At 43.3% G+C, this 56,927-nt stretch carries 61 protein-coding genes, 1 riboswitch and 1 other annotated feature (2 of these 63 cut by a window edge); of the genes, 9 read left to right on the top strand and 52 right to left on the bottom strand.

Annotation, left to right across the window (positions count from 1 at the left end):
• The 11 genes from FIU87_RS02380 to FIU87_RS02335 form a co-directional block, all read right to left on the bottom strand.
• On the bottom strand, positions 1–832 hold the 5' portion of the coding sequence (locus FIU87_RS02380; RefSeq protein WP_172970920.1) for a spore germination protein. Its footprint begins 653 nt before the window's first position; the window shows 832 of its 1,485 coding nt (coding positions 1–832); its start codon is at positions 830–832; the stop codon falls past the left edge of the window.
• Positions 833–999: 167 nt separating this feature from the next.
• Positions 1,000–1,932 (bottom strand): helix-turn-helix domain-containing protein, encoded by a 933-nt coding sequence (locus FIU87_RS02375; protein ID WP_152443100.1) that lies wholly within the window; start codon positions 1,930–1,932, stop codon positions 1,000–1,002.
• A complete protein-coding gene (locus FIU87_RS02370) occupies positions 1,913–2,467 on the bottom strand; it encodes a sigma-70 family RNA polymerase sigma factor (protein WP_152443099.1) in 555 nt (184 codons plus the stop codon). Before FIU87_RS02370 ends, FIU87_RS02375 begins: the two co-directional genes overlap by 20 nt.
• A 105-nt stretch (positions 2,468–2,572) precedes the next feature.
• Positions 2,573–2,923, bottom strand: a complete 351-nt coding sequence (locus tag FIU87_RS02365) for a hypothetical protein (RefSeq protein WP_152443098.1) — start codon at positions 2,921–2,923, stop codon at positions 2,573–2,575.
• Positions 2,924–2,980: 57 nt separating this feature from the next.
• Positions 2,981–3,610, bottom strand: coding sequence for a zinc dependent phospholipase C family protein (locus FIU87_RS02360; RefSeq protein WP_152443097.1), 630 nt, complete (start codon positions 3,608–3,610; stop codon positions 2,981–2,983).
• 70 nt (positions 3,611–3,680) lie between these two features.
• Positions 3,681–3,839 carry a hypothetical protein gene (locus FIU87_RS20870; RefSeq protein WP_172970919.1) on the bottom strand — a complete coding sequence of 53 codons (159 nt, stop codon included), beginning with the start codon at positions 3,837–3,839 and terminating at the stop codon, positions 3,681–3,683.
• A 79-nt stretch (positions 3,840–3,918) separates the two neighbouring features.
• Positions 3,919–4,749: a sugar nucleotide-binding protein gene (locus FIU87_RS02355; protein WP_152443096.1), complete on the bottom strand. Its 831-nt coding sequence runs from the start codon at positions 4,747–4,749 to the stop codon at positions 3,919–3,921.
• A gap of 57 nt (positions 4,750–4,806) precedes the next feature.
• Complete coding sequence (locus FIU87_RS02350; protein WP_152443095.1) at positions 4,807–5,214, bottom strand: GNAT family N-acetyltransferase; 408 nt, start codon at positions 5,212–5,214, stop codon at positions 4,807–4,809.
• Between the two features lie 648 nt (positions 5,215–5,862).
• Positions 5,863–6,102: a GNAT family N-acetyltransferase gene (locus FIU87_RS02345; protein ID WP_172970918.1), complete on the bottom strand. Its 240-nt coding sequence runs from the start codon at positions 6,100–6,102 to the stop codon at positions 5,863–5,865.
• Entirely contained in the window at positions 6,095–6,769 is a 675-nt protein-coding gene (locus FIU87_RS02340) for a GNAT family N-acetyltransferase (RefSeq protein ID WP_172970917.1), read from the bottom strand. The genes FIU87_RS02345 and FIU87_RS02340 overlap by 8 nt, the downstream gene beginning before the upstream one ends.
• Before the next feature lie 311 nt (positions 6,770–7,080).
• On the bottom strand, positions 7,081–8,412 hold the full coding sequence (locus FIU87_RS02335; RefSeq protein WP_152443092.1) for an MFS transporter: 1,332 nt from the start codon (positions 8,410–8,412) through the stop codon (positions 7,081–7,083).
• A 119-nt stretch (positions 8,413–8,531) separates the two neighbouring features.
• On the opposite strand from FIU87_RS02335, the gene FIU87_RS02330 reads away from it, so the two are divergent.
• Positions 8,532–9,746 (top strand): helix-turn-helix domain-containing protein, encoded by a 1,215-nt coding sequence (locus tag FIU87_RS02330; RefSeq protein WP_152443091.1) that lies wholly within the window; start codon positions 8,532–8,534, stop codon positions 9,744–9,746.
• 67 nt (positions 9,747–9,813) lie between these two features.
• Here FIU87_RS02330 and FIU87_RS02325 read toward each other — a convergent pair whose 3' ends face one another.
• From FIU87_RS02325 to FIU87_RS02245, 18 genes are all read right to left on the bottom strand, one after another.
• Entirely contained in the window at positions 9,814–10,251 is a 438-nt protein-coding gene (locus tag FIU87_RS02325; RefSeq protein ID WP_152443090.1) for a cell wall hydrolase, read from the bottom strand.
• Between the two features lie 69 nt (positions 10,252–10,320).
• A complete protein-coding gene (locus FIU87_RS20865; protein WP_216647534.1) occupies positions 10,321–10,494 on the bottom strand; it encodes a hypothetical protein in 174 nt (57 codons plus the stop codon).
• Between the two features lie 43 nt (positions 10,495–10,537).
• Positions 10,538–11,557 (bottom strand): serine hydrolase domain-containing protein, encoded by a 1,020-nt coding sequence (locus FIU87_RS02320; RefSeq protein WP_152443089.1) that lies wholly within the window; start codon positions 11,555–11,557, stop codon positions 10,538–10,540.
• 159 nt (positions 11,558–11,716) lie between these two features.
• Positions 11,717–12,880: a MalY/PatB family protein gene (locus tag FIU87_RS02315; protein WP_152443088.1), complete on the bottom strand. Its 1,164-nt coding sequence runs from the start codon at positions 12,878–12,880 to the stop codon at positions 11,717–11,719.
• Positions 12,881–12,897: 17 nt separating this feature from the next.
• Positions 12,898–14,331, bottom strand: coding sequence for a proline--tRNA ligase (gene proS, locus FIU87_RS02310; protein ID WP_152443087.1), 1,434 nt, complete (start codon positions 14,329–14,331; stop codon positions 12,898–12,900).
• Between the two features lie 353 nt (positions 14,332–14,684).
• Positions 14,685–14,892, bottom strand: a binding site (T-box leader).
• A 110-nt stretch (positions 14,893–15,002) separates the two neighbouring features.
• Complete coding sequence (locus FIU87_RS02305) at positions 15,003–15,695, bottom strand: hypothetical protein (protein ID WP_152443086.1); 693 nt, start codon at positions 15,693–15,695, stop codon at positions 15,003–15,005.
• Positions 15,696–15,814: 119 nt separating this feature from the next.
• Positions 15,815–16,432, bottom strand: coding sequence for a precorrin-2 dehydrogenase/sirohydrochlorin ferrochelatase family protein (locus tag FIU87_RS02300; RefSeq protein ID WP_152446381.1), 618 nt, complete (start codon positions 16,430–16,432; stop codon positions 15,815–15,817).
• Positions 16,413–17,171: a sirohydrochlorin chelatase gene (locus FIU87_RS02295; protein WP_152443085.1), complete on the bottom strand. Its 759-nt coding sequence runs from the start codon at positions 17,169–17,171 to the stop codon at positions 16,413–16,415. The genes FIU87_RS02300 and FIU87_RS02295 overlap by 20 nt, the downstream gene beginning before the upstream one ends.
• 5 nt (positions 17,172–17,176) lie before the next feature.
• Positions 17,177–17,953, bottom strand: a complete 777-nt coding sequence (gene cobA, locus FIU87_RS02290) for a uroporphyrinogen-III C-methyltransferase (protein ID WP_152443084.1) — start codon at positions 17,951–17,953, stop codon at positions 17,177–17,179.
• A gap of 3 nt (positions 17,954–17,956) precedes the next feature.
• Positions 17,957–18,175 carry a DUF3906 family protein gene (locus FIU87_RS02285; protein ID WP_152443083.1) on the bottom strand — a complete coding sequence of 73 codons (219 nt, stop codon included), beginning with the start codon at positions 18,173–18,175 and terminating at the stop codon, positions 17,957–17,959.
• The gene (locus FIU87_RS02280) at positions 18,159–19,790 is read right to left on the bottom strand and encodes a nitrite/sulfite reductase (protein WP_152443082.1); all 1,632 of its coding nucleotides are present in this window, start codon (positions 19,788–19,790) and stop codon (positions 18,159–18,161) included. The genes FIU87_RS02285 and FIU87_RS02280 overlap by 17 nt, the downstream gene beginning before the upstream one ends.
• Positions 19,791–19,804: 14 nt before the next feature.
• On the bottom strand, positions 19,805–20,404 hold the full coding sequence (gene cysC, locus FIU87_RS02275) for an adenylyl-sulfate kinase (RefSeq protein WP_152443081.1): 600 nt from the start codon (positions 20,402–20,404) through the stop codon (positions 19,805–19,807).
• 15 nt (positions 20,405–20,419) lie between these two features.
• Positions 20,420–21,571, bottom strand: coding sequence for a sulfate adenylyltransferase (sat, locus tag FIU87_RS02270; RefSeq protein ID WP_152443080.1), 1,152 nt, complete (start codon positions 21,569–21,571; stop codon positions 20,420–20,422).
• Positions 21,572–21,615: 44 nt separating this feature from the next.
• On the bottom strand, positions 21,616–22,680 hold the full coding sequence (locus FIU87_RS02265) for a sulfate permease (RefSeq protein ID WP_152443079.1): 1,065 nt from the start codon (positions 22,678–22,680) through the stop codon (positions 21,616–21,618).
• 30 nt (positions 22,681–22,710) lie between these two features.
• On the bottom strand, positions 22,711–23,430 hold the full coding sequence (locus FIU87_RS02260) for a phosphoadenylyl-sulfate reductase (protein WP_152443078.1): 720 nt from the start codon (positions 23,428–23,430) through the stop codon (positions 22,711–22,713).
• 99 nt (positions 23,431–23,529) lie between these two features.
• Positions 23,530–23,679: a YezD family protein gene (locus tag FIU87_RS02255; RefSeq protein WP_152443077.1), complete on the bottom strand. Its 150-nt coding sequence runs from the start codon at positions 23,677–23,679 to the stop codon at positions 23,530–23,532.
• Positions 23,680–23,770: 91 nt separating this feature from the next.
• Positions 23,771–23,875: riboswitch (SAM riboswitch) on the bottom strand.
• A 234-nt stretch (positions 23,876–24,109) separates the two neighbouring features.
• Positions 24,110–24,718, bottom strand: a complete 609-nt coding sequence (locus FIU87_RS02250; RefSeq protein ID WP_152443076.1) for a hypothetical protein — start codon at positions 24,716–24,718, stop codon at positions 24,110–24,112.
• Between the two features lie 264 nt (positions 24,719–24,982).
• Entirely contained in the window at positions 24,983–25,441 is a 459-nt protein-coding gene (locus FIU87_RS02245) for a hypothetical protein (protein ID WP_152443075.1), read from the bottom strand.
• 158 nt (positions 25,442–25,599) lie between these two features.
• On the opposite strand from FIU87_RS02245, the gene FIU87_RS02240 reads away from it, so the two are divergent.
• Positions 25,600–26,091: a site-2 protease family protein gene (locus tag FIU87_RS02240; protein WP_152443074.1), complete on the top strand. Its 492-nt coding sequence runs from the start codon at positions 25,600–25,602 to the stop codon at positions 26,089–26,091.
• A 103-nt stretch (positions 26,092–26,194) separates the two neighbouring features.
• Here FIU87_RS02240 and FIU87_RS02235 read toward each other — a convergent pair whose 3' ends face one another.
• The 3 genes from FIU87_RS02235 to FIU87_RS02225 form a co-directional block, all read right to left on the bottom strand.
• Positions 26,195–27,115 (bottom strand): diacylglycerol kinase, encoded by a 921-nt coding sequence (locus FIU87_RS02235; RefSeq protein ID WP_152443073.1) that lies wholly within the window; start codon positions 27,113–27,115, stop codon positions 26,195–26,197.
• A 256-nt stretch (positions 27,116–27,371) separates the two neighbouring features.
• A complete protein-coding gene (locus tag FIU87_RS02230) occupies positions 27,372–28,910 on the bottom strand; it encodes a flotillin lipid rafts scaffold protein FloT (RefSeq protein WP_152446380.1) in 1,539 nt (512 codons plus the stop codon).
• Positions 28,911–28,928: 18 nt separating this feature from the next.
• Positions 28,929–29,489: an NfeD family membrane protein gene (locus tag FIU87_RS02225; protein WP_253905488.1), complete on the bottom strand. Its 561-nt coding sequence runs from the start codon at positions 29,487–29,489 to the stop codon at positions 28,929–28,931.
• 339 nt (positions 29,490–29,828) lie between these two features.
• Between FIU87_RS02225 and FIU87_RS02220 the strand changes: the two genes are divergently transcribed.
• On the top strand, positions 29,829–30,716 hold the full coding sequence (locus FIU87_RS02220) for a M15 family metallopeptidase (RefSeq protein WP_152443071.1): 888 nt from the start codon (positions 29,829–29,831) through the stop codon (positions 30,714–30,716).
• 116 nt (positions 30,717–30,832) lie between these two features.
• Here FIU87_RS02220 and FIU87_RS02215 read toward each other — a convergent pair whose 3' ends face one another.
• The 4 genes from FIU87_RS02215 to gatC form a co-directional block, all read right to left on the bottom strand.
• On the bottom strand, positions 30,833–31,033 hold the full coding sequence (locus tag FIU87_RS02215; RefSeq protein WP_216647532.1) for a hypothetical protein: 201 nt from the start codon (positions 31,031–31,033) through the stop codon (positions 30,833–30,835).
• 71 nt (positions 31,034–31,104) lie between these two features.
• Positions 31,105–32,535, bottom strand: a complete 1,431-nt coding sequence (gene gatB / locus FIU87_RS02210) for an Asp-tRNA(Asn)/Glu-tRNA(Gln) amidotransferase subunit GatB (protein ID WP_152443069.1) — start codon at positions 32,533–32,535, stop codon at positions 31,105–31,107.
• An 11-nt stretch (positions 32,536–32,546) separates the two neighbouring features.
• Complete coding sequence (gatA, locus tag FIU87_RS02205; RefSeq protein ID WP_152443068.1) at positions 32,547–34,004, bottom strand: Asp-tRNA(Asn)/Glu-tRNA(Gln) amidotransferase subunit GatA; 1,458 nt, start codon at positions 34,002–34,004, stop codon at positions 32,547–32,549.
• 15 nt (positions 34,005–34,019) lie between these two features.
• Positions 34,020–34,310 (bottom strand): Asp-tRNA(Asn)/Glu-tRNA(Gln) amidotransferase subunit GatC, encoded by a 291-nt coding sequence (gene gatC, locus FIU87_RS02200; protein WP_152443067.1) that lies wholly within the window; start codon positions 34,308–34,310, stop codon positions 34,020–34,022.
• Positions 34,311–34,754: 444 nt separating this feature from the next.
• Between gatC and putP the strand changes: the two genes are divergently transcribed.
• Entirely contained in the window at positions 34,755–36,281 is a 1,527-nt protein-coding gene (putP, locus tag FIU87_RS02195; protein ID WP_301538648.1) for a sodium/proline symporter PutP, read from the top strand.
• A 48-nt stretch (positions 36,282–36,329) separates the two neighbouring features.
• Here putP and FIU87_RS02190 read toward each other — a convergent pair whose 3' ends face one another.
• Positions 36,330–36,992: a DUF4397 domain-containing protein gene (locus FIU87_RS02190; RefSeq protein WP_152443065.1), complete on the bottom strand. Its 663-nt coding sequence runs from the start codon at positions 36,990–36,992 to the stop codon at positions 36,330–36,332.
• A 143-nt stretch (positions 36,993–37,135) separates the two neighbouring features.
• The gene (pruA, locus tag FIU87_RS02185; protein ID WP_152443064.1) at positions 37,136–38,680 is read right to left on the bottom strand and encodes an L-glutamate gamma-semialdehyde dehydrogenase; all 1,545 of its coding nucleotides are present in this window, start codon (positions 38,678–38,680) and stop codon (positions 37,136–37,138) included.
• 164 nt (positions 38,681–38,844) lie between these two features.
• Between pruA and FIU87_RS21195 the strand changes: the two genes are divergently transcribed.
• Positions 38,845–39,024, top strand: coding sequence for a hypothetical protein (locus tag FIU87_RS21195; protein ID WP_216647531.1), 180 nt, complete (start codon positions 38,845–38,847; stop codon positions 39,022–39,024).
• Positions 39,025–39,112: 88 nt separating this feature from the next.
• Here FIU87_RS21195 and FIU87_RS02175 read toward each other — a convergent pair whose 3' ends face one another.
• The 5 genes from FIU87_RS02175 to FIU87_RS02155 all read right to left on the bottom strand — a co-directional run bounded on the left by FIU87_RS02175 (position 39,113) and on the right by FIU87_RS02155 (position 45,654).
• Positions 39,113–39,385, bottom strand: a complete 273-nt coding sequence (locus FIU87_RS02175; protein WP_152443062.1) for a hypothetical protein — start codon at positions 39,383–39,385, stop codon at positions 39,113–39,115.
• Between the two features lie 62 nt (positions 39,386–39,447).
• Positions 39,448–40,599 (bottom strand): CamS family sex pheromone protein, encoded by a 1,152-nt coding sequence (locus FIU87_RS02170; protein WP_152443061.1) that lies wholly within the window; start codon positions 40,597–40,599, stop codon positions 39,448–39,450.
• Between the two features lie 12 nt (positions 40,600–40,611).
• Positions 40,612–42,618 (bottom strand): NAD-dependent DNA ligase LigA, encoded by a 2,007-nt coding sequence (ligA, locus tag FIU87_RS02165; protein WP_152443060.1) that lies wholly within the window; start codon positions 42,616–42,618, stop codon positions 40,612–40,614.
• A 21-nt stretch (positions 42,619–42,639) separates the two neighbouring features.
• Positions 42,640–44,901 carry a DNA helicase PcrA gene (gene pcrA / locus FIU87_RS02160; protein ID WP_152443059.1) on the bottom strand — a complete coding sequence of 754 codons (2,262 nt, stop codon included), beginning with the start codon at positions 44,899–44,901 and terminating at the stop codon, positions 42,640–42,642.
• A gap of 57 nt (positions 44,902–44,958) precedes the next feature.
• Positions 44,959–45,654 carry a heptaprenylglyceryl phosphate synthase gene (locus tag FIU87_RS02155; RefSeq protein ID WP_152446379.1) on the bottom strand — a complete coding sequence of 232 codons (696 nt, stop codon included), beginning with the start codon at positions 45,652–45,654 and terminating at the stop codon, positions 44,959–44,961.
• Positions 45,655–45,765: 111 nt separating this feature from the next.
• Between FIU87_RS02155 and FIU87_RS21190 the strand changes: the two genes are divergently transcribed.
• The gene (locus FIU87_RS21190; protein ID WP_216647529.1) at positions 45,766–45,984 is read left to right on the top strand and encodes a hypothetical protein; all 219 of its coding nucleotides are present in this window, start codon (positions 45,766–45,768) and stop codon (positions 45,982–45,984) included.
• 215 nt (positions 45,985–46,199) lie between these two features.
• The gene (locus FIU87_RS20860) at positions 46,200–46,358 is read left to right on the top strand and encodes a hypothetical protein (protein ID WP_172970915.1); all 159 of its coding nucleotides are present in this window, start codon (positions 46,200–46,202) and stop codon (positions 46,356–46,358) included.
• Positions 46,359–46,474: 116 nt separating this feature from the next.
• On the opposite strand, the gene FIU87_RS02150 is transcribed toward FIU87_RS20860, so the two are convergent.
• The 3 genes from FIU87_RS02150 to FIU87_RS02140 form a co-directional block, all read right to left on the bottom strand.
• The gene (locus FIU87_RS02150) at positions 46,475–46,786 is read right to left on the bottom strand and encodes a YerC/YecD family TrpR-related protein (RefSeq protein WP_152443058.1); all 312 of its coding nucleotides are present in this window, start codon (positions 46,784–46,786) and stop codon (positions 46,475–46,477) included.
• 24 nt (positions 46,787–46,810) lie between these two features.
• Positions 46,811–47,872, bottom strand: a complete 1,062-nt coding sequence (locus FIU87_RS02145; protein ID WP_152443057.1) for a DUF3048 domain-containing protein — start codon at positions 47,870–47,872, stop codon at positions 46,811–46,813.
• Positions 47,873–48,079: 207 nt separating this feature from the next.
• Positions 48,080–49,825, bottom strand: a complete 1,746-nt coding sequence (locus FIU87_RS02140; RefSeq protein WP_152443056.1) for an adenine deaminase C-terminal domain-containing protein — start codon at positions 49,823–49,825, stop codon at positions 48,080–48,082.
• 161 nt (positions 49,826–49,986) lie between these two features.
• Here FIU87_RS02140 and FIU87_RS02135 point away from each other — a divergent pair, with 161 nt between their 5' ends.
• A complete protein-coding gene (locus FIU87_RS02135) occupies positions 49,987–50,307 on the top strand; it encodes a YgaP family membrane protein (protein WP_152443055.1) in 321 nt (106 codons plus the stop codon).
• Between the two features lie 60 nt (positions 50,308–50,367).
• The gene (locus FIU87_RS21645; RefSeq protein ID WP_367643901.1) at positions 50,368–50,472 is read left to right on the top strand and encodes an EYxxD motif small membrane protein; all 105 of its coding nucleotides are present in this window, start codon (positions 50,368–50,370) and stop codon (positions 50,470–50,472) included.
• Here FIU87_RS21645 and purD read toward each other — a convergent pair.
• From purD to purL, 6 genes are all read right to left on the bottom strand, one after another.
• The gene (gene purD, locus FIU87_RS02130) at positions 50,447–51,715 is read right to left on the bottom strand and encodes a phosphoribosylamine--glycine ligase (RefSeq protein ID WP_152443054.1); all 1,269 of its coding nucleotides are present in this window, start codon (positions 51,713–51,715) and stop codon (positions 50,447–50,449) included. The two genes, FIU87_RS21645 and purD, sit on opposite strands and share 26 nt — an antisense overlap.
• Positions 51,716–51,746: 31 nt before the next feature.
• Positions 51,747–53,276, bottom strand: a complete 1,530-nt coding sequence (gene purH / locus FIU87_RS02125; protein ID WP_152443053.1) for a bifunctional phosphoribosylaminoimidazolecarboxamide formyltransferase/IMP cyclohydrolase — start codon at positions 53,274–53,276, stop codon at positions 51,747–51,749.
• Positions 53,273–53,863, bottom strand: coding sequence for a phosphoribosylglycinamide formyltransferase (gene purN / locus FIU87_RS02120; protein ID WP_152443052.1), 591 nt, complete (start codon positions 53,861–53,863; stop codon positions 53,273–53,275). Before purN ends, purH begins: the two co-directional genes overlap by 4 nt.
• Positions 53,860–54,891 (bottom strand): phosphoribosylformylglycinamidine cyclo-ligase, encoded by a 1,032-nt coding sequence (gene purM, locus FIU87_RS02115; RefSeq protein ID WP_152443051.1) that lies wholly within the window; start codon positions 54,889–54,891, stop codon positions 53,860–53,862. Before purM ends, purN begins: the two co-directional genes overlap by 4 nt.
• A 588-nt stretch (positions 54,892–55,479) precedes the next feature.
• Complete coding sequence (purF, locus tag FIU87_RS02110; RefSeq protein WP_152443050.1) at positions 55,480–56,895, bottom strand: amidophosphoribosyltransferase; 1,416 nt, start codon at positions 56,893–56,895, stop codon at positions 55,480–55,482.
• A protein-coding gene (purL, locus tag FIU87_RS02105; RefSeq protein WP_152443049.1) for a phosphoribosylformylglycinamidine synthase subunit PurL crosses the window boundary here: on the bottom strand, positions 56,880–56,927 show its final stretch. The gene runs 2,175 nt beyond the window's last position; 48 of the gene's 2,223 nt are visible here — the last part of the coding sequence; its start codon lies off the right edge, out of view; it ends in the stop codon at positions 56,880–56,882. The genes purF and purL overlap by 16 nt, the downstream gene beginning before the upstream one ends.

Raw genomic sequence — 56,927 nt, 5'->3', positions numbered from 1 at the left:
ACGTAGAGTTATCAATTACCACCACTATTTTCCCCTGACTCAAGGCAACCGAAGCAAAATCTGGCCTCTCTGTTTCGTATACTTGAGGAAAGATGGATAATGGAAAATCCACGATCTCCTTTGCAAGTTCTCCACTATCATTTAACTGCTCCATTTTAAAATGCTCGAGACGTTTCGTCACCAGCGTTAAAAGCTCTGGATCGACATATTCATCTAAATACAAAAGACCAACATGGGTATGACTCAACGTGCCAATGGTAAACTCTTTTAACTTTAATCTAGGGTCCTTTATCATATTTCTTATTAAAGCAATATTGGTTCGACTATCCTCAATGAAGCCAATCTTAGGTCCATAAACTTGGTATTGTGTCGTCGGTTCTGTTAAATTCCTTTTTTCTGTTTTCCTGTATTTCACGATAATCGGGTTACTTTCTGGCAAGTGAAGGATAATATTCCCATCCAAACAATCTTGAATACAATGCTTCCAGTTATCCGCTTCTATGTAATCGGAATTCTGGATATTTCTCTCCACTCTCCTTTCCATGTCCGATAATTGGAAAGGATTTTTTAGTAACAAAACCTGCTCTAGCTTTTCAATATCTGCTATTCCCTTAAAAAAATAAATATAGATTCCTTCTGTTCCGCTGCTAGGTATGTAATGAAATTGAAAATCATCACAATCCTTAAAGGCCCTCCTCATAATATTGCAGAATGGCTCTTGTTCTTTAGGGATCTTGTTCACATCTTCAATATGTAAGGTGTTTTTCAAATAATCTTCATAATTTGGTTGAACAGGTGACATTGGTTTTTTTGGACGATTTTTTTTAAACATAGCATTCTCCATTTTTTAGTGGTCAACCTTGCAGCATCCTATTAATAAGTCTTTAATAATCTTCCTACAATCCACATTTTTATACTGTAGATGAAGGTATTTGGTCATATTTACGTACGTGAAAAAGCACTAACCTTTTTAAGGCTAGTGCTAGACATTTATCAACATTATTCATTCACCAGTAGCTGTTTTAACCGCTTGCCATCTTCAGGTTCTAGCTTGCCGATATTTTCGTTCGGGTTGAAGCTTAAAATCTCTATACTTTGATTCCCGTTGATCCAAATTCTGTACTCGTAGCTTTTTACAGCTTGATCTTCTTTTAATTTATAAAAAAGTGTTGCTCGGACATCCTCGTGTTTTGCCCATGAAACTTCAATCGTTGTGTCCCAACTTACTTTGTCCATAATAGAATTTATTTCTGATAATATTTGTTCATCTGTTACTGTTAACTTATCCTCTGGAACGCCACTTTCTCTGACTAGTTCCACTTCCATCTTGGTTAATTGCTTTTGGAATGGATTCGGGTCATCAGCTACTTGAACGACCGTTTCTCCGTAGCCTTGGCCGTTTAAGTACACCTCCAATTTCCACTCACCGCCATAAGGTAATTCAAAGGTTGTCGTAAAGCGTTCCAGACTTGTGTATCCTGAGGAAGGCTCTGTTATTAGTTCCGATTCCACTGCCTGCACACGATGCTCGGTCTCCTCGTGAACAGCTGTAACGGAAAGCTCTTTTCCCTCATACGTGTCAAAGGGCTCATGGAAGCTAAAAATGTAGCCATACGGCTTTCCTGCATGCAAGAGCGGATCAGGCATGACGCTAAACAGCTCTCCCGTTTGTGTAACGTCGTCGCCGGAAACATTTTGAGGTTCGTTTTTTTGCTGACCTAGAAACTCTGTTGTGATGAAAAAGGCGAAGAGGAAGATGGCAAAGGTGGAAAGGCTTATGATAACTAGCTTGTTCGGCCGTTTCGGTTGCTGCGTGATTGATGTGTGGACTGCATTTCTAATTTTATTTTTATGAAATTCGGTAAAATGAACACCCTTGTGTGTGGTGCTATCCATTGCTTTTCGAAGCTTTTTAAGTTTCCTCTCCATCATATCCACCCCTTTCCATCATTTTTTTCAGCTTTTCCCTACCTCGATTTAATCTTGTTTTGATGGTGTTTTGGTTTGTACCTAGGAGGGCGCTAATTTCTTCAATGGAACACTCTTCATAATAATACAGCGTGATAACCTCTCGATATTTTATGGGGAGAAGAAGAACACTTCTAGATAGGAACTCTTCCTCGCTTCGTTTCAGGAGATCTTTTTCCGGCGATAATTCCCAAGAGGTAAAAAATGCGAAAAGATTAGAATCCCTGATGACCCTTTTAAAGCCGGCACTTTTCAGCAAATCCTTGGACTTATTGATGGCTATTCGGTAGAGCCATGCCTTGATTGAGGCAACCGCTACGCTTTTCTCATAATTTTGATAGCACTGAACAAACACATCCTGTACAATATCCTCCGCTTGCTTCCAATCCTTCACATAGTTATAAGAAAGCCCCGTAAGACGCTCCCCATACTCTTCCATCAGACTCTCCAGCCAAGCAGCTCGTTCCTCCAATAACTCCTCATTCTTAATCTTCCTCACACGCCTCTCACCCCACTTCTATCTAACCTTAAGACGATTAAGTTTGATGCTGGTTTCATTTTTTTCATAAAAAAGAACCAGTGGGACGGTTCTCCTGGCTCATTTTCATCTGCTAAAAACCCCTTTTATTCGATAGGACAGTGATGGCTTCAATCCATCAAACATTCCTATTGTCGTGTCATGTTGTTCATAGATAGTGAATTCTGTGAGGCCGCCTGACCGCTCTTTTTGCACTAGAAAGTTTTCCTGATCGGTTTTTAGCAAAAATATGTTATCTCCCATAGGTTGAATGTCTTTAATGTCAACATTGTGTAAATCAAGTATCTCTAGAATGGAAGAAGACATGGCTTTCAACTCTTTTTCCCCTTTATAGCCTGCATAAAAATCTAGCGGGTTGAAAAATAGAGTGATCGTTAAAAGTGTAAGAACGATGACACCGATTGTTTTTCTTTTCATGTTTTCCTCCCTCTTGTTTGTACTTAATGGTTAGACGGAGGTACAAAGAGGATGGTTTCAGAAAACAAGCGGAGTTTGTAACTTCTTAAGCTTATGTATCCCAATCTCAATAGATGTCTCTACATATCCGATAATTTGTTCTAACGTAAATACTTGCAAAGGCTCTGTTAAGGCTTGTTCGTTATATTCTAAATCGCCGATAACATATGGCACGAATTTCTTCACCTGTTGGACACTGACCTCTTCCAAATCGGTATTGGCTGGTGTTTGGGTATATGCGTTTCTTATCTCTTTTGAGCAAGAGTAGTAGTCTAATAATTTGCCGTTTAGTAAGTGGAAGTCCCGGTGATAAAGCTTGTGCAGATTTTCATCCGCTTCCATTCTGTTTTTCAGCCAGGATTGGTAAAAGCCCTTCAGCCAGATGTCATCAGCGACAAGGTGAGTGTAATAGCCGAGCAAGTAATCATGATTATTCTGAGCCATGTACTTTTGGAAAAAGTGGTCATAGTCTACTCTTCTAGAAAAGTCCTGAGAATCTCCAATAAAAAAGTGAGAGGCGTTTTTCTCATCCACCGAGAAAACAGCGTCCGCTGCAACACTACCATACATAAAGGATGCTTTATCCTTGATGGCTAGCCTTTCTGCTATTTTATGGCCGATGATGGCGTGCATGATTCTCGAGCCCATTGCTACTCCTCCTTTCCGACAGGGAAATGACTCAGGTGGATTTTTTGGACCACAAGAAGTGTCCCATGTCTCATTCACATTGCTTTTGATAGATTTTTACTAATACGTTATAGATATTGTTTAAGCATAGTAGAATCAGTCCAAGCATAATCAGAGTGACGATTTCTCCGGTGAAGAAAGCTACTATCGCTAGGATGAAAAAGTATATACTGTATAGCCACGTGTTCATTTTTTTTCCTCGTTTCTTGTTTTTGTAATTGAGAGTTAAATTAACCGTTGATGGAAGTATGGTTTACAAATGAATTTACCTACACACATCTAAATTCAGTTGAAAGTATCTTGGTGGCCTTTTGCGTATTCAGTGATGTATCTAAAGGATAAAAAGCGTCTTTCTCTTGTTGGATTTGTACTGGTTTTAAGAAAGTACTTTTCCACCCAAGTTGATGAAGCCTTTTCTGAAAAAATGAAAAGTAACTTTCTTTTTTGGTAGGACCTACATGTAAGAAACCATTAACTTTATTTACTGCTACCTCTAAAATAGCATTTGCTAAATCTTCTACATGTACAAAGGTTCTATAACTGTTAGAATACGCTTCTGCTGGATCATTCTTTTTAATGTTGGAGATTATTTTTGATGTCCTATCTTCTATTTTTTGGTTCGCAGATTTCCCATATATAGGACCTGTTCTAATGATGACATGATTACTGTGCTCGGTTACTATCATCTGTTCAGCTTTTATTTTTGAGTTTACATAAACAGCTAGAGGGGATTTTACGGATAATAATGCTACTGTGTCCGTTTCACTATATCCTCCTTTTCCTTCTGAGAACACGGCATCTGTTGATATAAATACGATCTTAGTTTCCTTTCTAACAACGTTCAAAAGATTTTTAAGACCCTTATTAATTAATTCGTGTTCTTTTTGCCTATTCATCAATGTCCAAACAATAACATCTGGGATTATCTGTTTTATTTTTGTATCCACTAATTTCTGATTTATTATATCTAGTTGGATGCAACTTTCACTCTCTTGAGCTGTTCGTGAAGTACCTATCACTTTTGCATTTTTCATCTGTGAAGCCCGGTTAAAGACACAAGATCCTAGGTAGCCAGAAGCTCCTAATATAAGAATCTTCATTTCTTTTATTCCTATTCTTTTTTATTTTTGGTAGAGAATGGACTGGGGTTAATGCTTCTAAATTTTTTTCGTAAGAAGAATTTCCAGTGGTTCACCCTCAAGTAAAAGACAGCCAGAATCCTTGTATCCTAGCTTTCTATAAAAGTGCTGTGCTTCCTCGTTTGCCTGGGTAGATGTCATGACCATATTCAAGCCTTTGTTTTTCATTTCATCCTCCCATCGAGCTACCGTTTGTTTTCCCACACCTGTGTTGCGGTATTGCTCGTCTATCCAGATCATGTTCATAAACGGCGTGTTGTCCCAAAAGTAGCCGTATCTCATCCAACCGATTCGTTCATTTTGGTCGTTTCGGAGTATGTATATTTCTTTTGCATGGATTTTGGGTGAAATTAGACTATTTAATAGATGCTTGTCTTGTGTCGCAAGATATTCGTAATCCTCTTCGGTGGCAAAATTGATGTTCATCTTTATCTCCTTTCTGCAAGGGTGGACCGGGGGAACGTTTCTTGTGGTTTTTTTATATGTTGAAAGGTGAAGGAGAACCCTCCCCACGGTTCACTTAACTCCGCTGTTTTTTGATTGAGAAGTATGTAACCGCTATGGTTGTTAGTAAAAGTAGGAACATGCCTAAAGCGACGAATGGTGACATGCTATATCCTTGTATGAGCTGAAATATGTTTAAGATTGCAATTAAAATGAGCGCTATGTAACCTTTTCTTTGATTCTTCGCAAAAATAGATTGGAAAATGACACTAACCAACCCCAAACTAATCAAGTAAGTAACTAAAACAACAACAAAAACCCAATTTTCAAACCCCATTCTCTCTTCCTCTCATTATTTAGAATACTCTTACATTAAATATACCATATTTTAGGTAAGCGAAGTGGTGGTTTTCCACTTCCATGGGGTTTCTTCACTCAAAAAGAAGCAATCCCATTAACTGAAATGAAATTGCTTCTAAGGATTGTGACACTTTTGAGAGTTATTGTGACACTTTTTGAGGTTATTGCAACACTTTTCAGATTTATTGTGACACTTCTAATAGTCTCCCAGATTCCTAGCCACCTTCGTCCCTTAGTGAACCGCAAAAACCGTCTCCCGCCCCGCTCCTCTCAAAGCTCCTTCACATAAACCGCGGTTTGGGAATGAGCCTTCATTCCCACGTGCTCATAGAGGCGGTTGGCGTTTGTGAGACTGTCGGAGTCTACGTATAGCAGGATGGTTTTTTGATTGCGTTGGTAGGCTGTTGCGAATGCGTGAAGGAGTAGTGCTTTTCCGATTCCGTGCTTTCTGTAAGCACGTTTTACGCCTAGCAAATCGATAAATAGTCCGTCCTCTTGCATTCTACTCATCAGAAATCCCACTGGTTCCGCAGAGACTTGGGTCGTAGTGGTCACCCTTTTTTTGAGAGATCCAGGTTTTGAAGTCTTTTTGTGTATAGCCCCAAGCATCGCGAAAGGTTTCGTCGTAAAGGAAAAAGAGTGCTTCTTCCTCTTTATCCGGTACGAAGGTTTGTAACTCGATTCCTTCAGGTAGCTCGGACTCGACCGGTAAGCCCCCTAACTTAATTTTCATCCGTTCATATAATCTACTAAATTGGTAGCCATGGTTCTCCACAAGCGCTCTGGCAGCAAGATTGGTAAAGGGGATTTGATTCATGAGCCATTGCTCACCCTCTCTATTTTCCGAAAGGAGCTTTGCCCGTGCCTCAATTTTATGAAGAAGCGCGGTGCCAATGCCTTGATTTTTAAAAGATGGATGAACAAATACACAGGAATCCATTCTGTTAGCTCCAGTCATCTCGACAAAGCCATAACCGATGATTTCGTTCGCATCTGAAACAGCAATCCATGCATCTGTTTCAATCCTAATAGAGTTCCACATGTCCAGAACGTCTGAGAGTGTAATATCTGGCTCCCCTATTTCCTCGATATCACACTGTGCAACTAAATCTGTAACTGCTTGTGCTGCTTCTAATGTTGGATGTTGAATCCTAAACTCTTCTTTATGATTTACCATTGTTATTTGCCCCCTAGGGTAGATGCTAGTGAATGAACTCTTATTCATTTAATTGTATTCTGCCCTCTAAAGCTACAACACTCTCCAGGGATGGATTTATGCTCCATCCCTAGACTCATAGTTTGGGATCGCAGGATTTTAGGAAGCACAAGAACCGTTCCTTTCTTCCACTCACTTAGAAGGGGTATTTAGATCACACTTTCAAAGGTTATTAAGACGTATCTCCATTTTTAAAAATCTTGATTTTATCCTAACTCCTGCCTCCTTGTTACCCCAATAAACCGCAAGAACCGTCCCACTGGCCCACTTCCTCAAGATGCTGCAGATCCTTGCCCTTGCTTTTTTCTAAATCCGAGTGAACCGCGAGAACCTTCCCCCTGTCTCCATTCTGGGTGTGCTTTTTTCACGACAGATGGGCGGGCCATGATGAGCATGGTAATGATGAGCAAGCCAGCTGAGATGAGTAGGATCCATTGGCCTGGGAAGATGTCGTAAAGGATGCCGAAGATGACCATTCCTAGTGGCATGAGAGCCATGGCCATGGTTTCAATGGTGGAGAAGACTCTTCCTTTGTATTCGTCGTCAATCGTTTTTTGCAGCATCACTTGGATTGGTGTGTTGACGATGATGATGAAGGATCCAAAACTGAACATGATTACCATATAGAAGGTGAATGTCATCCAGTAGTTCATAGGCAGCACAAGTGGAATGGAGATGGCTCCCAGGATAACTCCCATTGCGATGACGCCCCTCTTTGAAACTAGCAGTGGGTATTTTACTTCTTTTCGCATGGAAAAATAAATCGACATGAGGAGCATGCCTACTGAAAATGCGCCTTGCGTGAAGCCGAAATGCTGTGATTCTATTTTCAGTTTTTCTATTAAAATATAGGAATAGCCGACTTCATAGGCTCCGAATAGGAAATTGATGAGCAAGCTGATCCAAAGCATAATCATGACGAGTGGTTGGAGTCGCAGGTATCCTAATCCTGCTTTCATACTTTGAAGCAGGGATTCTTTTGCTTCTCCCTCCTCCTTTTTCTTAGCAGGTGCAGCAAAAAGGCGGAAGTTCATCGTCGATTCCAAAACAACGGCGACAGCCGACAAGATGATATAGGTTCCAAGGAAATACGGAATGGACACCACTCCATATAGAAGACCGCCAACTGCTGGACTTCCAATTGTTGCAAAGGAAAACGCCATTTGGTTCAAAGACATTGCCTTTTGAATTCTTCCTGGATCAATGAGTCCTGTGATGGATGATGTAAATGCAATAGCTGAAAAGGTGGATGTTAAAGACAAAATGACGGTCGTGGTGTAGATGGCTATGAGGGAGAGTCCGAATGTTAGTGTATAGGTGAGTAGTCCCACAATCGCAAGTGTTGTAGCAATTTGTGCCATGATGACGATTTTTTTCCGAGAATACCTATCTGTGATGGCTCCGGCAAATGGACCGGCAAGTGTTCGTGGTAGTAGGTTACAAATAAGATTGGTGGCAAAACTTGTGGCAGATCCTGTTGTTTGTAAAATGTAGAAGCTAATCGCAAAGGCATACACCTGAGCGCCAAATGAGGAAATAAGTTTACTTATCATGAAGGTATATAGATGATACGTTGCCCTTTTTATTTTTAAGCTTTCTTCCATGGTATAGCACCTCTTTTTTAAAAGTTTAATTTAATTAAACAAATCATATCATGGGACATGCTTCCATTTCAAGCAAAAGTTTAATATAATTAAACAAAATAGGCGGGAGGTTTTTTCAGATGCTTGGAGACCGTATTCGAAAAATAAGAAAACAAAAGAAGCTGACCTTAGAAGCGGTGGCTGGAAGGGAGCTTTCGAAAGGGATGCTGAGTTTGATTGAAAATAATAAGGCAAAACCTTCGATGGAAAGCCTAGCATTCATTGCTGGACAGCTAAAAGTGGAGGTTTCAGACCTGCTCGGGGAAGTCAGTACAGATGAACTCCGTGAGATTTTAGAGCCAGCAGAAAAACTCTATAACACACCTGTTACAGAGTTAGCGAATAAATACCGACAGCTAGTGGAACTGCTTTCTCCGCATATTGGAAAACTATCGCACGGCTATGAGAGTGCACGGCTTTTGGAGATTTACAGCTATGCGTTGCAACAAGATAATAAACCTGGCTGGGAAGACTTAATAAATAAAGCAGCGGATATGTTTGATCAGATGAATATCTCCTCTAACCGCGCATCGATTGGAATATTCAGATCGAGCATTGCATTTGTGGAGCACGACTACAAAAAAGCGCTCGAGATTTTTCAGGCGGAACGAAAAGAAATTGAGGCAAAACACAACTACATAGAACCTTTGGCAAGACTTGATTTAGATTATCATGAGGCGATTTTCTTGTATGCCGTGGGAGCTGTGAAGGCCGCAATGGAAACCACAGAAAAAGCGCTCGCCTTTTCAAAAGACAAACGTATTTTCTACCGTATGGATGATATGTACCGTCTTGCAGCAGCACACGCGTTGATGGAGGGGAATGTGACCGAAAAAGACTATTATCTGCAAAAATTAAAACAATACGGTGAATTTGCAGAAGATAATATGGCGCGGTATTCCTACCAGCTGTTCCACATTTTTTCTCTAATTCAGGAAAAGCATGATTATGCAGAGGCGCTCGAGAAAATTGAGGAAAACTTAGCCGATCCAGAAATGGTGGAGTTTTTTCACCCATGGTTTCTATTAGAAAAAGCAAAATCACTTTATTATCTTGGGCGCTATCATGAAGCAATGGAAACAATAGAGAAAGTGCAGATGCCAGACATCATTCACCATCCCATTGACTTATCCGACTTTTATCTAAAAGAATCCTACAAAGCACTAATTTTGACTGAGCTCGGTAGAAAAGAAGAAGCAATCGCCGCAGCCCAAACAGCCGTTGACAACTTCCACCCACTTCCGGACTCCAAACTAAAAAAATTCAGCTCGGAAGTTCTAGAAAAATTAAAATGAAACAAGGGGACGGTTCTAACAGTTCAATCGCTTTGCGAAAGAACAAGGAGAACCGTCCCCCAGTTTTTTAACCGGAATACACACTTGCGCAGGTGCCAGCTATTGGTTCGTAGTAACAGTGATTTTTATATTGACCCGCAAAGGGTTGGTCGTACCACGTTGGTGGGCATGGTGCGTATGGATTGAAATACCAGAGGGCGTATTTGGCTGGGTGTTCCCTCCAAGATGTTAAGTTTCTTTTTGCTAACTTTTTTTCTACCGATCTTGCTCTGTTGTAAAAAAGGTTCCCCTTTTGTACCGCTTCGAAAGAATAGTTTCCGCCCTGCACTTGATAGATAACCTGTGGAATCGTTCGTACTTTTTTAAAATCTAAACAATCTGCAACCGCTCTATTAACAATGACATTGCCCACATAGAGCATGCCTTGCTTGCCTTCTCCCTCGGCTTCGGCTCGCATCATTCTTGCCATTAACGCAACATCTGAATCTGTATGCTTTACTCTCATTTTTCTCACCCCAACATAGTGTATGCAAACGCCTAGGTTGGGGTTACGCCAGTAAACCAAAGGGCGGGGTCAAGAAACTCTCCTCTCCCCCATCTCTACATCCATAAACTTATAATAGGGAAGCAACAACCCCACCATCGCGACTCCAAAAATCATGAATCCTATCAGAAAGTACAACGGCCTTACTCCCCACATTTCACTAAGCATTCCACCAACCAATACGCCAATTTGATAATTAAACAAAGAAAGACATAACTGCACCAAACAGATATGCCTCACTCCTTATTTAAATAAATGCTTCTATCAAGTACATCAGCTTATGGGGACCACTTTCCTTATTAGAAGGGATCACGACAATGGTTTCTGAAGCTGGATAGTAACCTGATGCGAAGCTTACTCCGGGGTCATAGCCCATGACATGGTATTTCACTATTTTGTCACTCTCTTTTTCAATCCAAATCCCGTAGCCATACCAATCTTTCTCGTTTTCGGATTGGATTTTCGGCGTCAGCATATTAGCCACCATTTCTTTACTCATGAGCTTTCCGTTAAATAATGCTCGCCAAAGTTTCTCCATGTCCCCTGCAGTAACATAGGCTCCACCATCAGCTCCACCCTTTATCGGGATAGAGTAGCTGTTGGTCTTCCAGGAGCCATCTTGATAGTCGATATAACCTAATGCTGTTCTACCAGGTAACCGATCAAAAGAGAAGTAACCGGATTCAGTCATTTTTGAAGGACCAAAAATATGCTCCTCCACATAATCGGTAAAAGTAACTTCCGCTACCTTTTCAATAATCAAACCCAATAAAATAAAGCCGGCATTATTGTAGTGAAATTTTTCACCTGGCTTGCATTTCATATTATCATTCTGGAACATTGGGAGAAAATTCGCTAGCTCTCTCATGCGATACATTGGATTCTGCACCCAAAGCTCTTCAAAATCATCCATTACATCTTCGTCAAAATAATCAGGTATACCCGATGTATGAGTCAGCAGATGGTGGATCGTCACTTCTTTATCGAAATGAGGAAAAGAATAATCCAATAAACTGCACAACTTTGATTGAAACGAGAGCTTTCCACTCTCCACCAATTGGCATATACCAATCGCTGTAAACAGCTTGCAGCCTGATGCAATTCCAAATCGCGTGTTCATCTTATTTGGAATGGACTCTGCCCGATTGGAGAAACCATGTGCACTGGAATGGATTATCCCAGTAGTATTCACCACATGTACAACACCTGAAAAGTCTATTTCATTTACCTTGTTAGCTAATTTCGTTGCTAGTTTTACGGTTTCCACTTTGGTTAAACCCCTTTATATCCTTTTGACTCGTGGGACGGGTGACAATATGTATGCGGTTAAGGACTCAAAATATATATTATCACACTATTTAGGTAATTAGAGTTGGTAATGAAGATTCTCACCTCCACTACGAAAAAACCCGCTAACAAACTTACGTTAGCAGGTCTCCCTCTCCTTAATAGCAGCTTTCATCCTAAGAAGTGCTTCGGTCAGCACCTCGCGTGGGCAGGCAATGTTTATGCGTTCAAAGCCCTGGCCGCCTCCACCAAATTTCATTCCTTCATCCAGACGGACTCCCGCTTTTTCTAAAAAGAAGGCATGCAGTTCGTTTGGTGGGATTTCTAGTTCACGACAGTCCAACCAAATTAGATGAGTAGCCTCTGGTTTTACTACTTTTATGCTAGGAATATGCTCTTCCAAATAGGAGCAAACATACTCTAAGTTAGCATTTAAGTACTTCTTCACTTCCACTAGCCACGGCAAGCCTTTATAGTAGGCGGCGATCGTTCCTTCTACCGCGAATGCATTGGGTCGCATTAGCCCAAATCCAATGAGCAGTGTTTCATATTTCTCTTTGATTTCTTTATTTGGAATGATAAAAATAGAGCTTTGCATGCCGGCAATATTGAACGTTTTGCTTGGTGCCGCGCAGGTGATAGCAAAGTCGAGATGGTCAGGGTGAACCTTCGCAAACGGTATATGCTTGTGCCCTGGAAAGGTGAGATCGCCATGCATTTCGTCTGAGATGACAATCACTCCATGCTTTTCACAAATCTCGCCAATTTTCCTAAGCTCCTCACTCGTCCACACTCTTCCGACCGGATTGTGGGGACTACAGAGGATAAACACCTTCGTATTTGGCTGCGCTGCTTTCTCCTCAAAATCCTCAAAGTCCATTTTATAGCCGTCCTCCGAATAGAGGAGGAAATTGTGTAAAATCGTGCAACCTTGTGTTTGAATAGTAGAAAAAAACGGATAGTACACAGGGTCCTGAACGATAACAGCATCTCCTGGTTTGGTGAGAGCTTTCAGCAAAAGATTCATCCCTGGAATAATTCCGGGACTAAACGAAATCCACTCCTGCTTCAGCTCCCAATCGTACTGCGTTTTCCACCAGTATTCTACTGCATCGTAATACCTCGCGCAAAAAGTACTATATCCATAAATCCCATGAGTAGCTTTTTGGCTAATAGCATTAACAATCTCATCTGAAACCTGGAAATCCATATCAGCAATACAAAGTGGGATGATATCCTGATCCTCGATATACCATTTGACGGAATGTGTTTTTCGGCGGTCGATAAATTGTTCTAGCTGCACAGTTGTCTCTCCTTTAATTAGTACGCTTTTGCCCAATATACCATATGCTTGGCATTTTTTCCGCAGCATACACAAGTTTTTCCTACCTCTTCCTGTTCAAAAGGCATGCATCTCGAGGTGGCGCTCGTTTCTTCTTTTATTTTTTCTTCACATGCTTGCTCGCCACACCACATCGCTTTGATGAAGCCGGCTTTGTTGTCAAGTTGATGCTTGAACTCTTCAAAGGAAGTTGCCGTACTTGTTTTTGTTTCGCGGTGTGCGCGTGCTTTTTCCAGCAGACTTGTTTGGATGTCTTCTAGTAACTCGTGAATGGTTGCTTCCAATCCTTCTAGTGGGGTGATAACCTTCTCCCCTGTGTCACGACGGACCAACACCACCTGTTGTTGTTCGATGTCGCGCGGCCCAGCTTCGAGGCGTAGTGGAATTCCCTTCATTTCGTATTCGTTAAATTTCCAGCCAGGCTTTTTGTCGCTCGCATCAATGCCAACACGGAAGGCAGCGGAAAGCTTTTCTTTTAGTTCATAGGTAAAATCAAGCACGCCAGCCTTATGCTGCGCAATTGGTACAATCATGACCTGCGTTGGAGCAATTCTTGGCGGTACAACTAGTCCTCTGTCATCGCCATGTACCATAATCATGGCGCCAATAATACGGGTCGTAAATCCCCATGAGGTTTGCTGAACGTATTCTTGTTTTCCTTCTCGGTTTAAAAATTGGATGCCAAATGCTTTGGCGAATCCGTCTCCAAGATGATGAGAGGTCGCTGATTGCAGCGCTTTTCCGTCATGCATCAGGCTCTCAATCGTATAGGTATATTTTGCTCCAGCGAACTTTTCTTTTTCGGTTTTTTGCCCTTTTATGACTGGAATGGCTAGATAGTTTTCGCAGATGTCCGCGTACACATTTAGCATTTTCACAGTTTCTTCGTGTGCTTGTTCGTCCGTTTCGTGACAAGTGTGCCCTTCCTGCCAAAGAAACTCTAGGGTGCGGAGGAAAGGCCGGGTTGTTTTTTCCCACCGCACGACATTCGCCCACTGGTTGTAAAGCTTTGGTAGGTCTCGGTAAGAATGGATGATGTTTTTGTAGTGCTCGCCAAAAAGAACTTCCGAGGTCGGGCGGACAACAAGACGTTCCTGCAGCTTTTCGTCACCACCATGTGTGACCCAGGCGACTTCTGGAGCAAAACCTTCGATATGGTCCTTCTCTTTTTGAAGCAAGCTTTCTGGAATAAAAAGTGGCATATAAACATTTTCGTGGCCAGTTTCTTTGATTTTTTTATCCAGTTCTGATTTGATGTTTTCCCACAGTGCGTAGCCGTATGGGCGAATAATCATGCTCCCTCTGACGCTCGAATAGTCGACGAGCTCTGCTTTTGTGACCACATCTGTGTACCACTGGGCAAAGTCTTCGTCCATGCTAGTAATTTTTTCTACAAATTTTTTATTGGACATGGTGGTGTGCTCCTTTTTTATAAAAATGTGTAATTTATTGAGGATGTTTGCTAGTAAAAGTAGGCAAAATTTGTGTTAACTGATCAAAATTTGCTGCTGTTTCCCTTTGGAACAACAAAAATGAATGTATCCAAGGTGGCTGAAAGGTTAATTTGGAAAGTTCGTGCCGAAACGCCCCGAGTTCGTGCCAAAACGAGGCAAGTTCATGCGAAAAGACCCCAAGTTCGTGCCAAAACAAGGCAAGTTCATGCGAAAAGACCCCAAGTTCGTGCCAAAACGAGGCAAATTCATGCCAAAAGACCCCGAGTTCGTGCCAAACCCATTTTCAACCATATAAAAAAGCCCCGCTTCACATAAGGGACCATTCCTGGCGGTACCACCCTTATTCAAAGCAAGGCTTTACTCTCAATGTTTGGTAACGGGGCTCTCCACCCGCTGCACCATTTCCGATGCAGAACTCAAGAGGCAGGTTCAAATGCTCAAACTATAGGCACCTCTCACCACACAGCGCCCTCTCTTTCTAGTCGAACTCACTCTACTAATCCTCATCAACGTCTTATCATATTTGAAAAGATTATAAAGGAGAGTTGTAATTATTGTCAATAGGTGGACGATTCTCCTAGTTCATTGATTACCAACAAGCACGGTGGTGCTTCTGTCTACTTTATAGGTTAAAGAAGATGTTCTTTCCGTTTTTCCTGTTTTGGTGGTTTGTTTGAATGTAACAAGAAAGGTATCCTTTTCGCCTCATAAGGTGTGGCCGAGGTTTCCCTCGTAATCAAGGTGTTATCATGGACTTCTTCATTAATTCCGATTTCTTTTGGGAATTTTTCGATGTCAGTTCCAGTTCCCTCGGTTGCACGAGCCACCGCTTGCTCGGCTGTAAATGGCGGGAGTGGTTCGTTTTGAAGAAAGGCAAACCCAAAGAGTGCAACAAAAATTGCTGGCGCTAAGAGGTGAACGGGCCAGGCCGATTTGTTTTTCGCTACTCTAATAAGCATCCACCGATCAACAAGCGCATAGATGGTAGCAGTAACTGCTCCTCCGATAGTAAGAAGATGAATAAATGGCTCTTCTATGAACAAACCAGGCAAGGCACCAAAAATAGTATGTAAAAGAACATAAAAAATGTGAAATGGTTTGTTCAGCTTTGAGTACAAGTATTCTATGCCAACAGAGATAAGATTTCCATAAACAATCACAAACAAAGCGACATACATTCCAAAAAAAATGGTCCAACCCAAAAAGTATTGTGAATAAGCATGTGGCTGGACATCACGAATAGACCCAAATCCAAGTATCATTGATATTACCAATATACTAATATAAGTGGCAGATAGTTTACGATAAATGTAGATTCCCAACTGACTTCGCCTCCAATCCAATGAAGATACACCTGTATTATACCTCATTATGGTAAGCATTGGATAAAATCCACACAAAAACCCACCCGCACAATCCGACAAGTACGGCTGGGTTTTGTTTATATTGGAACCTTTGTTTTACTGATCTCTTTCCATTTTTCTGCCCTGGCACTCTCATCCACTCTGTATTTTTCATCTAGTACTTCCCATAGGATCTCCCCTTTTTCTTCCTCACTAAGAGGGAGCTTTTTGACCACCTCCCTGTACGCTGCAAGGAAGGCCGTGTAGGAAATCCAAGTAGAATCAAATTGTGCTTCTAGTTCTTTTTTGAGCTTGCGGGTTAATTTGGGGCTGGAGCCGTTGGAGGTGACGGCGATTTGTAGGTGGCCGCGGCGGACGGTTGCTGGGAAGGTGACGTTGCCCTCTCCTGATTCGTCGACCACACACACGAGCTGTGTTGGCGAAAGTGAGCGGACAAGGGCTGCATTTACCTCGCGACTATTTGTTGCAAGGATGGCAAGGAACGCATGTTCAAAATCAGACACCTCTGCTCCGCGCTTCACTAAACCATATCCCCTTAACGCCGCGAGCTCCCACACCTCCTCTGAAAACTCTGGCGCAACAAAGGTAATCACAGCACCTTCAGCATCCAGCACCTTTGCTTTTCGTGCAGCAATGCGACCACCACCTGCAATAACGACCTTTTTTCCACTCAAATCAATAATCAATGGCTGCACTGCCAACCAGCTCCCTTCCTGATGCATGTTCCACCACGATGTCCTGAATAACCCTGTGACGACTTAAGGGCTCCACAAGTAAAATATCCTGGCCGTCTCGCCTGCGCTTTCGCACCTCTGCACTGACTTCATTAAGTAACAAACCAGCGAACAACAGATACGGCACGACAATTACTCTACCCTCTGCATCTTTACTAATCTCCTGAATTCCTTCTGAGAATAACGGTGTGGTAGCTGCTAGATAGCACACCTCCACTCGAGAGATATGAAACTCTCGCACCAACCCTGCTCTAATCTCATCAAACGCCTGGTGGATGGAAATGTCACTGCTTCCTCTGCCAACCAGCAGCAAAGAGTCTGTGCTCTGTATTCCACCAGTACTATCTTTTACAAGCTCCGCAAGCGCCGACACAATCCGCTCCTGCACCCCAAAGGCTTCTGTCATACTCACTTCCACCTGGGGGTATTTTTCACGAAGTGGGGCAAGTGCCGCAGGAATATCCTCCTTCATATGTCCTGCTGTTAAAAGAAAGATCGGGACGATGGTGATTTCCGTTGCACCTTGCATCACGCAGCGTTCAAAGGCTTCCGGGATAAACGGCTCGGATAATTCCAAAAAGCTCGTTTCCTGAATAGGCACATCCACCCGCTGCTTCACTTGCTCTAAAAACGACTTCGCTTCCTCTGCTCCTTTTTTTGAACGGGTGCCATGTCCGATGTATAAAACTGCTTTGCTCATAACCGTTACCCGTGCACCACTGGCAGATGAGGGACAATTTCCTCTTCAAACCAATGGAGCTTTTCGTGGAGCTTGACGACCTCACCGATGACAATCATGCTTGGATTGGAAATGTTAGCTTCTGTTACCTTTCGCTCAATGTTGGCAAGGGTGCCGACAACCGTGCGCTGTTCGTTCAAGGTACCCCAGTGGACAAGGGCAATCGGGGTTTTTGGTGATTTGCCATGCTCGAGCAGGTGACGAAGGATATTGGGTAGCTGCGACACGCCCATATACACACAAATGGTATCCACCGCTTGCGCCAGGTTTGCCCATTGGTGCTCCGCTTCCTTGTCGCCTGCCTGGTGGCCAGTGACAAAGGCAAAGCTCTTACTTAAGGTGCGATGGGTAACCGGGATTCCGGCGTAAGCGGCTGCCCCGATTCCAGCTGTAATCCCAGGCACGACCTCAAACGGAACATCATGCTTGGCGCATTCTTCTGCCTCTTCCCCGCCGCGACCGAACACAAAAGGATCGCCACCCTTTAAGCGCACCACCTGCAGTCCTTTTTTTGCATATTTTACGAGAAAGCGATTAATCGTTTCCTGCTTCATCGTGTGATAGTGGGGCAGCTTGCCACAATACACAAGCTGGGCATCCTTTTTGGCATAGTTTAATAGCTCAGGATTTACTAGTCTGTCGTATAAAATCACATCGGCACTTTCCAACCTGCGAAGGCCCTTCACCGTGATTAAATCCGGGTCACCAGGTCCTGCTCCTACGAGATATACTTTTCCAACCATGTGCTACCACCCTTTCTCCTCAGGATCTAAAATATAGCCACTCTTTTTACCAAGCCGTTTTTTCTCTCGTAAAATAACTTCCTTGATCTCTGGTTCTTTTAGATAAAACTTCTCGAGCTCCACGTCCAGTTGGGAAAATGCCGCGTCATCATTCTCAGCAAAAATAACGGATACGATTTCCTTCTCCTCTAAGGTAACGTCAAATCTATACAGATACGCCATCGGATTCTTTTCCTAAAATAGTATCAAGTACGTGTTGGAGCTTCGTGACGCCCACTCTGCCGACGAAATCAAAGAAGGATTCGCCTTTCGTTTTCTGGTCGCGGAAGTAGATGAGTAGCTCCTCTAGTACATCAGTTAATTCCTCTGCAGCAATTTTCCCTTTGAGCTTTTCGTTGAATTTGCCACCTTTATTTAACGTGCCACCGACATAAATTTCATAAGCTTCTACCATTTCTTTTTTCTCATTACGCATTTTCATTCCTTGCAAGCCGATATCGCCAATCTGCCTTTGTCCGCACGAATTCGGGCAGCCGACCATGTGCGTGCGAATCGGAACATCCAGGCTGATACGTTGATCAAGCTCTTCTGCAATCAGTCGCATCCGCTCCTTTGTTTCCACAAGGGCTAGATTGCAATATTCAATTCCCGTGCAGGAAACGGCGTGGCCAATGAAGCTGTTTGGGTCAATGGAAATTCGCTCAAATATCTTTTCTTGTAAAAGTGCTTCGACATTTTCTTCTGGGATGTTTGGAATAATGAGATTCTGAGAATTACAAGTACGTACCTCGCCGTTTCCGTACGTTTCTGAGATTCTCGCAAGCTCAAACACTTCTTCTGCATCAAGTCGTCCAACGGGTACATTAAAGCCTAGGAACTTCAAGCCCTCCTGTTTTTGGTCATGAATGCCGTAAAAATAACCCGCGTTCCATTCATCCTTTGGCTCTTCTCCTTTGGAGGGGAGTGGCCCTGTGTACTCTAGCAGCTTCTCCTTGAACTTTTCGGCCCCCCAATCAGCAATCAAAAATTTCAAACGGGCAAGATGGCGCTTTTCACGATATCCAAAATCACGGAAAATCGTCGTAACTGCAATCGCGACCTCCAGTGTTCTTTCTGGCTCCACAAACACATCGATGGTTTCTGCAAGGAACGGTCTAGCTGATAAACCGCCTCCCACCTTCAAGTGAAAGCCGTGTGTTTCCTTGCCGTCTATCACCTTAGTTGCTGGTGTAAACGACACACAGTTAATTTCTGCGTTTGAGGCATTTTTCTTATTGGCGCTGATCGACATTTTGTATTTTCTTGGCAAATTTGAAAAGTCTTCATTCTTTTGGAAAAAATCATACACTTCTTGGACGATGGTGCTGGTGTCAAACAGCTCATCGGGATCAAGTCCGGCAATCGGATTACCTACAATCGTACGTGTAATGTCCCCGCATGCACCGGCACTGGAAAGCCCCACCGCTTCAAGACGGTCAAAAATATCTGGAATCTGTTCAATTTCTAGCCAGTGAAATTGAATGGCCTGCCGTGTGGTAATATCAAACACGCCACGACCGTAATCACGAGCAATGCCGGCAAGTGCTTCAATCTGTGGTTTTGTGAGAATTCCTGATGGCACATTCACCCTCATCATGAAATAGCCGTCCTCTTTTGGTCGTTGAAGATATAGCCCTGCCCATTTAAAGAGGTCCCATTGCTCCTTTGGGATAGAAGCAAAGCCGTTTTTCGCGTAGTGCGGGATATCCTCTAAAATCCTAAGACCATCCTTTTCAAGCTTTGCCTTTTCCGTTTTATTCAGCTTTTCGTTATCTGCCCAGTGTTTGACATATGCCATGTGGGAGTCCTCCTTTAGATTACTTTTTGATTTCGCAAGTACTGTAGGATTTGGTTTACTGCTTCTTCAACCGACAGCTGCTCCGATAAAATGGTGATTTCCGGGTGTTCTGGATGTTCATAAGGCGAGCTGATTCCGGTAAACTCCTTGATTTCCCCACGTCTTGCTTTTTCATAAAGCTTCTTTGGGTCTCGTTTTTCGCATTCATCTAGAGGACAGTCGATGTAAACCTCAATAAATTCCCCTGCTGCAAAAAGCTTTCGCACCTGCTCTCTTTCCGCTCTAAAGGGGGAAATAAAGGCAGTGGTGACAATTTTACCGCTGTCAACAAACAGCTTCGCAACCTCGCCAATACGGCGGATGTTTTCGTTGCGGTCCTTATCTGAAAATCCTAAATCCTTGTTAAGTCCGTGACGGATATTGTCGCCATCCAAGACATACTCATTAATGCTATGGCGAAATAGTTGTGCAGACACTGCATTGGCAATCGTGGATTTTCCAGAACCAGACAGTCCCGTAAACCAGAGCACACAGCTCCCATGCCCGTTTTGTGCACGCCGCTCTTCCTTCGTGATGGTTTGCTCATGCCAGGTGATATTTGTTGCTTTTGTCATGTCTGATTGTCCTCCTTATATCACGGCTTGATTTTGTTCTTTTAGCCCTTGTATTAGCACTTCTACCACTTCTTTTCTGCTAAAGGTGGAAGGTGGCAGCTCTCCTGCCCGCAATAGTTCCCTAACCTTTGTACCAGATAAAATAACTCTGTCTTCCTTCTCATGTGGGCACGTTTTATCTGAAGCCATCCCCTCACATTTTTTGCAATAGAAGCTATGCTCGAAAAATAATGGCTTGATGCCAAGTTCCTCCTCTGTAAAATGACGGAAGATATGCTGTGCATCATAGGTACCGTAGTAGTCCCCCACTCCTGCGTGATCACGCCCAACAATGAAGTGCGTGCAGCCGAAATTTTTTCTAGCAATCGCATGAAAAATAGCTTCTCTTGGCCCTGCATAGCGCATCGCTGCCGGATACACCGCAAGCTGCACTCTTTCTGTTGGATAGTAATTTTCTAGAAGTACTCGGTAGCTTTTCAACCGAACATCTGCTGGAATATCATCTGATTTGGTTTCCCCGACCAGTGGATTTAGAAAAAGTCCGTCCACCGTTTCAAGGGCTGCTTTTTGAATGTATTCATGTGCGCGGTGCACGGGATTTCGGGTTTGAAAGCCAACCACGGTTTTCCAGCCCTTTTGGGTAAATAGCTCACGAGTTTGTTTTGGCTCTAGCCACACATCCTCCGCTGGTCCCTTGTGGGGCTTTTTTATTAGAGTAATGTCTCCTGCCACATAAACATCGCCGCGTTGGAAAAGTCGTTTGACCCCTGGATGCTGTTGATCTTCTGTTTTATAGACTTCCCTCGCTTCTTTTCTGAGGTCAGGTTCAAACCATTCCGACACCGTGATGACGCCATAGATTTCTTTTTCATAGATTAGCTTGTAGGTTTCTCCTTTTACGAGAGTTGCCGCAACCTCTGTTGTGACGGGTAACGTGACGGGAATGGACCATACAGTTCCGTCTTCAAGTCTCAGATTTTCGACAACGTGATTGTAGTCTCTTTCGTTTAGGAATCCTGTAAGTGGGCTGAATAGACCCACGCCGATCAGTTCAAGATCACTTAGGGCAATGGCGTCCAGCTCGATTTCATTTTTGAGTTTCGTAGTGTCATAGTTTGGTTGATACGCCTGCACAAGGGTGCCGCCGTGTGGGTTTGGTAGTGTCATGTTTTCATTACCTCGCTTTTTATAAAATTTTGATGTTGCCTTGGTCAAGAATGGGTGTCCATCTTTATTTTTGGCTGGGTGGAAGGACGGAGCATCAAATACCTCACACCGAAAACCGAGATCAGTACGCCAACCATGGCGATTACTGGGTAGACATTACGCTCTATTAAAAGCTGAATCAGCGTATAGGAAAGCACCATCGATAGCACCGGGGAGACGACCCACACCACGAGCAGCTGGACCACAATGTCTTTTTTCAAAACGCTTCGCCCCTCCTTGACAAAGCCAATACCAATAATGGACGAGGTGGTGATTTGTGTGAGTGGCACCGGAATGCCAAACACGGAGGCTGCGGTAACGATTCCAGCTCCTGTTCCAGAAATAACGCAGCCTTCTTCTAGGCGCAGCTTTGTAATTTTTTTGCCATTCGTTTCGAGGACGCGCTGGCCGAGCAGTAGCGCACCAACTGCTACAAATAAACCTCCCCAGAGAATGCCCTGGTCTGTACTCATAATGCCTGCGCCAACAAGCGGGCCGACTGCATTTGCAACATTGTTCATGCCAGCGGAAAAAGCCTCAAATCCCCCCATCAATACGACCAGCACGCTTAAAATCGGAACGGCACGGGAAGATTTTACCCAGTGATCGATTGTTCTTATTTTTAGAAAGGCTGTTGCCGCAATTGCGATGAAAAATGCCAGCACCGGGGTCAACAGCCAAAAGGATACAATCCACGCAAGCTTTCCGGCGAAAACCGATTGATAAACAATTCCCGCTCCTACAACTGCCCCAACGGTTACCTCACTTGTGGAAAGCGGAATGCCGAAGATGTTTGCTAAAAATAACGAAAGGGCGGCGGATGCAATCACAATTAGGGCAATGGCGACAGAGAAGGTACTTTGCGGTACAATTCCGCTTCCCATCGTTTTCACCACTTCCCCTCCACCAAGCCATGCACCCAAAAAGACAGCAATTCCGCATAGCAATAATGCCCGGTTTCTTGTTACAACTCCAGATCCATAGGCGATTCCCATGGACGCCGCCGCACCGCTCGCTCCAATATTCATGGCGAAAAATAATCCAACGATGACGGCTATGGTGATTAACATGCTGGTTCCTCCTTTACTGTTTGGGCCGTATTAATTCGTGTGGAGGCCGCATTCGGTTTTTCCGCTTCCTGCCCAGCGACCTGCGCGAGAATCAGAGTTGCCGCTGACGGCCTGGGTACAGGGAAAACAGCCAATGCTTGGGTAGCCCTGATCGTGAAGGGAGTTGTAAGGAAGATCATGCGATCGGATATACTCCCAAGTTTCGTCCCATGTCCAATGAATGAGCGGACAAATTTTGATGTTTTGAAATTTATCGTCCTTGTTTAAGTAGTTTGTATGTGCCCTCGTCGGCGATTGCTCCCGGCGCAGACCAGAAATCCATGCCTTTTTGGGAGTTAATGCTTGATGCAGTGGCTCGACTTTTCTGATTTGGCAGCATAAGGATGGCTCCCGTTTCCAAAGAGCCGTTCCATGTTTTGCCGCTTGTTCCTCTAAGGTCAGTGCCGGCTTTCGCTTTTCAATTTGCAACTCAGGGTAACGAGCTTCAACCTTTTGGATTACTTCATATGTCTCTGGAAAATGAAGGTCCGTATCCAGGAAAACAATATTGGCGTCCTTCCTCACCTGAGATAGAAGATCGATGAGAACGATTGCCTCTGCCCCGAAGCTGGAAGCGTAGATTAACTCGTTCTCTTTGTAGGTGGTAAATGCCCACTCCAGCACCTCCTTTGCTCCTTTTGTACTGCTGTTATCGGGAAAGTCTGGCAATGTGGTTTCTTTCCAAGTTTCATAGGTAATAGCGTTGCTCATGCCGTTTTATGCTCCTTTCTAACAATGAAAAAAAGGCAGTCCTTTTACATGCAAGCTTGTGCCATGTAAAAAGACCGCCTCTAGTTTGTCTAGTCAGCGCTATTTGTTTTTAGGAAGGCGAACCTTCTCGTTTTTTTCAATTTGAATGACCTTTCCATCCTGTACAACAAGGGTGATGGATCCAAATTTCACGGATTGAAGCATTCGTTCTAAATGGGACACGACATCCTCCCACTCGGTTTGTTTCATAAGGCCCGCCTCCTTTTTTGTGTTGCATTCCTTTTCGCTTCAATTGAAAAAACGCCTCTTCCAACTGGAAAAGGCGCGGTTCATCATCCTCACCTTATCTTCCAAAATGGATATCCATTCTGCTGGAATTGGCACCTTGCTTTTCGCAGGTTGCCGGGCTTCAACGGGCCAGTCCCTCAGCCGCTCTAGATAAGCGTTTGTAGTTTTCGAAGTTTTCAAAATCAATTAATATTAAAAATAATCCTACCATACTCATATGAATTGTCAACTATTTTTTTGACAAAAATGTGGGGACGGTTCTCGTGGTTTATTCGCAAGGGAGAATGATCCTTGTGAGTCGTCTGGCTAAATGGAGATATTTTCATACAAAAAAAAACATCCCCTAAAGGAGAATAAAAATTGAAGCTTATTGTAGGGTTTTCATTTATTACTATTTTAAATTGTTAATTTCTTCTCTGTATTTTTCTTTAGCTTGATTATGGATCCTTTTAACCTTCTCGTTAATATAGTTTTCCTTTTTATCCAAAAGTGTAGCTTTCTTCTCAGTATCTAAAGGTATTTTTCCATAATTGACTGCTCCGATAATGTATACTCCTGGATCGGACCTACTCTCATCTAAATAAAGAATATAATTTCTGTTATCCTCTATGGCTTGATAATCCTCATATTGAAACGTGGTTGTAACTCCAAACGCATCTTTATAAGAGCCACTTAGTTCAAGCACCTTTATTACATCGCTATCTTTTAAATCATTATTCGTTTTATTATTAATCACTCTACTAATCTTAAAATCTGCAATACTATAAGCATCTATAATCCTGCCTAATTCTGGATCCTTACTGATAATTGTCTCATTTGTTTTTATTTTTTTTCCAATTACCACAAGTTGTGTCTCATTCTCCATTTCATCAAAATTTTCATAAGGAATTGTCTTCCCATCAATAAATATTTCTTTATCTGCAGAGAGACTATTAAATATATAAATGCCACCATAAGTAATAGGTAATAATAGCAATATTAAGATAAGCTTTTTTCTCATAACCTACCTATCCTCCCTATATATATAATTTGCTGCGTTACTCCTATATCATATAAATATGGAAAATCACTTCCATTTAAACCTTCATTTAAAATGGTTAGAAGAAAACGCTATTTTAAATTTAGCATATATTTCTATTTATTCTAATATAATCCTAGATAGTTATCACATTTTTATTAACATTGTTTTTAATAAGATGGATAATGGAGTAACAAAAGCACGCCTCCCATAAAGAAAGGCGTGCTTTATTGATATAACCATGAATCAGTCTCCAATTCTTTGGAGTTTGGTTTCTTCGTTGATGTAGACTCCTTGGTAGTTTTCCCCTGTTGTTGTTTCAAAGATAACGCCTTGAATGGTGTCTTCTATTTGTTCAAAGGTGATGATATCTCGTTTTGTAAGGCCTGTGGGGTCAAAGGTTACTTTTCCTTCTAGTTTAATTTGATCTTTGCTCAGTTTTTCTGCTGTTTCCACCTCATGATCTATCATTCTTTCTTCAATCCACCCAGCAACTAAGGGCTCTAGGGTATCCTCTTTAATTTTTAAGCTTTCATTGTATGTAAGAACCATGGAGTAACGGACATATTGTACGGTTTCATCCTCATTTCCACCTAATCCGACGGACATCGATGAAATCTGAAGCGTTGGCTCAGAAGCCTTCGTTTCCATGTTGCATCCAGCTAATAGTGCAATTGAAATGATAAGAAAAGCAATCCTACCCATCTTGCCAGCCCCCACTCTTTATCGTTATCTTTATTTTACCATATTTAAGGAAAGGAAGGGATGGTTCATCCGCTCCTTTTGAATAATGCGAAATATGTCCATTTATTGGGAACCAATCCTGATTTTAGTCGTATGTACCTACAGGGGGTGGGAGAAGGATGGAATTTTACTTTATGTTTTATCTCTTGTTGTTTTTAGTTATTATTCCGGTATCCGTGTTGATTCATGAGATTGGACATGGTTTGGCGGTTGTCTTATTCTCGAAAATGCATACGCGAGTGTATCTTGGACCAACGGAAAACAACCATGAAAATTTCCAAATCGGAAGAATGCATTTTCATATTATGTGGGCATTTTATGGGTATTGTGCGTTAGGAGATAGAGAGTCTGATCCGACTAAGACACAAAGGGTTATCAATTCCCTCGCAGGTCCACTTGCAACTCTCCTTGTTTTGCTACTCACCATCATGTTTAAGCAATATGTTACTTCCGAGCAGCTTGACCGTATCCTAACTGGAGTATTCATCTACAATTCTTATTTATTTTTATGTACCATCATTCCCTTTCGCTACCCAAAATGGTGGCGACCGTATGGCGGAATGCCTTCAGATGGATATCGCGTATATTTAGCATTAAAAAAATCAGCATAAAAAAACAGCGGAAAGCTCCGCTGCTATATGAATTGAAAAGGGGACGGTTCTCCTGGTTCATTCGAAATCCTGAATGAACCGTCAGAACCGTCCCCCCTGTCTCTTATTCACATTTGGCCATTTCTTTTTGTTTGCGTGGTTCGGTGACCATGACTTGTAGGTGACGGTAGAGGTTGACGAATTCGCCTGGTAGAAGGCCGCCGTATTCCCCGTCAAGGTTGAGTTGCATTTTTTCTTGGGTGTGCACTTTGACTCGGTTTGCTTTTGTGTAGATGACGTGTGGATCTTTGACGTGGTCGCCGCGCAAGGCAAGAGTGGCGATTCTGACAAAGTCCGCAATGTTTGCCTTTTTCAAGATGATCATGTCAAACATTCCATCGTTCATGCAGGAGTCTGGTGCTAGCTTTTCAAAGCCACCAACAGAGTTTGATAGTGACACTAAAAACAGCATGATTTCCCCTTCAAATATCTTTCCATCATACTCTATCGTTACATTGGTCGGTCGGATGGACGGCAGCATTTCCATGCCCTTTAAATAGTAGGCAAGCTGGCCAAGTACGGTTTTTAACTTGCTTGGCACTTCATAGGATAGCTCCGTCATTTTACCGCCACCGGCTATATTCATGAAATATTGCTCGTTTGCTTTCCCGATATCAACAGGCATTGGAACACCTGTTGTAATAACATCGACACATCCTAATAAATCATCTCTTGGAAGGTCTAATGCTCGTGCAAAATCATTGGTGGTCCCAACTGGAATGACACCAAGCAATGGTCTGTACTCCTGTTCTGCAATCCCATTCACTACTTCATTTATGGTACCGTCTCCCCCAGCTGCAATGACAAGATCATACCTGCGTTCCACAGCAAGTCGTGCTGCTTCTGTTGCATCTCCATGTCCAGTTGTAGCATGGCAGGAGGTTTCATATCCTGCTTTTTCTAAGCGAACCAACACTTCCGGCAAGTTCTTTTTAAACAACTCACGCCCGGACGTCGGATTATATATCACCCTAGCTCGTTTCATACCCATCATCCTAAACTTCTTATAGTTAACTTAACCCTCTTTTATCTATATAAAAAAGCTCTTTCATTCTTGTCCATTTTTTTCCAAAGGTAGTTTTTCGCACTACTGATAACATATTAGCCTATTCCCTACAGATTATGCAATTAAAACGAAAATTTAGACATTTATTGGGATTTATCTATAGTTAGAAAAAAGTGAAAAGCCCCCAACAAGGTCAAGCTTCGCTGTTAGGGGCAGGTGTTTTTAGGGCACGTAATTATTCTTCTTCGTTTTTCTTCTCTTCTCTTTTTTTCGTTGCGATTTCGTTTGTCAGGCTGTCGATACTATTTCGCACGTTCGCTTTGCCAGAGAAGTTTTCAATCAATTCTTTTACATCAATGCCAGAAGATGCCTTCAGGGACTCCTGAAGTGTAGACATTAGGTTCGTTGCGTAGCCTGAAACCTTGTTCGCTCCGCCGTTTTCCCCGCTGCTGCCAGTGTCCACAACGGTAATCTTATCAATGTTTCCAAGTGGAGCTGCCACCTGCTTCGCATACTCAGGAAGCATTTTGATAATCATGTCGAGAATAGCCGCTTGACCGAACTGCTCGAATGCTTCGGCGATCTTTTCCTTCGCTTCTGCTTCTGCAAGACCCTTCAGACGGATTACTTCTGCTTCTGATTCCCCTTGTGCTCTTTGGGCGTCAGCAATCGCAAGACCATCGATACGAACCTTTTCGGCTTCCGCTTTTGCCATTGCTTCAATACGATATTTATGAGCATCTGCTTCTGCCATTTGCTTTGCCTTATCAGCAGCAGCTGCCTGCTCGACAGAATAACGGTCCGCATCGGCTTTTTTCTTCACTTCAGAGTCGTATTGACGCTCACGACGAAGGATCTCTTTTTCCTCAAGCTCAATTTGCTTTTGACGCTCGATGATTTGAATTTGCATTTGCTGCTCGGTAACTTCCTGCTTCGCTCGTGCTTCCTCGAGGTGATAAGCCTGGTCCGCACGTGCTTTTGCAATATCTTGCTCGCGACGGTATTCCGCCACCTTCATCTGATTTGTTTTTTCCGCTTCCGCGATTTCTGTTGCACGCTCAAGCTCTGCGCGTTGGGCATCTTTTGCCGCTTCGGCACGCTTAATACGTGTTTCTTTATCCGCTTCTGCAGTGGCAATGTCTGCATCACGCTTTACTTGCGCAATACGAGGCTTACCAAGGGATTCTAAGTAACCGTTGCTGTCACGAATATCACGAATCGTGAAGGACACAATGACAAGTCCCATTTTTGCCAAGTCTTGAGAAGCCACACGCTGCACTTCTTGTGAGAACTTTTCACGATTTTTATAGATTTCTTCTACTGTCATCGATCCAAGGATAGAACGAAGATGACCCTCTAGTACTTCACGAGCCTCGTTCTCAAGGTCCTCTTTTCTTTTTCCTAAGAACTGCTCAGCAGCTGTAGCGATATCGCCAATGGAGTTGCCAATTTTAATGATGGCTGTTCCATCTGCCATCACAGGAACACCCTGCTCTGTGTATACTTCCGGAGTTTTCACATCAAGTTTAATAGATAATAAGCTTAATGGCTCCGATTGCTGGAAAACCGGTACGATGAATGCACCGCCCCCACGAACAATTTTAATCTTGTTTCCGGCTTCATCTGTGTGAACATTCTTTCCACCGAGATAGCTACCGGTAATAATTAATGCTTCATCTGGTCCAACCGTTTTGTAGCGCGCAACGAATACCACAATTAGTGCAAAAATGAGTGCAACAACGGCACCGATGATGATAAGCATTTCCATACCCATTCCCATACGTTTAACCCCCTATTTGTTATAACTTTCTAGTACTTTTTCATACGGTGTAACAGAAACTACTCCGGTTTGGACATCGATAATCAGGACCTCCGTGTCATACGCAATATCCTCATTGTCAAAGCTCTGCGCTGATCTGGAAACTGTGCTGCCTCCGATACTTAAGACCACTTCGCCAAATCCGTCCTTTGGGATGGAAATAATGACCTTTGCTAGTTTACCTTTTAAGTCATCATCTGTGTAACCAAGTGAAGCATCAGCCGACCTAATTGGCACAAACACAAAGATGTGCAGCAGGATGACTAATAACAACGATAGGATTGTCGCAATGATTAACACCAGCCATCCGGAAAGGGCAGAGAACTTCTCAAACAAAAACCCTGATGCTCCAAACACCGTAAAAAAAGAAAAGATTAGCGCTGGATCAATAGGTGTAACATCGAAAATGCCATCCACTACATCCGAAAGTAAAATATAAATCAATGTTAATCCGCCAAAGATTAGAAGACACCAGAAATAAAGTGCCTGCATATCCATCCCAAACAAAGTCATATGGCCATCGTCTCCTTTCATTTAGATAAATTAAAGGAGGTGTGAATGAAGAGGTCCTTCTCTCAACTTCCTTCCGCTATTATTTACGTACCATTGCTTCAAAAAGTTTCAAAAAATTATTCTATTTTTCTATCTTTTTCAACAAGGCTCTTTTCTAAAAACTTTTAGACTTTATCCAATCTTAAAGGCCTAATACTTGCTACATTACGGAATGTTTCACGCGTAAAAAATACATGACAGCAACGTTCATTGCTAGATTTTAAATTTATTTAATAGAAAAAGATTTTGAAAACACCCTTCCACAAAGGGAAAAAGTGTAAACTGAGTGTAGCATGCAATTTTGATAAAAGGAGAATTCCATTGCAGAAAATAAAAATAGGTATCATTGGTGTGGTGAGTGCTGGAGTGCTGGCTGGCTGCGGTAACGTACCTCAAGAGGAGCTTGTTGGCAAGGAGCATTCCTTGAAAACAGCCATTCCTATCTATTCTGATATTAATGAAGCAGCATGGGAGGAATTTTTAGCAAAGGCAGAAGCAGAGGAGCCACCTGAAACGGATGATGAGGATTCTGGCGGTGTGGGTGAGGGCGAAGCAGAGGAGCCCGCGGAGCCGGAAGCACCGTCCGATCCTGTGCCTGAGGAACCGGAAGCCATCCCGGTTGTGGCAAACCCAAATGCCATTAATGTGATGGTGAATAAGTTTTGGTCGCTTCCAGAAGGTCACCGCCCGAGCGATTTGACGAAGCCTAATGTTCCCTTTTCTTTTGGAAATGAAAATAGTGACCGCTCCAAATTACGGGCAGAGGCTGCTGCTGCGTTAGAGCAGATGTTTAAAGGAGCAAAGGATGAGGGCTTAGAGCTCTATGCCCGCTCTGGCTTCCGTTCTTATGAAACACAAGCGGCCATTTTTGAAAATGAAATTGCTACTTACGGCTACGAGCAGGCTGTGTTGTATGTCGCCTTTCCAGGCACGAGCGAGCACCAAACCGGCCTTGCCATGGACATCACTGCAAAAAGTGTCGGTTTGGAGCTTGTGGAAAAGTTTGCGGGTACTGCAGAGGGAAAATGGCTTGCAGAAAATGCCCATGAGTATGGATTTATCCTCCGTTACCCTAAGGGGAAAACGTCGATTACAGGGTATGGGTTTGAACCATGGCATTTTCGGTATGTTGGGGTGGAGATTGCGGGTGAAATTTACGCGCAGGGGCTCACTTTGGAGGAATATTTGGGCGATGTGCGGGAGTTTTAGGTGTGATATGGGAGGGAGAGAGCTATAATGGCTCTCTTTTTTTGTGGAAGATGATTTGCAGGGGGAAAATGGAGTCCTGGGGTGGTGTGACTATGCTTTTTAGCAAGTTTTCCCTGCTACCAATCTGATAATTTGTCCACTTTTCGAATAATTAAGCCACTTTTTAAATAATTTGTCCGCTTTTCAATTAATTGAGCCACTATTTCGTTTTTCTGTCCAAGTCCAGGCAGATAAAGGCCATTCGACACCATCCGACAAACTCCGCAACAACATCGTTTACAAAACGCCCATGCACCATATAAAATCTCTTCACCCATTCCAAACACAAAACCCCCACCAACCAAGCATTCAGCTCGGTCAATAGGGGTTCACAACTCACTTACACACATTATCTTTTATTCATTTCCTCAATCAATATCTTATTCACCATTTGCGGGTTTGCCTGGCCCTTAGAAGCTTTCATAATTTGTCCGACAAGGAAACCAATGGCGCGTTCAGTACCTTCTTTATAGTCCTGAACAGATTTCGGGTTGGCATCCAGTGCTTCCACGACCATTTTCCGCAGTGCACCTTCGTCAGAGATTTGGACAAGTCCCTTCTCTTTGACAATCGCTTCCGCATCCCCGCCGTTTTCGATGAGTTCCTTGAACACTTTTTTCGCAATTTTAGACGAAATAGTCCCTTTTTCAAGGAGCTTGATCATGCCGGCTAGTCCTTCAGGTGCCAAAGCAGTGTCGTCTAGTTCTTTGCCCTCGGCATTCAAATAGGCAGACACATCACCCATGAGCCAGTTGGAAGCAAGCTTGGCATCGGCACCAGCAGCAACCGTCGCTTCGAAGAAATCGGACATTTCTTTTGAAATTGTCAGTACCTGAGCGTCATATGCTGGCAAGCCTAGCTCCTCGATATAGCGTGCTTTTCTGGCATCAGGCAGAACCGGAATGGACGCGCGAACACGCTGCTTCCACTCGTCATCAATGTGAAGAGCTACAAGGTCTGGCTCTGGAAAGTAACGATAGTCATCCGAGCCCTCTTTAACACGCATTAAAATCGTCTTTTTCGTTGCTTCATCATAGCGACGGGTTTCCTGTTGGATTTCTCCTCCTGCGCAAAGTACCTCTTCCTGACGAACAACCTCATGCTCTAAGCCCTTTTGGACAAAGTTAAAGGAGTTTAGGTTTTTCAGCTCCGTTTTTGTACCAAATTCCTTTTGACCAACTGGTCGCAAGGAGATATTGGCATCACAGCGCAACGAGCCCTCTTCCATTTTACAATCCGAGACGCCGGTGTACTGAATGATGGATTTCAGTTTTTCCAAATAGGCATACGCCTCTTCTGGAGTGCGGATATCAGGTTCAGAAACAATCTCTACTAATGGCGTTCCTTGACGGTTATAATCGACAAGCGAGTAGCCATCACCAGTGTGCATTAGCTTACCAGCATCCTCTTCAAGATGAAGGCGGGTAATTCCAATGCGTTTCTTCTCTCCGTTTACTTCAATGTCAATCCAGCCATTTTCCCCAATCGGTTTATCGAATTGGGAAATCTGGTAGGCTTTTGGGTTGTCCGGATAGAAATAATTTTTGCGGTCAAATTTCGTATCGGTGGCAACCTCACAATTCAATGCCATTGCTGCTTTCATCGCATATTCTACGGCTTGCTTGTTTAGTACTGGAAGCACACCGGGATAGCCAAGCTCGACGACACTCGTGTTGGAGTTTGGTTCGGCGCCAAATTGGTTTGGACTTGAAGAAAATATTTTGGATTGTGTTTTTAATTCCACATGGACCTCAAGGCCGATAATCGTTTCATAGTTCATGTTCTCACCCCTTACAGCTTTGGTTTTTGTTTATGATGATCCGTTGCCTGTTCAAAGGCGTGGGCAACGCGATAAACGGTGCTTTCATCGAAATGCTTGCCGATAATCTGCAAGCCTACTGGCAGTCCGTTCACGAAACCGGCAGGCACGGAAATTCCCGGTACGCCTGCGAGGTTAACTGGTATGGTTAAAATATCGTTTGCATACATGGTTAATGGGTCCAGCATGTTTTCGCCAACTTTAAAAGCCGGTGTTGGCGTGGTTGGCCCAACAATCACATCATATTTTTCAAAAACATTTTCAAAATCCTGCTTGATTAACGTGCGAACTTTTTGAGCTTTTAAATAGTAAGCATCATAATGACCAGCACTAAGTGCATACGTTCCCAGCATAATTCGGCGTTTTACTTCCGGACCAAAGCCTTCGCTTCTAGTTTGTTTGTACATATCTAGAAGGTTTTTCGTGTTGTCCGTGCGATAGCCATAACGAACACCGTCAAAACGGGCTAGATTAGCAGAGGCCTCCGAAGATGACAGGAGATAGTAGGTTGCCAACGCGTATTTAGAGTGTGGCAGTGATACTTCCTCCCATGATGCCCCGAGTCCTTCCAATACTTTTAATGCATCTAGAACAGATTGACGGACCTCTTCCGTAACCCCTTCACCTAGGTATTCTTTTGGCACGGCAATTTTCAAGCCTTTAACATCACCTGTCAGGCTTGATAAAAAGTCAGGCACATCTGCGTTAGCCGAAGTAGAATCTAGTGGGTCAATCCCAGAGATCGCTTGTAGGAGATAGGCATTGTCCTCCACTGTACGAGTAATTGGACCGATTTGATCTAAGGAGGATGCAAAAGCAACAAGGCCATATCGGGACACTCTTCCATAGGTTGGCTTTAGACCCACTACGCCACAAAATGCAGCCGGCTGACGAATGGAGCCACCGGTATCGGAGCCAAGAGAGAAAAATACTTCTCCAGCTGCAACCGCTGCAGCAGAACCACCACTAGAGCCACCTGGAACACGCTCTAAATCCCATGGATTACGGGTGTCGGCATAGGCGGAGTTTTCATTAGAAGAGCCCATGGCAAACTCGTCCATGTTTATTTTTCCGATTGTGACGGTTTCAGCTTGCTTTAACTTCGCTACTACCGTTGCATCATAAATTGGGTTAAAATCGCTAAGGATTTTACTTGCACAAGTCGTGCGTAACCCCTTTGTCACGATGTTATCCTTAATTCCTATCGGCAGACCGTATAGCAAGCCATGTTCTTTTTCAAGTCCAAGCGCTTTGTCTAATGCGTCCGCGTGTGTGCGAGCATTTTCTTCGTCGAGCGTGAGAAACGCCTTTACTTTGTCGTCTACTTCGTTGATTCGTTTGTAGGAAGTGTCGACAAGGTCTGTGACACTTATTTCTTTTTTATGTAAAAGACTATGCAATTCAGCTAGCTTTTTATCAAACAATGACATAGATTTCCCTCCCAGCTACTCGATAATGGATGGTACACGAATTTGGCCGTCCTTATGGTCTGGTGCATTTTTCAGCACTTCCTCCACAGGCAGTCCGTCTTTTGCAACGTCCTCTCTCATGACATTTTTCATGTGTAGAACATGAGAGGTAGGCAGCACATTTTCCGTATCCAACTCATTTAGCTGTTCAGCAAATGAAATGATGGCATCCAATTGACTTGTGAACATCACCACTTCATCCTCACTTATTGCCAGTCGCGCCAAATGTGCGACATGCTTTACCTGATCTTCGGAAATACGAGACATTCCCTTTCACCTCCGCAAAATATCGAAACTTGCACAATACCCCTATCATACTAAACTTCCCTCCCTTCAATCAAGTAAAGCGAGGGACGGTTCTGGGGGCTCCTTTTTTTCAAAGGAATCACAAGAACCGTTCCCCCTGCTTCGCTGCCTCATATATTTTTCTTTACTGGTTAAAATAAGTGCACGGACCTTAAACAATAGTTGTAAATACGTCAGCAAATTTACAGAAATATTACATGTTAGAATATTAAGAATAGTTTTACTTTAATTTCTTTTTGATTGGGAACTATGCCCATTGTAGCAAGGGGTACAGTGATTTTCTTCCTATTGAAAAAGGTTTTGTTCGCTTGAATTAAGGGAAATACTTTGTTAGCTTAAATACTCGTAACCGTTATCTGAGCAATTTGGGGCGCCGGAATTGCTGATTTACACACAAACCACTGAATGAATTTAGGAGTTGATATTGTGGAAACAGGAGTATTTATTTCCCTCGCATTATATTTTATTGCGATGCTTGGGATAGGTTTTTATGCCTATAAAAAATCGACAGACGATATATCAGGTTACATGCTTGGTGGACGTCAGTTAGGACCAGGAGTAACCGCATTATCTGCGGGTGCATCTGATATGAGTGGCTGGATGCTGATGGGCTTACCTGGTGCAATGTATGCCACAGGTGTTTCAAGTATCTGGATTGCCGTAGGTCTTACAATAGGAGCGTATGTGAACTATCTGATTGTCGCACCTCGTTTGAGAGTTTACACAGAAACTGCGAATGATTCTATTACCATCCCAGACTTCTTTGAAAACCGCTTTTATGATGGAACACGCATTCTTCGTTTCGTTTCAGCGATTGTCATCATCATCTTTTTCACCCTTTACACTTCCTCTGGTATGGTTTCCGGTGGAACACTTTTCGAAAGTGCATTCGGCTTAGACTATAAAACTGGTCTGTTTGTAACTGCCGGAGTAGTTGTGGCCTATACCTTATTTGGAGGATTCCTTGCGGTTAGTTTAACGGACTTTGTACAAGGCTGTATCATGTTCCTTGCACTAGTTCTTGTGCCAATTGTGGCGTTTACTGACCTTGGTGGTGTTGGCGTAACGCTTGATGAGGTTCGTGCCATTGATCCTACTTACTTGGACCTATTTAAAGGTACTACAGTAATAGGTATTATTTCCTTACTAGCTTGGGGTCTTGGTTACTTTGGTCAGCCTCACATCATTGTACGTTTTATGGCGATTAAATCGATTCGCGATTTTAAAGCAGCACGTCGTATCGGGATGAGCTGGATGACAGTTTCTATCATTGGTGCAATGGCGACAGGGCTTGTTGGTATTGCCTACGTTAACCGTACAGGAATGGAACTTGAAAATTCCGAGACAATCTTTATCGTATTTTCTCAAGTACTTTTCAATCCACTTATTAGCGGATTCTTACTTGCTGCGATACTGGCTGCAATCATGAGCACCATTTCTTCTCAGCTGCTCGTTACATCTAGTGCGCTGACAGAAGACTTTTACAGAACGTTTATGCGTCGTGAAGCTTCTGAAAAAGAGCTTGTATTAATCGGTCGTATATCCGTATTGATTGTCGCACTCGTGGCGATCATGCTTTCCCTAACACCAAACGATACCATCTTAAATCTTGTTGGTAATGCATGGGCAGGCTTTGGTGCAGCATTCGGACCTGTTGTTATCCTTAGCTTGTACTGGAAGCGTATGAACCGCTGGGGCGCACTTGCTGGAATGCTAGTTGGTACGCTAACTGTCCTAATTTGGATCTATGGACCATTCAAAATTAATGGAGATACCTTATCTGCATGGATGTATGAAATCATTCCAGGATTCATCTTAAGTACAATTGCAGTTATTGTCATTAGTTATTTAACTAGCCTCCCACGTAAAAAAGTACGCGAAGGCTTTACAGAAATGGAAGAGGCAATGGAAGCAGAACAAAATAAAGAGTAATCTACACGAAAAAGCCCGGGATTTGCTCCCGGGCTTTTTTTACAGCATTTATTTTTTACTATCAATGAGCACTAGTACTTCCAGTTGGTCCGCTGTATTCACAGCAAAAACACTATAAACTGTATCTGAGTCTAGCTTTGTACCGGAAAGGTCCAGCACTTGTTTTTTATCAGGTGTACGGATTTCTAAGTCATATGTTCCAGGTTTTAGCTTTTGATAAACCGTAACATCTTTAAATGATGCTCCAGAAAATACATTGTTCCCACCAATGATGCCTACATCCACTGTAGGAGCATCAGGAGAGAAATGGCCCACTCGCACGAGCGATTTTCCTTTCGGAGCTTCTCTAGTGTCCTCAATTGCTACAAGTTCCAGGCTGTCTAGCTTGTTTATGGCAGCAACCGTGTACGCTTTTCCACCCTCCACTACAAGCTCACTTGAAATGACAGCTTTGTCCTTTTTACCAGCTGGAAAAATGTCTACTTTGTGCGGCCCTGCTGCTAACATTAAATAGTCCGTTGCGTCTTTAAATTTAGCTCCTTGAACAGCCGCTTGACCATCTACATAAACATCCACTGCAGGTGCATCTGGAGAAGCATGGAGAATTCGCACTTGCGCTTCTTCCTTATTTCCTGTATTGGCTGAAACCAGGTTTCCTGCTGCACCTACTACAAACAGCAACACCGTTAAAATGGTTAAAAGTTTCTTCATTTGACGGTCTCCTTTTCTACACTATTTTTAAACACATTTGTTAGTATGAAGCTTTTTGATTGGAATATGTAAAAAAATAGAAATTTTTTTAGCGCAAAAAAAGAAGCGGACACCCAAGTGGGCATCTGCTTCTCTTACCATCATTATAATGTTTCAGATGTAGTTTTCGCTTGTAGGTGAAGAAGCAAGTAGTCAGGTCCGCCAGCTTTAGAGTCTGTTCCTGACATGTTGAATCCACCAAATGGTTGGTAACCAACGATAGCACCTGTGCATCCACGGTTGAAATAAAGGTTTCCAACGTGGAAGTCTTCACGAGCCTGCTCGATTTTTTCACGGTTGTTCGTGATAACCGCTCCAGTCAAGCCGTATTCTGTGTTGTTTGCAATCTCAAGCGCATGATCGTAATCTTTTGCTTTTGCAAATGCGACAACAGGTCCGAAGATTTCTTCTTTCATTAGGCGAGCTTCCGGATCTACATCCGCAACGATCGTTGGTTGTACAAAGAAGCCTTTGGAGCTATCTCCTTCTCCACCAGCAACGATGCGTCCTTCTTCTTTACCGATACCTACATATTTCATTACTTTATCAAATGCAGCTTGGTCGATAACAGGTCCCATATAATGGTTTTCTGTAGGGTCGCCAACGGATAGTTCTTTTGTTAATTCTACTGCACGGTTTAATACTTGGTCGTACACATCCTCTACGATTACCGCACGGGAGCACGCAGAGCATTTTTGACCTGAGAAACCAAATGCAGATTTTACGATGGATTGAGCAGCTAATTCAAGGTCTCCCTCGCTATCTACTACAATCGTATCTTTTCCACCCATTTCCGCGATTACACGCTTCAACCAAATTTGGCCAGGGTTTACTTTGGAAGCACGCTCATAGATTCGTAGACCAACGTCACGAGAACCAGTGAACGAGATGAAACGTGTGCGTGGGTGATCTACCAAGTAGTCTCCAACTTCCGCACCGCTACCAGGTACAAAGTTAAGTACTCCAGCTGGAAGGCCCGCTTCTTCCATTACTTCCACAAATTTCGCTGCAACAACAGGAGTTGTGGATGCAGGCTTTAATAGTACCGTGTTTCCTGTTACAATCGCTGCTACTGTTGTACCAGCCATGATTGCAAATGGGAAGTTCCATGGAGAAATGATTACACCTACTCCAAGAGGAATATAGTTGTAACGGTTGTATTCGCCAACGCGGCTTTCCAAAGGCATACCGTCTTTTAATTTCAGCATTTGACGCGCATAGTACTCAAGGAAATCAATTGCTTCTGCTGTATCCGCATCCGCTTCATTCCAAGGCTTCCCTGCTTCTTTTGTAAGTAATGCAGAGAATTCGTGCTTACGACGACGAATGATAGCAGCCGCGCGGAACAAGATGTCTGCTCTTACTTCCGGTTTCACTTTACGCCACGTTTTGAACGTTTCGTCAGCAACTTGCATTGCTTTTTCGGCTAAGTCACGATCTGCCTTTGATACACGACCAATAACCTCTTCTTTATTTGCAGGGTTCACGGAAACGATTTTTGCTTCTGTCGTTACACGCTCTCCACCAATAAGTAAATCGTAATCTTGTCCTAAATAAGAGTCCACAAGCTTCAAGCCTTTAAGATAAGCTTGTTTGTTTTCCTCATTAGTGAAATCAGTAAATGGTTCATGTTTGTAAGGTATAACCATACCATTCGCCCTCCTTTGCATTCTAAAGCGCTTGCATACAATTTTCATTCTACCTTAAGATTACTGGTCTTTCAAATATTGTTTATATTTCAATAGAAAGAAAAAATTGGATGGTTGACGACGCGAGAAAAACGCTATCCTTGCAAGTAGTGGTTACTTATTGGTTGCTGGTTTTTGTAAATGTCACAATGACTTTTGGAAAACTCACAATGACTTCTGAAAAAGTCACAATAACTTCTGGAAAAGTCATAATAACCCTTGGAAAAGTCACAATAACTCTTGGAAAACTCACAATGACAACAGAAAAAGTCACAATAAATCACAAAACTCACAATAACACCTAAATAAATCACAATAACCCTCTGAAAACTCACAATGACTTCTGAAAAAGTCACAATAACTTCTGGAAAAGTCACAAACACAACAGAAAAGTTACAATAAATCACAAAACTCACAATAACCCTCTGAAAAGTCACAATGACTTCTGAAAAACTCACAATGACAACAAAAAAAGTCACAATAAATCACAAAACTCACAATAACACCTAAATAAATCACAATAACTCCCGCAAAACTCACAATAACACCTAAATAAATCACAATAACTCCCGCAAAACTCACAATAACACCTAAATAAATCACAATAACTCCCGCAAAACTCACAATAACACCAAAATAAATCACAATAACTCCCGCAAAACTCACAATCCCCTGTTAACTCAAAACTAAACCCCACTATCCAAAATGGGTAGTGGGGTTTGCTTAACTTAATAAATATGAACAAACGGATTGTCGGCTCCGGCATTTCGGATGATTAATGCTTCCTTGCCGCTGATAGAAGAAATCGATACTTCTAGATTGATATAGTTTGGAAAATGCTCCACGACTAGGCCTGTCACGTATTGTGTGAACCCAATGAGCTCAGCTTTGCCGTTAAATTGCATGTTCACTTCTATCTTGAGCTGTTGAAGCTCGCCGTTCTGATAATATCCTTTTCCAATGATCCCTGTATGGTTTGGAAAGTAATCATCAATATCGAGCTTGAAATTCTCAAATCGAACAGCATCGTCACGGTAAAGCTCGGTGGTATTACTGTTTGGGAACAGGTGATACTTTTCGTTCATTTCTTCCCATTTGCTAATGGAGCCATCACCTGCACCAATCTTGGCTTTGGCGATGAAGTTTCCAGGAACGACCGAGTTCACTGCGTTTTGTTTATAGAGTCCAATTACAACTGGTACTTTTTCAAGACCTTCTGTGGAACGGACACGTCTTAATACTTCTTCGGCAATTTTTTTGCCTTCTGCTTCGAGTTTCTTGTCATCAATATTGTATTCACGAGGATATCCACCCTCTTCATCCGATAGATTGTAATAATGAACAGAGTTAAGGGCAATACCGATAGCGATACCTCCTAGTTCAACCTGTTCTTCCCCTTTTCGGACAAGGAAATTTTGTTCTTGGATGTGCGCTAGGTACATCGGGCTTTTTTCATTGGTTTCTTTAGTATTCTTTCCTTGTACTAGCGGAGGGTTTAACCCTTTGCTACTACCATCTTTTGAATCTTTTCTTTTCAACCAGTCACTAACCTGAGCACGTTTGATGTATTGCCCTTCCTGATACAAGTAATCATCGGAAGGGAAGACCTCTTGTGCCATCCGCATGAGACCAGTTTCCAATTCTTCAACGTCCACTCTGCCGTTCATACGTGGTGCAATTTGACCTCGTGTTTCTCCCGGCTTATAGGGAAGAATGGTTTGATAATAATCATCTGAAATTTTATATCTAGGAACAATGGCTTGCTCCGTATTTTCTTGTTGCGCTGGATCTTGTACCACTTCTTCCTGCTTCTCAAAGCCTGGCACACATCCGGTGGCAAAAAGAGAAACAACAAGGAGCACCGACAAAAACCTTTTCACTTCCAACACCTCTTATGATTGTATTTCCGCAAGCATTTGTGCTTCATTCCACACTTCTATTCCTAGCTCCTCGGCTTTTGTCAGCTTAGAGCCTGCCTCTTCACCAGCAATGACTAAATCTGTATTTTTACTCACACTACCAGTAACTTTCCCACCGAGCTGTTCAATGGCTGCTTTCGCTTCGTTTCTGGATAGCTCTTCAAGCTTTCCTGTCAGCACAATGGTTTTACCAGCAAAAAAGGAATCCACGTTTTCTGCTTGAACCTTTTTCGGCCCTTTGTATGCCATGTTTACGCCCAAATCTTTAAGCTCTGACAAAAGCTCTGTAACTTCCGGTTGTTCAAAATAAGTCACAATGGAGTCAGCCATTTTGTCTCCAATTTCATGAATAGCAGTTAGTTCTTCTCTTGTGAGACCGGCAAGCCTGTCCATATGCTCAAACTCCATCGCCAAGGTTTTCGCTGCTTTTGATCCAACTAAACGAATGCCAAGACCAAACAGTAAGCGTTCTAGCGAGTTGTCTTTTGTTTTTTCTATAGCTGAAAGAAGGTTATCAGCAGACTTTTCTCCCATTCGCTCAAGCTCGAGCAGCTGCTCTTTTGTTAGCTTGTAGAGGTCGGCCACATCTTCAATCAGATTTTCGCGGAACAATTGCGCGATTACTTTTTCCCCTAAACCATCAATATTCATGGCATTACGAGAAACAAAGTGAATGAGCCCCTCACGAATTTGTGCTGGACACTTTGGGTTAATGCAGCGCAGTGCTACTTCTCCTTCAATCCTAACAAGCTCGCTCTCACATTCTGGACAATGGGTTGGCATTTGAAAATCGCGCTCTTCACCTGTTCTTTTTTCCACAAGTACATTGACCACTTCTGGGATGATGTCACCAGCTTTTTTCACAATGACAGTGTCTCCAAGCTTGATATCCTTCTCGCGAATGAGATCCTCATTATGTAAGGAAGCCCGTTGCACAGTTGTTCCAGCGACACGAACCGGCTCTAAAATGGCCGTTGGTGTAACAACCCCTGTTCTTCCGATGTTAAGTTCAATATCAAGGAGTCTGGTTGTCACTTCTTCAGCAGGAAACTTGTAAGCAATCGCCCAGCGTGGACTTTTTGCAGTAAAACCAAGCTGTTCCTGTTGCTCGGTATTATCGACTTTAATAACGATTCCGTCTATATCATACGATAAATCCTGGCGTTTTGTGTGCCAAGCTGTGACATATTCCAAAACTTCTTCTATCGACCCACAAACTTTTCGTTCTTTATTTGTTTTAAAGCCCAATTTATCCAGATAGTCGAGTGCTTCACTATGCGAATCCACACCGGTTTCGCCAGCATCAGCCAAGCTATACACATACACGGACAGGTTTCTGCTTGCTGCAATTTTTGGATCCAATTGGCGTAAGGACCCAGCCGCTGCGTTCCGTGGATTTGCGAATGGCTCTTCCTCTCGCGCTACCTTTGCTTCGTTTAGTCTTTCAAACGAGTGCTTTGGCATATACGCCTCGCCGCGAACCTCCATGGTAACCGGTTCTTTTACTCGCAAAGGAATCGACTTGATGGTCTTGAGATTCATCGTAATATCCTCTCCAGTTGTCCCATCTCCTCGGGTAGCACCCAGCACAAATAATCCGTCCTCATAGCGTAAGGAAACAGCGAGACCGTCAATTTTCAGTTCACATACATAGCGAACATCTTCGCCAACTGCTTGTTTCACCCGGCGGTCAAAATCACGAAGGTCTTGCTCGTTAAAGGCATTTCCAAGACTAAGCATCGGAGTAATATGATCCACCTTGTTGAACATGTCCAATATATTCCCACCAACACGCTGGGTAGGAGAATCTTCTGTTTGAAGCTCAGGAAATTCCTGTTCCAGCTTCAGCAGCTCCTGTAAAAGAGAGTCATACTCCGCATCGGAAACGGACGGTTTATCTAACACATGATATTCATAATTAAATTGATTTAACACATCATGCAGCTCGCGCACTCGCTTTTGGGCTTGTTCTCTTTCCATGACTTTTCGTCCTTTCTATCCTTAAACTTTCGTTACTGGGGCAAATTTTGCAAGTAAACGTTTCACTCCGGTTGGGCTTGGGAACGCAATGTCTAGTTCCTTGCTATCACCCTCACCTTTCACACTAACGACGGTTCCTACTCCCCATTTTTTATGCTCCGCTTTGTCTCCTACCATCCAGCCAACGTTTTCCCCACCTGTGGATTGTAGCTGTCTTGCAGGTGTTGCTGGGCGATGGGGTCTTGATGCTGGTGTCGCGCCACTTCTTGTACCTCCAAATGGTGTCGCGCCTGAGGTTCTTCCACCAAACGGCGTTGAGCGTGACTCTTTAGGTAAGGCACTTTCAAGCAGCTCCTCAGGTATTTCTTTTATAAAACGGGAAGGGGGATTTATGTTGGTACGTCCAAATAATGTCCGCATTTGTGCATTCGTAATAAACAGCTCTTCTTCTGCACGCGTGATACCAACGTAGGCCAGGCGGCGTTCCTCTTCCATCTCCGCTTCTTCAAATAGGGAGCGGCTATGTGGAAAGACCCCTTCTTCCATTCCAATTAAAAAGACAACCGGAAACTCAAGCCCTTTTGCAGCATGCAGCGTCATTAAGATAACATTCTCCTGCTGCTCTTTATCTTCCTCATCCAATTTATCGATATCTGCTACAAGCGCAAGGTCGGTCAAAAAGGCAACCAAGCTCTTGTCATCATATTTTTCTTCAAAGTTTTTCGTAACAGAAAGGAACTCATCGATATTTTCGAGTCTGCTTTGTGATTCTATCGTTTTATCCGCCTTTAGCATTTCGCGGTAACCTGATTTATCAAGCACTTCCTCCACAAGCTCGGTAACAGATAAGTATTCCTGCATTTGCACGTAATTTTCAATAAGAGCTCGGAATTCCTTTAGCTGAGACGTTGCTCTTCCACTAACACCTATTAAATCTACCTCTGCAAGTGCTTGAAAAATAGAGATGTCATGCTGCGTGGCGTAATTTGCCAGCTTATCTATTGACGTTGCACCAATTCCTCTTTTAGGAACATTCACAATTCGCTGCAAACTGATGTCATCATCCGGATTTGCAATAAGGCGAAGATAGGCAAGAATGTCTTTAATTTCTTTTCTGTCATAGAACTTTGTACCGCCAACAATGGTGTAGGTGATGTTGGACATGAGGAGCATTTCCTCCATCACACGGGACTGAGCATTGGTACGGTATAAAATTGCAAAGTCGCCTAGTGTGCGATTCGGATCTTTCCGCATGAGCTCCTGCATTTTCCCTACCACAAATTGCGCCTCTGATTTTTCGGAATCTGCTTGATAGTGAACGATTTTCTGACCTTCCACATTTTCCGTCCAAAGATTTTTCTTTTTCCGGCTCATATTGTGTTCAATTACCCTGTTTGCTGCTTCCAATATTCTTTTCGTGGAACGATAGTTTTGTTCAAGCAGCACCACTTCTGCCATCGGATAATCTTTTTCAAAAGAAAGAATGTTTGCGATATCCGCCCCGCGCCAGCGATAGATGGATTGATCAGAATCCCCGACAACACACAGGTTTTCCAAACGATCCGCAAGCAGCTTTACTAACGTATATTGCGCCCTGTTCGTATCCTGATACTCGTCCACATGAATGTATTGAAATTTACGTTGATAAAATTCCAGTACTTCTGGCACTCGCTTAAATAAGTGAATGGTCGTCATGATTAAGTCATCAAAATCGAGGGCCTGGTTTTTTTTCAGCCTTTTTTGATACTCTGTATAAATTTCACTTACCTGCTGCTCATATGGCCCAAGTGGCTGTTTCGCGTATTGTTCAGGATTCATTAATTCGTTCTTTGCCGAGCTAACGGTACCAAGAATTGTGCGTGGATCAAACTTTTTCGGGTCAATATTGCGGTCCTTTAAAATGCCCTTAATTACAGAGAGCTGGTCTGTTGTGTCTAGAATTGTGAAATTACGGTTGATTCCGATTCGGTCGATGTCTCGTCTTAAGATTCGTACACACATCGAGTGAAAGGTCGAAATCCAAATATCCTCCGCGGCAGGTCCCAGCAGAACTTCCACACGTTCCTTCATTTCACGGGCAGCCTTGTTTGTAAAGGTAATCGCTAAAATGTTCCAAGGTGCCACCTGTTTTTCCGCCATCAAGTAGGCAATTCGGTGGGTCAGCACCTTTGTCTTCCCACTTCCCGCTCCTGCCATGATCAAAAGTGGTCCGTCCGTTTTCTTTACAGCTTCCTGTTGTCTAGGGTTTAACCCCTCCAGCAAGCGTTGACTTAAATATTGCATTTTTTTCACCGTCCTAACCAAACGTATGTTCTTACTTTTATTATACTAAACATTCGCTTATTTGTCTTTTGAATTCTTCACTGCTTCTACAGTTTTAAGTGCTTCTTTCAAATTTTCATAAATGGCATTTCCAACTACAACCGTGTCGGCCAAAGCTGCCATTTCCTTTGCCTTTTCTGCATTTGAGATTCCACCACCGTAGAAAAGCTGTGTGGTTTCCAGTGTATCCTTTGCCGCTCGGACAATTTCTGTGTCCCCGTACATACCACTATATTCTAAGTAAAAGATAGGTAGTTTAAACATTTTTTCCGCCAATCTTGCATAGGCGATGACGTCATCCTTGGTAAGATCTGTTTTTGCTTCAGTCAGCTTAGCCGCTTTACACTCTGCATTCATGATGCAGTAGCCCTCCGCCACAATTTCCTCCCAGTTCATGATATCTCCGAATTCCTTCAGTGCTTCTATATGTAAATCAACAACCCAATCTGTCTTTTTGCTGTTTAGGACACTTGGGATAAAATAAAAATCAAAACCTGGTGTCACAGACTCCATATTTGATACCTCTAAGGCACATGGCAACGAATATCTGCGCACTCTGCTCATCAAGCTCAGCACATTGTCTAATGTCACTCCGTCCGTTCCACCAACAAGGATGGCATCTGTCCCAGACTCGCACACTAGCTCCAAATCTTCTTCTGAAATTTCCTTATTTGGATCTAACTTAAACACGTGCTGCCACTCGCGTACTTCCATTAACACTGCATACGTCCCCCATTCTATTTATCCATTTCTCTATTATAGCAAAATCAGACGTAATACGAAAAAGGGAAAGGGGGAATGTTGTTTGGAAGATAGTAGAAGGGATTGGGTTTGATTTTGGGTGGGGCAAGCGGTGGTGGTGGTGGGGCAAGCGAGAAGAAAAGCTGGCGAAATCTGTCGAACATTGTGAAGTGGCTGAATGGAGGTCGAAAGTGGCTGAATTACGCCGCTAAGTGGCTGAATTGCACCGCCAAGTGGCTGAATTACGACCCAAAGTCGCTGAATTACACCGCCAAGTGGCTGAATAAACCCCCACTCGGCTGAATTACGACCCATAGTCGCTGAATTGCACCGCCAAGTGGCTGAATAAACCCCCACTCGGCTGAATTAGTAGAAGCCTCCATCCACATGCTCCCGGTTTCATCCCCCACCATAATGGGTATACACTCTATTAGCAACCTGGTACCTAAGAAGTGGATTTTCCATCGCATGCATAAATGAAAATTGCTGGAATATGCTTTGATTAGGAGGTGTCTGACATGCCTGTATGGCTATGGTTTGTTATTGGTTTTGCCATTCTACTTGCTTTTGGAGCAATCGTGGATCAGTTTGGGAAAAGGAACAGAAGAGCCAACCCTACAGAAGTGCATCAAGGCGTCGATCAGGTCAAGTCGAATAAAGATACATTTTATCGATGAGGGTAAGACACAGTGCGGACGGTTTGCCGGTCTTTGTTTGACGGGACTTAGCGCAGCTACGAAACGAAAAAGGTGGATCACCCATATTATTGGTGACCCACCTTTTTCTATTTCCATTAAGCTTCTTTTGACTTTTTCTCTTCTGCAACGCGCTCTAATGCCATTTCGTAAGCGTCATTGCCATAGTTTAGACATCGTTTCACGCGAGAGATGGTAGCGGTGCTTGCGCCTGTTTCTGTTTCGATTTTATGATAGGTAAAGCCTTCTCGTAGCATTCTTGCTACTTCCAAGCGCTGCGCTAAGGACTGTATTTCATTGACCGTACAGAGATCATCAAAAAATCGATAGCATTCTTCCATATCTTTTAGTGAAAGAACGGCTTCAAATAGCTGATCCAGTTCTTTTCCTCGTAGTTTGTTAATTTGCATAGTTTATATCTCCTTTATTTATGACTAGTAAGAAACGACATTCAGGTCTGGAACTATTTGAATCCATGTTTTACCTGGTGCGAGCGGTACTTGTTTTCCATTCATAAATGGCAAGATTTTTCCTTCAACTTGTTGCCATTCTACATCATATCGCTTGCCATTTTGAATGAGGATAGCCTGGCCACCACTCTGGATGTCAATGTATCTGCGGCCTTGCTCATCGATAATTTTATGCTCCGTTTGAACAATGAACACATTGGTTGCCGTGATTTCTTCCATCGTTTCTAAGTCGGTATGCTTTTCACCTGCACTGTATCTGACATAATGCTGATGTTCTTGATTATATTTGTATTCAACATGTGTTGTTGCTCTGGATGAGTAGGCAAGTTTTACATATTCTGTTGCTGTTCCTTCTACTTCTGCTGATTCCCCATCTTCTAGAAAAGTAAAAGGTGACAGGTCCGCTTCTTTTACTTCCAACGGGTAGTTTAATTGATTGGCACCCTTCCTTATATTTTCAATTGTGATATAGGAATTATGAGGTGCCTTTCGGAAGCTCGCTCGTTTAAAAAGAGAACCATCGTAGGTTAAGCCATTGATGCCATCTACTACGCCAGCTTCAATCATTTCTCTAGCTGATGGACTCCAGCCGTGGAAGACATAGATTCCATTATACCCTTTTGCTAAATCTACATAGTATGGACGAGCACTTCTGACAGGACCAATCGTTTCTGGCATTTCGCTTTGGTAGATTGCCAGGAATCTGGTGATATCCCCTTCTGCAAGAATTTCATACACAATATCGGCCTTATGCAGTCCCGATTGTGGCCTTGCTCTCACATCATTATTTACCATCACTGCAACAGGTCTCGCGAAGGATTTTTCTTCTAAAGCTGCTCCGGTAAATGGAGCTTTTTCCTTAAGTTCCACGATTTCATCAAGAACTTCTGCCTCTTCACTAGGAGTTTCCTGTGTTACTTCCGGTTCCTCTGTGTGAGTCTTTTCCCCTTTTGTTTCGTCTGACTTACAGCCTGCAAGAAGTAACATTAGCATCAGTACCCAAATAATTTGTTTTCCATTCCCCATCCTTACAAAAACACAACCTTTTAGATATTTTTTTGCTCTATTTTATTACGCTATTGATTTGGGCAAATGGCTCCGCGTCCTGTGTGGCGATGCTTAAGCCTCCTCGGCTTCGCCTGTTCCCGCGAGAGTCTCCACCTTTTCTAAAATCAACAGCTAGAAACTACTTGAATTCAACTTTCATCTTGAACAATGTCTTACTTTTATATTTTAACGCATTATTGACGGAAAGAGTACCGTTTTATTCATCACATCATAGATTCCTCTTGGTGTTATTCTAATATAAGGAAGATGTGTGGATGATAAGAATAACAATGTATAGACGGGATCTCCAAAGGAATAGCCTCTTTCAAAAAGCAAATGACGAAGATTTGTTTCCTGCTGTATTAGTTGTTCCATTGGGGCATCTGACATACCGCCAGCAAGAGGCAAGGAAATTTCGGCAAGTACCTCTCCTTCTTCGACTAGGACCATTCCTCCCCCTATCTCCTTCATATGCTCAAAGGCTTGCAGCATTGCCTGTTTGTTTTTCCCAATTAACACAATGTCACCGGTATTAGAGTAAGAGCTTGCGAAACCTTGCACATGTTTGCCAAAGCCTTTTAGCGTAGTGTTGACCCGCCAATTTCCTCCCCTGTCTAATAGCATGAGGAAGGATTCATCGTGCTCCGTTGATAAGGAATCTCCTGATACATCAACTGTGATGCTGTATGGCTTGATGATGACTTCATTGACCATTTCCATTCCTAGTGCCATCGAAAATTGCAAGTCGTCTAACGAGAGCTCCCAATCAAGCTTAAGTGGCTCAAGCCCAAGAGCTGGCCAATCCTGTTTAGGGAAGGCAGCTTCATTGGAATTGCCATCCACTCCCACCCACACGCCTTTTGAAAGTACCTTAACGGGTAAAGGGTTTTCTTTTGCGTCTAGGAAGTTAATGTTGGCTATTCTTCCAGGAGCAATGCTGCCGTGTTTGTTTTCCATGTAAAAATGGTTGGCGGCATTAAAGGAAGCCATCCGATAAGCTTCAATTGCTGGAACTCCTTTATCAAGCGCGATACTTATCGCTCGGTCAATGACACCGCTTTCATAAAAGCTCGGCGTTGATCCATCTGTGTTGAAAAAGGTCTGGTCATAATATTGCACTCCTGAGGCTTCTAGCTCTTCTACTATCTGCGGCAAATCTGGACGAATGGAGGAATAGCGCAGGGAAGCCCGGTAGCCTTGTGAAATTCGCTTCAGGACATCTGCTCCGTTCATCGCTTCGTGGTCGCTGTGGATGCCAAGTAACTGCATTTTGGTGAGTGTTTTTTCCGATGCGCCTGGAAAGTGTCCTTCCACAGGTTTTCGGTTGGCATTCGCTTCTTGCACCCAGTGAAGAATGAGGTCATCGCCTGCCATTAATTTTGGCCAGCTCGTCAGCTCTCCTCCTTGAAGGACTAGGGGATGCTGAAGCCAGCTTTTGATATTCCTTGTTGAAAATACTTCTTCTTCGTTTTCAATTTCAGTTTGTGCGTCAAAGCGACTCCACCAATACATGCTCACTGGTGACTCACTCATTTTTTCAATAAAAGAAAACGCTTTCTTTTTTGTCATCTGTAAAGTAAGCATAAGATTGTCATTTACAAATGTTGTCGTTCCTCGTTTTGATGCATATTGCGCAAAGGAAAGGGGATTATATAGTTGAAACGGATGGACATGCGGTTCTATGTAGCCTGGGACAAGAAAATAGCTCGTACAGTCAATCATCTCCGTACTGTCGCTAGTTGCAGGAAGCTCCTCACCTACATAAATAATCCGGTCCTCATAGATCCATATATTCGCTTTTGCCCACGTTTTTAGGTGGACATTTAAGTATGTTGCATTTGTTAAGACGATGGTTGGATGTTTCTTGCCATCCATCACTGCTACATGCTCGCGAATTTTTTTGCTTTTCCATCTATATGCTTGATCATGCATGCTTTACACCACTCTTCATGAGGTTGTTTCAGGTTACTCGCTTGTAATTATTATCGTGATATAACCTCTTTTTACCATGTTACCATAACAAAGTTTCACATGCATCACCCTCTTGGTAATTATGAGAAAATTTTTTCAATTCAAAGGATGGAGGAATTTACATGAAAGTAAGGCCTAATATTGGGATTATCAATGCGATGATCCGCATTTCAGCAGGGTTTGCAATCCTTGCATGGATTACAAGTAAAATGGTTAGAAGGCCACACCGCGATTCCTATAAGCTCGTCGCTCTTATGGCTGGTATGAAAATTGCAGAGGGAATCTTGCGCTATTGCCCATTAACTGCCGGATTTGAACGTTTCCAGGATTACCGCAACGAACATAGTGGTGGTGACGGATTTGATTTTAACTTTGACGATTTTGATGCAAGCGGCAGCACCGATGGGGACTCTGGTGGGGCGGATTCTTATAACCCAAGCTAAGTAAAAAAAAGCCTTTGGGTAACAACACCCAAAGGCTCATCTTTTAAAGGAGGCATTCATATGTTGGAATACCTAACCGATATGTCTTTTATATTGGCAACCTTAATTGGAGGCATCATCGCCATTGTTTTTGTTTTTGTTAAGAAGAAACGCCGGCCGCAATAGCTTTGTTGGCAATATCATTTCTGTAAAAAAGATGATCGCAGGAGATTTTTTGCAGTTCTTGATAGGCTTGTGTTTGCGCTGCCTGCAGGCTCTCATGTTGCGCTGCCACAAGCAATACTCTACCGCCGTTTGTAACAAGCTTTTCCTTTTCCATCGCTGTTCCTGCATGAAAAACAACAGCGTTTTCAAGTTGGTCCGCACCTTCTATCACAGCCCCATTTTCATAGGCTTCTGGATAGCCTTTTGATGCCATTACCACGCCAACAACGGCTTTATTTGACCATTTCAGCTCTAGATCTTTCTTTTGCAAAACTCCCAGTAACACTTCTCCTAAATCTGATTCTAAACGTGGCAATACGACCTGCGTTTCAGGATCGCCAAATCGGGCATTAAATTCAATCACCTTTGGGCCTTGCTTCGTTAAAATTAATCCTGCATATAAAATCCCTGTAAATGGCCGTCCTTCTTTCACCATTGCTTTCGCGGTTGGAAGCAAGATGGTCTCTAATGCTTCGTCTACTATCTGTTGCGGAATATGTGGGACGGGAGAGTAGGCTCCCATTCCGCCAGTGTTGGGACCTTGGTCTCCATCAAACGCACGTTTATGATCTTGAGCAATCACCATTGGGTACACTTTTTCTCCGTTCACAAATGCCATAAACGAGAATTCTTCCCCTTCAAGGAATTCTTCTACAACAAGTTTCGAGGAGGCTGCTCCGAATTTTTGCTCTGCCATCATTTCATAAACCGCATCTAAGGCTTCTTTTTCGGTCATCGCAACGACTACACCTTTACCTGCTGCTAGTCCGTCTGCCTTCAGGACAATTGGTGCCCCTTTGCTTTCAATATAATTTTTCGCTTCTTCATAGTCTGTGAAGGTTTCATAGCCTGCCGTTGGAATGTCGTATTTCTTCATTATATCCTTCGCAAAACTCTTGCTTCCCTCAATAAGTGCTGCTGCTTTTGTCGGTCCAAACACTGGAAGACCAGCCTCTTGAAACGCATCGACGATTCCATTTAAAAGTGGAACCTCAGGACCAATCATCGTGAGGTCTATACCCTTTTCCTTAGCAAAATGCAGGAGAGCGTCCGTATTTGATTCATCAATGGGAACAAGCTTTCCGACCATTTCCATTCCAACGTTTCCTGGAGCAATAAAAACCTCGGTAACGGATGGGCTTTGGGCAAGTTTCCAGGCGATCGCATGCTCCCGACCGCCCTTACCAACTACTAATACTTTCATGGGGTTTCCTCCTGTCTTTTGTGTGAAATCATTAATGCTTAAAATGTCTCATTCCGGTAAACACCATCGTCATTCCGTACTCATCAGCTTTTTTAATGGAATCCTCGTCTTTGATGGAACCGCCTGGCTGAATAATTGCCGTGACGCCTGCTTTGGCAGCTGCCTCCACGGTATCGTTCATCGGGAAAAATGCATCCGAGCCAAGCGCCGAGCCAACTGCTTTCTCTCCCGCCTGCTCAAGCGCAATTTTCGCCGCTCCTACGCGGTTCATCTGGCCTGCACCAACGCCAACTGTTTGACCATCCTTTGCCAGAACAATCGCATTAGATTTCACATGCTTTACTACTTTCCATGCAAGCTTTAAATCTTCCCACTCTTTTTCTGTTGGCTCGCGTTTAGTTGGAATCGTCACTTCCGCATTCTCAAGTCCTGCTTGGTCTTCATCCTGCACAAGCAAGCCGCCGCGTACAGAAACGATGCGGGATTTCATCGTGTCCTCGCCTTCCATCTTCACCACAAGCAGACGAATGTTTTTCTTTTGCGTTAGTACCGCCAAAGCTTCCTCTGTAAAGGATGGCGCAATAATGATCTCTAAAAATAGCTCATGTAATAACTCTGCTGTTTCCTTGTCTACCTCGGTGTTAAAGGCAAGAATGCCACCAAAAATAGAAACAGGATCTGCTTCATAGGCACGGCGGTAGGCTTCTAGGGCTGTTGCTCCTGTTCCGACGCCACAAGGATTCATATGCTTGACAGCAACGACAGCCGGGCTTTTAAATTCCTTCACAATTTGAAGCGCTGTATCTGCATCATTGATGTTGTTGTAAGAAAGCTCTTTGCCGTGAAGCTGCTCTGCAGAAGCAATGGAAAACTCAGATGCTAAAGGTGTTTGGTAAAAGGCCGCTTGCTGATGTGGATTCTCTCCATAGCGAAGTCCTTGTTTTTTCTCAAATGTTACCGTTAGTGATTCTGGATGCTGCTCCTCTACCGCTTCTGTTAGGTAATTGGAGATTAACGCATCATACGCTGCCGTGTGACGGAACACTTTAGCCGCAAGACGACGACGAGTAGCAAGCTCGGTTTTCCCATTGTTCTTCAACTCTGTAATCACACCATCATAATCAGCAGGATCCACTAACACCGCAACATCCTGATGATTTTTTGCCGCTGAGCGCAGCATAGTTGGTCCACCAATATCAATGTTTTCAATGGCATCCTCAAATGATGTACCATCTTTAGAAATGGTTTCTTTAAAAGGGTAAAGATTGACCACCACTAGATCAATTGGTGTAATTCCATGCTCAGAAAGCTGCGCCTGATGGCTTTCATTCTCACGCATTGCCAACAATCCACCGTGAATCATGGGGTGTAAGGTTTTCACTCGTCCATCAAGGATTTCTGGAAAGCCTGTTACCTCTGAAATCCCAATTACGTTTACACCATTTTCTTGCAGAACTTTTTTGGTACCGCCAGTGGAGATGACCTCTACACCAAGCTCCACTAATTTTTGTACAAACGGGACAATGCCCTCTTTATTGGAAACACTCACTAACGCTCTCATCGTATCGCTGCCTCTCCTTTAACTGTAAAAAGTTGTTGTAATGTTTTTGGGTAAAAGCTGTGTTCGATTTGATGTATTTTTTTTGCTAAGGATTCTTTTGTATCGTCTTCCTTGATTTCTAGGGCTTCTTGCGCAATGATGGGACCAGTATCCATTCCTTCATCAACAAAATGAATCGTTACACCGGTTAGCTTCACACCGTAATCTAAAGCTTGACCCACTGCGTCTAGCCCTGGAAAAGCAGGCAAGAGGGAGGGATGGATATTAACGATTCTCCCCTTATAGGCTTGAAGCAAGGTTGGACCAATCAAGCGCATATAGCCGGCTAGAACAATGAAGTCTATGTTATGTTCATTTAACTGCAGCAAAATATCCTGCTCAAATTCCGTTTTATTTTGGTAGCTTTTTGGCACGAAAGTAAAGGATGGAATGTTCGCTGCCTCTGCCCGCTCCACCACATAAGCATCCGGTTTATCACAGACTAGCAATACAGGTGCTGCATCAAGTTGCCTTTTGTGGCAGGCATCCACTATTGCTTGAAAATTCGAGCCGCTCCCAGAAGCAAAGATGGCCATTCTTGTTGTCATCGGATTTCTCCTCCGCCAAAGGTGATACCCTCGCCTTCTTTTACACGTCCAATCAAGTAAGCTTTCTCGCCGTTTGCCTCTAAAATTTGCACAACCTCCGGTAAAATTTCCTCTTCAATAGCCAGCACCATGCCGATCCCCATGTTAAAAATGTTGAACATTTCCTTGCGGTTGAGCTCGCCTTTTTCTTGAAGCACATTAAAAATTGGCGGAATTGGCCATGTTCCATAGTCGATTTCTGCTTGCAGTCCCTCTGGCAGCATCCGTGGAATGTTTTCAATGAAGCCGCCACCTGTGATATGGGCCATTCCGTTAATGTCGTGTTTTTTGAGAACTTCTAATATTGGTTTTACGTAAATTTTCGTTGGTGTGAGGAGTTCCTCACCAAGGGGGCGTTCTAACCCTGGGTATACTTCGTTCAAATCCATTCCGCTCACAATTTTTCTTACGAGCGAGTAGCCGTTGCTATGGATACCACTTGAGCTAAGGCCGACGAGAATGTTCCCAGGCTTAATGTCTGCGCCCGTGATGAGGCGTTCTTTGTCCACGACTCCAACTGTAAAGCCTGCAAGGTCATATTCGCTTTCGTCGTACATGCCAGGCATCTCTGCCGTTTCTCCCCCGACAAGGGCACAGCCAGCTTGCTCGCAGCCATCCGCAATTCCTTTTACAATGCTTTCAATTCGTGCTGGGTCCGCTTTTCCGCATGCAATATAGTCAAGAAAATATAGTGGCTCTGCTCCTTGAACCACGACGTCATTGACACACATCGCAACTGCATCCATCCCGATGGTGTCATGCTTATCTAGCTGAAATGCAAGCATCAGCTTTGTTCCCACACCATCTGTTCCTGAAACGAGTACCGGATTTTTCACGTTCACCGCGGATAGATCAAACAGGCCTCCGAAACCGCCAAGTCCACCCATCACTTCCGGTCTCATCGTTCTTTTCACATGCTTTTTCATCCGGTCTACCGCTTCGTAGCCAGCTTCAATATCTACACCTGCTTGCTTGTATGCATTTGCCATATGTGTCTCCCTTCCAATGGAAAAGCGACGAAATTTTTGAATTCCCGCCGCTTTATGTTGTCAGTTTTTTTAAAAAAAGGCTGTTTTCGTACACTTTGTTACTACTGCGTATAGATAAGACAAACGTAATCAACGTTGCATTCGTGCTCTTTTCGTGGAAGAAGATTTAAACATGTGGCAATTTTTCTTCGGAAAAAGATTGGAAAAAGCCTGAAAGCCGACTTTCTCCAAGTTAATAGCAACAATCTTTTAGAAAAGAGCCTTAAAAAAAGGTAATTAGGTTTGGTTTTGGGCTGAGTGATGGTGGTTTTTGGGTTTTTTGGGTGGTCGCTCACTTGATTACTGGTCGCAAATTTGGGAATGCGACACTTTTTGAAGTGATTGCGACACTTTTCGGTGTGATTGCGACACTTCTGACGTTTATTGCAACACTTTCTTGAGTTATTGCAACACTTCTGACGTTTATTGTGACACTTTCTTGAGTTATTGCAACACTTCTAACGTTTATTGCGACACTCCTGATGTTATGTCAACTTCCCCCGTCACTACGCTACACTTCACCACACCAATTCACCCTATTCCCTCACCCTAACATTTCTCATGCGGCAGCACTGTATCCGGAAAAATTTCCGTTGGGTACTTGCCGGTAAAACAAGCCATGCACTGGCCGCGGGTTTCCCCGTCAAATGGACGATCGATCGCTTCGACCAACCCACCAGGAGTCAAAAATGCCAACGAATCCGCACCGATGATTTCTCGCATCTCCTCCACCGAATGAGAAGAAGCAATCAGCTCCTCATGCGTGGATGTGTCAATTCCATAAAAACAAGGATTCTTAATCGGCGGTGAACTGATGCGCACATGTACCTCTGTTGCACCTGCCTCACGAAGCATCCTTACAATTCTCCTACTAGTCGTCCCGCGCACGATCGAATCATCGACCATCACCACACGCTTTCCTTCCACCACACCGCGTACTGGTGAGAGCTTCATCTTCACGCCTTGCTCCCGTAAAGCTTGTGAAGGCTGGATAAATGTTCGACCTACATATCTATTTTTAATTAAGCCAAGCTCGTAAGGAATGCCGGAAAACTCCGCATACCCTATCGCCGCAGAAATACTAGAATCCGGCACACCCGTTACTACATCCGCATCAACAGCGGACTCCATTGCCAGCTGCTTTCCGAGGCTTTTACGAGCGGTATGCACATTAATGCCATCGATGTTGCTATCTGGTCTAGAAAAATAAATGTACTCCATGCTGCACATCGCGCGCTGGGTATGCATCGTAAAACGCTCCGAATGCAAGCCGCCGTTATCAATAATCAACAATTCTCCTGGCTCAATGTCACGGATAAATTCCGCACCAACCACATCAAACGCACAGGTTTCCGATGCCACCACATACGCGTCATTCAGCTTACCTAACGACAGTGGGCGCAAGCCGTTTGGATCTAAGGCAACCATCATTTCCGTTTCGGTCATGATTAAAAATGCGTACGCTCCCTTTAGCATGGACAATGCGTTTTTCACACGGTCCTTCAGCAAGGTGTAGCCGCTTCTTTTAATCAAATGCGCCAAAACTTCCGTGTCAGACGTTGTTTGCAAAATACTTCCCATCGTTTCAAGCTGGTGTTTCAAAGCATTGGCGTTCACGAGGTTGCCATTATGCGCAAGTGCGAGACTGCCAGTTTGTGAGTGGAATAAGAGAGGCTGGACGTTCTCATAGCCTCCGCCACCAGCCGTAGCATAACGCACATGGCCAATCGCCGCTTTCCCCATGCGTAACTCTTCTAATCTACCATTTCCGAACACTTCGTTCACAAGACCTTCGCCTTTAACCGCTGTTAATTTCTCCCCATCTGTAGTGACAATTCCGGCACCTTCTTGGCCACGATGCTGCAGGCTATGCAAGCCATAATAGGTGATTTGGGAGGCTTCGGGATGTCCCCAAATCCCGAACACCCCACATTCTTCGTTTAAGCCTTTTAATTCAGCAAGCATGGAATAGCTCCTTTCCAAGCTTTCCTAAGATC

Origin of the sequence: Bacillus sp. THAF10, assembly GCF_009363695.1 — a bacterium.
Taxonomy (GTDB): domain Bacteria; phylum Bacillota; class Bacilli; order Bacillales; family Bacillaceae_I; genus Sutcliffiella_A.
This window is presented reverse-complemented; position numbering and strand designations above follow the sequence as displayed.

Excerpts from the sequence above, each read along its gene's own strand:
- FIU87_RS02375 (WP_152443100.1), bottom strand. The coding sequence starts at position 1,932 with ATGATGGAGAGGAAACTTAAAAAGCTTCGAAAAGCAATGGATAGCACC.
- FIU87_RS02365 (WP_152443098.1), bottom strand. The coding sequence starts at position 2,923 with ATGAAAAGAAAAACAATCGGTGTCATCGTTCTTACACTTTTAACGATC.
- FIU87_RS02360 (WP_152443097.1), bottom strand. The coding sequence starts at position 3,610 with ATGGGCTCGAGAATCATGCACGCCATCATCGGCCATAAAATAGCAGAA.
- FIU87_RS20870 (WP_172970919.1), bottom strand. The coding sequence starts at position 3,839 with ATGAACACGTGGCTATACAGTATATACTTTTTCATCCTAGCGATAGTA.
- FIU87_RS02355 (WP_152443096.1), bottom strand. The coding sequence starts at position 4,749 with ATGAAGATTCTTATATTAGGAGCTTCTGGCTACCTAGGATCTTGTGTC.
- FIU87_RS02350 (WP_152443095.1), bottom strand. The coding sequence starts at position 5,214 with ATGAACATCAATTTTGCCACCGAAGAGGATTACGAATATCTTGCGACA.
- FIU87_RS02345 (WP_172970918.1), bottom strand. The coding sequence starts at position 6,102 with ATGAGTAGAATGCAAGAGGACGGACTATTTATCGATTTGCTAGGCGTA.
- FIU87_RS02340 (WP_172970917.1), bottom strand. The coding sequence starts at position 6,769 with ATGGTAAATCATAAAGAAGAGTTTAGGATTCAACATCCAACATTAGAA.
- FIU87_RS02335 (WP_152443092.1), bottom strand. The coding sequence starts at position 8,412 with ATGGAAGAAAGCTTAAAAATAAAAAGGGCAACGTATCATCTATATACC.
- FIU87_RS02330 (WP_152443091.1), top strand. The coding sequence starts at position 8,532 with ATGCTTGGAGACCGTATTCGAAAAATAAGAAAACAAAAGAAGCTGACC.
- FIU87_RS02325 (WP_152443090.1), bottom strand. The coding sequence starts at position 10,251 with ATGAGAGTAAAGCATACAGATTCAGATGTTGCGTTAATGGCAAGAATG.
- proS (WP_152443087.1), bottom strand. The coding sequence starts at position 14,331 with ATGTCCAATAAAAAATTTGTAGAAAAAATTACTAGCATGGACGAAGAC.
- FIU87_RS02295 (WP_152443085.1), bottom strand. The coding sequence starts at position 17,171 with ATGAGCAAAGCAGTTTTATACATCGGACATGGCACCCGTTCAAAAAAA.
- cobA (WP_152443084.1), bottom strand. The coding sequence starts at position 17,953 with ATGGTTGGAAAAGTATATCTCGTAGGAGCAGGACCTGGTGACCCGGAT.
- FIU87_RS02285 (WP_152443083.1), bottom strand. The coding sequence starts at position 18,175 with ATGGCGTATCTGTATAGATTTGACGTTACCTTAGAGGAGAAGGAAATC.
- FIU87_RS02280 (WP_152443082.1), bottom strand. The coding sequence starts at position 19,790 with ATGGCATATGTCAAACACTGGGCAGATAACGAAAAGCTGAATAAAACG.
- cysC (WP_152443081.1), bottom strand. The coding sequence starts at position 20,404 with ATGACAAAAGCAACAAATATCACCTGGCATGAGCAAACCATCACGAAG.
- sat (WP_152443080.1), bottom strand. The coding sequence starts at position 21,571 with ATGACACTACCAAACCCACACGGCGGCACCCTTGTGCAGGCGTATCAA.
- FIU87_RS02265 (WP_152443079.1), bottom strand. The coding sequence starts at position 22,680 with ATGTTAATCACCATAGCCGTCATCGTTGGATTATTTTTCGCCATGAAT.
- FIU87_RS02260 (WP_152443078.1), bottom strand. The coding sequence starts at position 23,430 with ATGAGCAACGCTATTACCTATGAAACTTGGAAAGAAACCACATTGCCA.
- FIU87_RS02255 (WP_152443077.1), bottom strand. The coding sequence starts at position 23,679 with ATGAAACAAACCGAGTGGGAGGATGTCGTGTCCCATTTAGAACGAATG.
- FIU87_RS02250 (WP_152443076.1), bottom strand. The coding sequence starts at position 24,718 with ATGAGAAAAAAGCTTATCTTAATATTGCTATTATTACCTATTACTTAT.
- FIU87_RS02245 (WP_152443075.1), bottom strand. The coding sequence starts at position 25,441 with ATGGGTAGGATTGCTTTTCTTATCATTTCAATTGCACTATTAGCTGGA.
- FIU87_RS02240 (WP_152443074.1), top strand. The coding sequence starts at position 25,600 with ATGGAATTTTACTTTATGTTTTATCTCTTGTTGTTTTTAGTTATTATT.
- FIU87_RS02235 (WP_152443073.1), bottom strand. The coding sequence starts at position 27,115 with ATGAAACGAGCTAGGGTGATATATAATCCGACGTCCGGGCGTGAGTTG.
- FIU87_RS02230 (WP_152446380.1), bottom strand. The coding sequence starts at position 28,910 with ATGGGTATGGAAATGCTTATCATCATCGGTGCCGTTGTTGCACTCATT.
- FIU87_RS02225 (WP_253905488.1), bottom strand. The coding sequence starts at position 29,489 with ATGAAAGGAGACGATGGCCATATGACTTTGTTTGGGATGGATATGCAG.
- FIU87_RS02215 (WP_216647532.1), bottom strand. The coding sequence starts at position 31,033 with ATGGGTGAAGAGATTTTATATGGTGCATGGGCGTTTTGTAAACGATGT.
- gatB (WP_152443069.1), bottom strand. The coding sequence starts at position 32,535 with ATGAACTATGAAACGATTATCGGCCTTGAGGTCCATGTGGAATTAAAA.
- gatA (WP_152443068.1), bottom strand. The coding sequence starts at position 34,004 with ATGTCATTGTTTGATAAAAAGCTAGCTGAATTGCATAGTCTTTTACAT.
- gatC (WP_152443067.1), bottom strand. The coding sequence starts at position 34,310 with ATGTCTCGTATTTCCGAAGATCAGGTAAAGCATGTCGCACATTTGGCG.
- putP (WP_301538648.1), top strand. The coding sequence starts at position 34,755 with ATGAATTTAGGAGTTGATATTGTGGAAACAGGAGTATTTATTTCCCTC.
- FIU87_RS02190 (WP_152443065.1), bottom strand. The coding sequence starts at position 36,992 with ATGAAGAAACTTTTAACCATTTTAACGGTGTTGCTGTTTGTAGTAGGT.
- pruA (WP_152443064.1), bottom strand. The coding sequence starts at position 38,680 with ATGGTTATACCTTACAAACATGAACCATTTACTGATTTCACTAATGAG.
- ligA (WP_152443060.1), bottom strand. The coding sequence starts at position 42,618 with ATGGAAAGAGAACAAGCCCAAAAGCGAGTGCGCGAGCTGCATGATGTG.
- pcrA (WP_152443059.1), bottom strand. The coding sequence starts at position 44,901 with ATGCAATATTTAAGTCAACGCTTGCTGGAGGGGTTAAACCCTAGACAA.
- FIU87_RS02155 (WP_152446379.1), bottom strand. The coding sequence starts at position 45,654 with ATGGAAGTACGCGAGTGGCAGCACGTGTTTAAGTTAGATCCAAATAAG.
- FIU87_RS20860 (WP_172970915.1), top strand. The coding sequence starts at position 46,200 with ATGCCTGTATGGCTATGGTTTGTTATTGGTTTTGCCATTCTACTTGCT.
- FIU87_RS02150 (WP_152443058.1), bottom strand. The coding sequence starts at position 46,786 with ATGCAAATTAACAAACTACGAGGAAAAGAACTGGATCAGCTATTTGAA.
- FIU87_RS02145 (WP_152443057.1), bottom strand. The coding sequence starts at position 47,872 with ATGGGGAATGGAAAACAAATTATTTGGGTACTGATGCTAATGTTACTT.
- FIU87_RS02140 (WP_152443056.1), bottom strand. The coding sequence starts at position 49,825 with ATGCATGATCAAGCATATAGATGGAAAAGCAAAAAAATTCGCGAGCAT.
- FIU87_RS02135 (WP_152443055.1), top strand. The coding sequence starts at position 49,987 with ATGAAAGTAAGGCCTAATATTGGGATTATCAATGCGATGATCCGCATT.
- FIU87_RS21645 (WP_367643901.1), top strand. The coding sequence starts at position 50,368 with ATGTTGGAATACCTAACCGATATGTCTTTTATATTGGCAACCTTAATT.
- purD (WP_152443054.1), bottom strand. The coding sequence starts at position 51,715 with ATGAAAGTATTAGTAGTTGGTAAGGGCGGTCGGGAGCATGCGATCGCC.
- purH (WP_152443053.1), bottom strand. The coding sequence starts at position 53,276 with ATGAGAGCGTTAGTGAGTGTTTCCAATAAAGAGGGCATTGTCCCGTTT.
- purN (WP_152443052.1), bottom strand. The coding sequence starts at position 53,863 with ATGACAACAAGAATGGCCATCTTTGCTTCTGGGAGCGGCTCGAATTTT.
- purM (WP_152443051.1), bottom strand. The coding sequence starts at position 54,891 with ATGGCAAATGCATACAAGCAAGCAGGTGTAGATATTGAAGCTGGCTAC.
- purF (WP_152443050.1), bottom strand. The coding sequence starts at position 56,895 with ATGCTTGCTGAATTAAAAGGCTTAAACGAAGAATGTGGGGTGTTCGGG.